This window comes from Pseudomonas sp. PK-RTE-24 (assembly GCF_054052265.1).
In genome coordinates, this window is the sequence record NZ_CM133224.1 from 2,428,433 (window position 1) to 2,486,103 (window position 57,671).

A 57,671-nucleotide genomic window follows, 5' to 3' on the forward strand; every position below is an offset into this window, starting at 1 on the left:
CTGAAGTCGGCGAAGTTGGCCGAGCCGTCGTTGATCGCAATCGCGCCGATGTGAATACCCAGCGGTTTGTCCTTTCCTGCCGGTTTGGCTGCGGTGCTTTTTGCTCCGCTGTCGGCCGGTTGCGGGATCAGCAGGTCGTCGACGTTGGTGGTGCGATCGTCGTTGATCATGAAGCGTACATAGGGCTGCAACAGGTTGACCTTGTCGATCGACAGGCTGTCGCCGTGCTGATAGTTGATGCCGTCGACCACTACTTGCTGCCATTTGAGAAAATCGCGGGTCTTGAGCGTATCGAGGGTGTGCAGTTGATCGATCTGCGCGCGGCCGGTGACGCTGAGGGCCAGTGGTTCGGTGCTTTTCAGGTTGACCTTGAGGTCACTGCCGAGCATGCCGCTGCGCAGTTCCAGGCGAATGAACGGGTTGATATAGGACTGCGCGACACGCAGGTCGACGTCCTGGGTTTTCACGTTGAGCTGCGCGTTGACCGGGGCCAGATTGACCGTGCCGTCGGCGCTGATCTTGCCTTGCTTGCCCAGGCCGCTGTCGAGCTTGAGCTTGAAAGGCGAGCCGTTGAGGCTGTCGAAATCCTGCAGATCGACGTTCAGCGGGGTGATGTCCAGCGCTACTGCCGGTTGCGCCGAGCGGTCGGCGAGATGGACCGTGTAGTTGCGCAGTTGCACATCCTTGACCAGCACCTGCCATGGCTTGCTCGGCGCGCTTGGCTCAGGTTTCGGCGAGTCGGCGGCGGCCGGTGTATCCGCCGGTTCGGCAGCGGCTTTGGCAGCCGGTTTCGACGGTTGGCTGGCGAACAGCTTCTGCCAATCCAACTGGCCGTCGGCTTCCAGCGCCGCCCAGGTTTCCAGTTTGTTGCTGCGGATCTTGCCGACCACCACTTGCTGCTTGGCCAGGTCCAGCGAGGTTTCGCTGACGTCGAGGCGTTCGAGCCTGGCCAGCGGACGTCCGTCCGGAGCCTTGATGGCGAACGGCGCAATGCTCACCGCGACGTTGTTCAGCAGCAGTTCGGTCTGTTTCGACAGGTTGAGTTTGTACTCGGTGCTGAGGCTGACCACGCCGTTTTCCAGCACTAGCGGCACGGCGTCGCGCACGTAGGGCCAGAAGGATTTCATCTGGCCATCGGTGACTTTCAGGGTGCCTTCGGAGGTGAACGGGATCAGGCTGAAATTGCCGGTCCAGTCGATCCTCCCGCCAGCGGGGCCGATGGCGACGAGGGTCATGTCGGCGCTGTCTTCGGGCAAAGTGCTGAGGTTTTTCAGCTCGAAACTGAGGTCGTCGTAAAGAAATTCGATCGGCTCGCTGGGCCGCATATCCTCGAAATGCACCACGCCGCCGGCCAGTTTGATGTTGTCGATACGCAGCGGGAATGGCTTGGCGTCGGGATCGGCGGGTGTCGGCTCGCTCGGCGGCACGTTGAACAGGCCCAGCAGGTTGAGCTTGCCGTCCTTGGCGAAGAGGATTTCGCTTTTGGGTTTGTCCAGTTCGATGTCGGACAGATGCAGCGCTTTGGTCCACAGGCTGTCGATTTGCAGGTTGGCATAGAGGCGATCGAAGCCGACCTGCTCCTTGCCCGGTTCGCCGATGATCAAACCCCACAGGGTGACCTCAAGGCTGAACGGGTTGAGTTCGATGCGCTGCAGATGCGCCGGCACCGTCGCGTAGTTCGCCAGTTGCTGGTTGGCCACGCGCAAGGCAATGCCCGGCAGGATCAGAAACCCCAGCAGGCTGTAGAGGGCCAGGGCTGTCAGCAGTGCGCCAATCGCGCGAATCAATCCTTTGGGCATGTGCGGCTTCATCTGTCTGAATCGGAGTGCCTTGGAGTATGGCACGCGATTCTGGTTCCGAAGTGCTTGATGTGGGACAGGATTGTTCAGAAATTTCTGTAGGAACAGATACCCATTGTAGGAGTGAGCCTGCTCGCGAATGCGGTGGTTCAGTGAAAAACAAGTCGACTGACACTGCGCTTTCGCGAGCAGGCTCGCTCCCACAGGGGAATGTAATCGCTCATGCTTGAGGGATTAGAGCTGCAAAATCAGTGTCTTCAACGGTGGCTGCTGGTCCCGCGAGGGGAAGTCCGCACCCGGGGTCATCACGCTCCATTCGCGCACCGGGCGGCCGGCCTTTTCGGCGCAGCGCAGCACTTGTTCGCGCCAGTCGTCCATGCTGACTTTCGCCAGGTTGTTGCAGCAGATCAGTACGCCATTGTCGGCGGTGGTCAGCAGCGCGGGTTTGAGCAGGCTCTGATAATCGCGCAGCAGATCGACGGTGCCGAACGCACTTTTGGCCCACGCCGGCGGGTCGAGCAGGACCAGATCGTATTGGCGCTGTTCGAGGCGCTGATAGCTCGGCAGCTTCTGCCCGCGCCGCTGGCTGATCGGCAGGCCGGCGAGCTGGCGGATCGCCGGAAAGTAATCGGACTGAATGAATTGCATCTCCGGCAGTTGCGGGTTGAGCAATCCATTCTCGCGACCGACCGCCAGATTGCCTTCGGCAAAGTCCAGGTTGCACACCTCGCGCGCACCGCCTGCCGCAGCACTGAGACCAACGCCACAGGTGTAAGCGAACAGGTTGAGCACGCTTTTGCCTTGCGCATGATCCTTGACCCAGCCACGGGTGTTGCGCAGGTCGAGGAACAGCAGCGGATCCTGCCCGGCATGACGCCCGCGCACGCGGTAGTTCAGGCCCCATTCATGCCCGACCATATCGGCCAGTGCAGCGTCATCGGCTTTATAGACACTGTCCTCGCGATCGATCCGCGAATTGCCCCGAGAGCGGTCGTTGTAGACCAGCAGGCTGTCGAAGCCCAGGGTCTGGTTGACCATGGCGTGCAGTTGCAGCAGGTCGTCACGTTCGAGCGTCTGGTGAAAACTCTGTACCAGCAGTTGCGGGCCGTAGCGGTCGATGGTCAGGCCGCCGGCGCCTTCCTGGCTGCCGTGGAACAGCCGATAGCAATCGGTGCCCTGGCTGTGCAGCGCAGCGAGCAGGTCCTGGCGTTGATCGAGGGCGGCGCGCAGCGCCTGATTCAAGGAAGACATGCGGGCGCCTTGCTGAAAAAACGCGAAGCTTAGCAGTCGGGGAGCTACAAGCGGCAAGTTTCTAGCTGCAAGCTAAAAGCGAAAAGCTGCGCGGACCGCTTTAGCTTGCAGCTTGTAGCTAGAAACTTGCAGCTCTCAAGTATTGAGCCGTTTATCAACGAGGTCCTGCACCACACTTGGATCAGCCAGAGTCGAAGTATCGCCCAGACTGTCGAGCTCATTGCAGGCAATCTTGCGCAAAATCCGCCGCATGATCTTGCCCGAACGGGTCTTGGGCAATGCCGGCGCCCACTGGATCAGGTCCGGTTTGGCGAAGCTGCCGATTTCCTTGCTGACATGCGCCAGCAGGTCTTTCTTCAGCTCTTCGTTGGCCTCGGTGCCGTTCATTGGCGTCACGAATGCGTAGATGCCCTGGCCTTTGACGTCGTGGGGATAACCGACCACGGCGGCTTCGGCGATGCTGTCGTGCAGCACCAGGGCGCTTTCCACTTCGGCGGTGCCGATGCGGTGGCCGGAAACGTTGATCACGTCGTCGATGCGTCCGGTGATCCAGTAATCGCCGTCCTCGTCGCGGCGGGCGCCGTCGCCAGTGAAGTAATAGCCGGGGTAGGGTTTGAAGTAGGTGTCGATCATCCGCTGCGGATCGCCGTAGACGCTGCGAATCTGCGCCGGCCAGCTCGACTTGATCGCCAGCACGCCGCTGCCGGCGCCTTTGATTTCCTTGCCGGCTTCGTCAAGCAATACCGGTTGCACGCCGAACATCGGTTGCGTCGCGCAGCCGGGTTTGATCCGTTGGGCGCTGACCAGCGGGCTGAGCATGATGCCGCCGGTTTCGGTCTGCCACCAGGTGTCGACGATCGGGCAGCGCTGTTCACCGACGGCATTGAAATACCATTCCCACGCTTCCGGGTTGATCGGCTCACCGACGCTGCCGAGCAATCTGAGGCTGGCGCGCGAAGTTTCCTTCAATGGTCCGGCGCCTTCGCGCATCAGCGCGCGCAGGGCGGTGGGTGCGGTGTAGAAAATGTTGACCTTGTGCTTGTCGATGACCTGCCAGAAGCGCGAACTGCTCGGGTAGCTCGGCACGCCTTCGAACATCAGTGTGGTCGCACCGTTGGCCAGCGGCCCGTAGACGATGTAACTGTGGCCGGTGACCCAGCCGACGTCGGCGGTGCACCAGAACACTTCGCCGTCGCGGTAATCCAGCACGTACTTGAAGGTCATCGCCGCTTGCAGCAGATAGCCGCCGGTAGTGTGCAGCACGCCTTTGGGTTTGCCGGTGCTGCCGGAGGTGTAGAGGATGAACAGCGGATCTTCGGCGTCCATCGGTTCCGGCGGGCAGTCATCGCTGACCTCGCGCACGGCCTGGTGATACCAAAGGTCACGGCCTTCGACCCAATCGACTTGGCCCTGAGTGCGCTCGACGACCACCACGGTGCTGACGTTCGGGCAGCTTTGCAGGGCTTTGTCGACGTTGTTTTTCAGTGGCACGAAGCGGCCGCCACGTACGCCCTCATCGGCGGTGATCACGGTACGGCAGTCGGCGTCGAGAATTCGATCACGCAGGGAATCCGGGGAAAATCCGCCGAACACCACCGAATGAATCGCGCCGATTCGCGCGCAGGCGAGCATGGCGTAGGCGGCTTCGGGGATCATCGGCATGTAGATGCACACCCGGTCGCCTTTCTTTACGCCACGGCTTTTCAGCACGTTGGCCAGACGGCAGACGTGGTGATGGAGTTTGTTGTAAGTGATCTGCGCCGACTCGGCTGGGTCGTCGCCTTCCCAGAGCAGGGCGGTCTGCTCGCCGCGTTGCTTGAGGTGACGGTCGATGCAGTTGTAGCTGACGTTGAGCTTGCCGCCGGCAAACCAGGCGGCTTCACCGGTTTTCAGGTCATAGCGCTGAACGGTCTGCCACGGCGTGCTCCAATCGAGGAAACGCGTGGCCTGCTCGGCCCAGAAGGCACTGGGGTGTTCAATCGATTCGCGGTACAGGCGCCGATACTCGTCCTGGCTCAACTGAGCGGCCTGGCGCACGGCATCGGCTTTGGGGAACGTGCTGATATCGAACATGACGGTTCCTTATTCTTGTGGTGCGACACGAATAAAGATGCGCCGAGCGCTGCACAGGTTCAAGTCATGTGCCAAAACAACTGTGGGAGCGAGCCTGCTCGCGAAGGCGGAATGTCAGTCAACGAAGGTGTTGAATGAAGAACCGCTTTCGCGAGAAGGCTCGCTCCCACAGGGGAACAGCGTTGTGCCCGAAGGCTTTTATCAGCCGCGATGACGCCCACGGAAGTAGTTGATCAGGCCTTGAGTCGAGGCATCGTCAGCCACGGTCTCGTCGCTGCCGACCAAGCGGTTGTAGACGCCTTTGCCCAATTCCTTGCCCAGTTCCACACCCCACTGGTCGAAGGCGTTGATGCCCCAGACCACGCTTTGCACGAACACTTTGTGCTCATACATCGCAACCAGGGCGCCGAGGCGACGCGGGCTGATGCGTTCGACTACCAAGGTGTTGCTCGGACGATTGCCCGGGATCACCTTGTGCGGCGCCAGTTTGCGCACGTCGTCTTCGCCCATGCCTTTGTCGCGCAGTTCGGCTTCGGCTTCCGGCAGGGTCTTGCCGAGCATCAGCGCCTGGCTCTGCGACAGGCAGTTGGCGTACAGCCATTGGTGATGATCGGAAACCGGGTTGAAGCTGACGATCGGCACGATGAAGTCGGCCGGGATCAGTTGGGTGCCCTGATGCAGCAGCTGGTGATAAGCGTGCTGACCATTGCAGCCGACGCCGCCCCAGATCACCGGGCCGGTATCGGTCGACACCGAGGTGCCGTCCTGACGCACGCTCTTGCCGTTGGACTCCATGTCCAGCTGTTGCAAGTGCTTGGTGATGTTGCGCAGGTAGTGGTCGTACGGCAGGATCGCGTGGCTTTGCGCACCCCAGAAGTTGCCGTACCAGACGCCGAGCAGGGCCAGCAGCACCGGCATGTTCTGTTCGAACGGCGCGGTCTGGAAATGCTGGTCCATGGTGTAGGCACCGGACAGCAGTTCCTTGAAGTTGGACATGCCGATGGCCAGCGCAATCGGCAAGCCGATCGCCGACCACAGCGAGTAACGCCCGCCGACCCAGTCCCACATCGGGAAGATGTTTTCTTCGCGGATACCGAAGGCCACCGCTGCGGCGTTATTGCTCGACACAGCGATGAAGTGACGATACAGCTCGGCTTCGGAACCGCCCTGCGCCAGGTACCAGGCGCGGGCGGCCTGTGCGTTTTTCAACGTTTCGAGGGTGTTGAACGACTTCGACGAAACGATGAACAGCGTGGTCTCGGCGCGCAGTTTTTGCGTCAGCTCATGGAACTCGCTGCCGTCGATGTTCGCCAGATAGTGGCAACGTACGCCTTTCTGCGCGTAGGACAGCAGTGCTTCGGACACCAGCTCAGGGCCGAGGAACGAGCCGCCGATGCCAATGTTGACCACATCGGTGATCGGCTTCTCGGTGTAACCGCGCCACAAGCCATCGTGAATTCGGCCAACCAGATCGGTGATCTGGTTCAGCACCTTGTGCACTTCCGGCATCACGTTGACGCCGTTGACCGACAGTTTGTCGCCGACCGGGCGGCGCAGGGCGGTGTGCAGTGCCGGGCGGCCTTCGGAGGCGTTGACGATTTCGCCGTCGAACAGCGCCTTGATCGCGCCCTTCAGATCGACTTCATTGGCCAGGCCCACGAGCAGGTTGCGGGTCTCGGCGTTGATCAAATTCTTCGAATAGTCGAGAAACAGACCGCAGCTACTGAGGGTGAACTGATTGAAACGCTGCGGATCGGCGTTGAAGGCTTCGCGCATGCTGAAATCCTGCATGGCTTGGCGGTGATCTTTCAACGCTTGCCAGGCGGGCAGAGCGGTAACGTCGTGAGGAGTGCGGTAGTACGCCATCGCTGCGGTTTTCCTTTTTACTTGAACGGCCTTTTGAACACGGTACAGATCAACCACGGGTTTTAGCGCATGGGATCAACTGCGTCGACACGAGATCTGGACACAGGGCGAATACAGTAAACCTCGCGCTGCGTTCTGTCTTGACTTTGTCTGACCAGATCCCTGTACTTTTTTAACATCCGCAGAGGAATCTGGCCGACAAACGGAGGTGCCCGGAAGACTTTCGCCCAACCGGCATGCACCTAAAACACATGTGGGAGCGAGCCTGCTCGCGAAGGCGGAGTGTCAGGCAATTTATAAGTCGCTGATACACCGCTTTCGCGAGCAGGCTCGCTCCCACAGGGAAATTCGTTGCTGCTTAAATCGGGCTATCGAGATTCAGGTGCAGGTTGTCGATCAACCGCGTGGTGCCGAGGAACGCCGCCGCCAGAATCACCAGATCGCGGTCTTCCGCCGTCGCCGGACGCAAGGTCAGGCCATGACGGATCTCCAGATAGTCCGGACGCAGCCCCGCCGCTTCCAGCACCTGCAACTGCGCAGCGATCAGCGCCGGGTAATCACGCTCACCTTGCTTGATCGCTTCCGCAATGCTGCTCAGCACGCGATACACCACCGGCGCCACGGCGCGCTGATCTTCATTGAGGAAGCCGTTGCGCGACGACAGCGCCAGACCGTCCGCTGCACGCACGGTTGGCTCGCCGATGATCTGGATCGGCATGTTCAGGTCATGCACCAGTGCGCGGATCACCGCCAGTTGCTGGTAATCCTTCTGGCCGAAGATCGCCAGGTCCGGTTGGACCATGTTGAACAGCTTGCTGACTACGGTCGCCACACCTTCGAAGTGCCCCGGACGGCTGGCACCACACAGGCCTTCGGACAATTGCGGCACGCTGACCCTGGTTTGGCCGGCCATGCCGTCCGGGTACATCTCTTCAACCGTCGGCGCGAACAACAGGTCGCAACCGGCTTCGAGGAGCTTTTCCTGATCGGCGGCGAGAGTGCGCGGGTATTTGTCGAGGTCTTCGCCGGCGCCGAACTGCAGCGGGTTGACGAAAATACTCGCGACGACGAAATCGACTCGCTGCGTAGCCTTGGTGATCAATGCGACGTGGCCGCTGTGCAGGTTGCCCATGGTCGGCACGAAGCCGATGCGCTTGCCTTCACTGCGCGCGCGAGCGACGGCGGCACGCAGTTCGCGTACGGTTTTGACGGTGTTCATGCAGAGAATCCGTGTTCGATGCCGGGAAACGTGGTGGCTTTGACTTCACTGACGTAAGCCTTCAGCGCGGCCTGGATGCTGTCCTGACCTTGCATGAAGTTCTTGACGAATTTGGGGACGCGGCCGGTGATCGACAGGCCGAGCATGTCGTGCAATACCAGTACCTGGCCGTCGGTGGCGTTGCCGGCACCGATACCGATCACCGGAATGCCCACGGCCTGGCTGATTTCTGCCGCCAGTTCGCTCGGCACGCACTCGAGCAACAGCATGGCCGCACCGGCCTGCTCCAGCGCGATCGCATCGGCACGCATCTGCCGCGCCTGGTTCTCATTGCGGCCCTGCACCTTATAGCCACCAAGGATGTTCACCGCTTGCGGGGTCAGGCCCATGTGCGCACACACCGGCACACCGCGCTCGGCGAGCAGGCGTATCGACTCCGCCAGCCATAGCTGACCTTCAACCTTGACCATGTGCGCGCCGGCCTGCATCAGCATGGCGCTGTTGTTCATGGTCTGTTCGAGGGTGGCGTTGGCCATGAACGGCAGGTCGGCGAGGATCAGGGCATCGCCATTGCCACGCTTGACGCTGGCGACGTGATAGGCCATTTCCGCCGTGGTCACTGGCAGGGTGCTGTCGTGCCCCTGCAGGACCATGCCCAGGGAGTCGCCGACCAGCAGCACTTCGACACCGGCCTCATTGCAGGCATGGGCGAAGGTCGCGTCATAGCAGGTCAGCATGGTGATTTTTTCACCTTTCTGCTTGAGGCTCTGGAGCGTGGTCAGGGTGATGGCTGGCATGTAAAAAATCCTCGTTCAGGCGCTCTGGAAACTGCTGCGAGTCACGCGCGTGATTCTTCATCTACTCAGGCGCACGGTCTTGTGTCGTGCTTTGAAAGGCCTGGATTGCGCCCGTTCATGCCGGGTTGGCGGCAGCGGGACGCCTATAGTCGTGATGAGCCAACAGGAAGTCAATTGCGTGTGTTACCGCCTTGTTACGCGGGCGGTGTTACCGGCGTTACTGATGCGATTCAGCGGCGCGGCGGGCCTGATTCGGGGGATTTTTGTCTGACAAAAACTGGAGATTGGCAGGTGACCTGTGGCGAGGGGATTTATCCCCGTTGGGTCGCGGAGCGGCCCCATTTTTGTATACGGCTTGGTCAGATTTGGGCCTGCTTCGCAGTCCAACGGGGATAAATCCCCTCGCCACATAACCACATTTCACAGAAGATTTTTGTCAGGGCTGGGAGATGCGTTCGAGGCCGACAAACGGGCAGGCGGCCAGGAGGTCTGTCAGCGTGCGGCCGTCGGCAAGACGCAGATCCTGCGGTGCCAGTTCAGCGAGGGGATAGAGAACGAACGCCCGCTCCTGAATCTGGTAATGCGGGACTTTCAGCCGTGGCTCGTCGATCAGGCGATCGCCGAACAGCAGAATATCCAGATCCAGCGTGCGTGGTCCCCAGCGTTCCAGACGTTCGCGGCCCTGAGCGTTTTCGATCGCCTGCAAGGCGTCGAGCAACTCGATCGGTGCGAGCGAGCTGTCGAGGGCGGCGACAGCGTTGGTGTAGCGCGGCTGGCCCGGCAACAGTGAATCGCTTTGATAAAAGGCTGAAACGCCGGCAAGACTCGTCTGCGGCAATTGCCCCAGCGCCGCGATGGCGCTGCGCAACTGGTCGGCCGGGTCAGCGAGGTTGCTGCCCAGACCAATGTAGATGCGTTCCATCGCTTACTCGCCCGTCGCGCTCGAAGCGCCGGCGCGCTTGCGCTTGGAACCGCCGCTGCGGCGACGTTTGCGTGGCGCGCCGCTGGCATCGTCACCCTTGCCGCTGAGGTCGCGGATCATGTCGCGACGCTCGCTGTCGTTGGCGTCCTGATAATCGGTCCACCATTCGCCGAGGCCATCGGTCTCCTCACCGGCGCTTTCACGCAGCAGGAGGAAATCGTAACCGGCGCGGAAACGCGGGTTGTCCAGCAACAGATCGGCGCGTTTGCCACTGCGCCGTGGCAGGCGTTCCTGCATGTCCCAGATTTCGCGGATCGGCATGGTGAAGCGCTTCGGAATCGCGATGCGCTGGCACTGTTCGGCGATCAGCTCGTGAGCGGCTTCCTGCATCGCCGGAATCGGCGGCATGCCACGTTCCTGCAGACGCAACACTCGCGCCGGCAGCGCAGGCCAGAGCAGGGCGGCAAAGAGGAACGCCGGGGTCACCGGTTTGTTCTGCTTGATGCGCAGGTCGGTGTTGGTCAGCGCTTCGCTGATCAGCGTGTGGGTGTATTCCGGGTTGTATTCCAGCGCCTCGGCACTGGCCGGGAACAGCGGGGCGAACAGTTGCAGATCAACCAACATTTCAAAGGTGATCGCGCCGTGCCCGGAGAGGAACAACTTGAGCACTTCTTCGAACAGCCGCGCCGAAGGAATCTCGCGCAGCATCGGCGCCAGCTCACGGATCGGCTGCACGGTGTGCTTCTCGATGCCGAAGTTGAGCTTGGCGGCGAAACGCACGGCCCGCAGCATGCGCACCGGGTCTTCCTGGTAACGCTGCTTCGGGTCGCCGATCAGACGGATCAGGTGATTGCGAATGTCGTGCACGCCATTGGCGTAATCGAGAATGCGCTCGCTGACCGGATCGTAATACAGAGCATTGATGGTGAAGTCGCGGCGTTGCGCGTCTTCTTCCAGGGTGCCGTAGACGTTGTCGCGCAGAATCCGCCCGCTCTCGTTGCGCGAAGACTGGTTGCTGTCTTCCTCGTCTTCGTTGATCGGGTGATTGGCGCGGAAGGTCGCGACTTCAATGATTTCGCGACCGAAATGGATGTGCACCAGTTTGAACCGGCGACCGATGATCCGCGCATTGCGGAATTCGGCACGGACCTGCTCGGGGGTGGCGCTGGTGGCGACGTCGAAATCCTTGGGCGTGATGCCCAACAGCATGTCACGCACGCAACCACCGACCAGATAAGCCTGGTAACCGGCACCTTGCAGGCGTTCGACGATATTCACCGCATAGCGGCTGAACTGCGTTTTCTGCAGCGAATGTTGGCCGCTGTTGAGCACTTCAGGGGTGCTGCGGATGTGTTGCGTACGACGCACGGGAGTTCGGAATGACTGGAACAGCTTCTTCAGCATGGGATGCACTGTTTGAAGGAATGTTCGGCCATACCAAAAGAATGACCGCATGATGGGCGCAGATTCTAGCATTTAGTCGGGGGATGGTGTAGGACGCAGCAGATATGAGCTGCAAGCCGCAAGCTGCAAGGGTCGAACGAGGGAAACAGGGGGATTTCAGCGGGGAGAGAAACTACAAGGGGAGCCGAAGCTCCCCAAGAAGTAGTTGCGTGCTCTTTTTATTATTGATTCGGGCTTCTTGTTTTTGTTGAGTGCCCTCGCCACGAAGCGTTTCCTTCGTGACCCTCCCAATCGGGAGCCAAGAGCAAACGGATTGCTTTGGTCGCTGAATTGCAGTGATCTGTCGATCCAACCAGTACAGGCTCTGTCTTAGGACAGTTTTTGTTGTTCTCGGCCTGGTCGTGGGGCAAGCCCCAAATACAACGCCTCTCCAAAAGAATCAGTTAGCTGCGCCTCTCGCCGTCTTGTTTTTATTGTGCGTGAGTCGATTCGTCTTATTTTTATTGTCTTGTGCATTGCTTGTTATTGTTCTTGTACCAAACATATAGCAGGGTGCGTGCCAACTTTTGCCAAGCCCAGTAAAACAAGGGGTTAGGTCGATATAACCGTTTTGCAGGGGCGAAAAAAAGCCGGGGTTTCGTTACCGATAACCCCGGCTTCTGTTACGTGAATCGACTGCGGTAACAGTTTTTTCACATTGTCATGCGTTACCCGCGCACGCGGTGGGTAACGCTCAGCTTTCGCTGGCGACCCCGGTCTTGCGCCGTGGAATGCCCAGACGCTGGCGGCGTTCCCACAGGCATTTGCGGCTGACGCCCAGTTTGCGTGCCAGTTCGGTCTCGGTCATGTGGTCCTGATGCTCGAGGACGAAGTGCTGGAAATAGTCTTCCAGCGACAGATCCTCGGTCGGCTCATGGCTGCTGTTGCTGGCGTTACCGCCGGTTTGCGGCGGCAGACCGATGAACTCGTCGTCTTCCAGATCGCTCAGCTCGATGTCGATGCCCAGCAGGTCGGCCGAAATCTCCGGGCTTTCGCTGAGAATCACCGCGCGCTCAACCGCGTTTTCCAGCTCACGCACGTTACCGGGCCACGAATAGTGCCGGATCGCCTGTTCAGCGTCGGCAGCGAATTTCAGGTCGGTGCGATTGATCCGCGCGCTCTGGCGAGCGAGGAAGGCATTGGCGATTTCGTTGACGTCGGCGCCACGCTCGCGCAGCGGCGGCAGCTTCAGGGCAATCACGTGCAGACGGTAATAAAGGTCTTCACGGAACTGGCCGATTTTCGCCAGGCTCTTCAGATCGCGGTGCGTTGCAGCGATCAGGCGCACATCGACTTTCTGCGACTGTACCGAACCTACGCGGCGGATCTCGCCCTCCTGCAGAACCCGCAGCAAGCGAGCCTGGGCTTCGAGGGGCAGTTCGCCGATCTCATCGAGAAACAGGGTGCCGCCGTCCGCCGCTTCGACCAGACCGGCGCGACCGGCGCTGGCCCCGGTGAACGCGCCTTTCTCGTGGCCGAACAGTTCGGACTCGATGAGGCTTTCCGGAATCGCCGCGCAGTTCACCGAAATCATCGGCGCCTTGGCGCGTTTCGACAGATTGTGCAGGGCGCGGGCCACCAGTTCTTTACCGGTGCCGGACTCACCCTGAATCAATACGTTGGAATCGGTTGGCGCGACTTTGCGGATCTTGCTGTACAGGTCCTGCATCGGCGGGCAGGAGCCGATGATGCCGATTTCGCCATTGCTGTTATCCACAGCGGCTTTGCCATTGCCGGCGGCAGGCTTGCTCGCCGTGGTTTCGCCGGCAGCTGGCGCCGACTGACGATCACGCAGGATCCGCGCAACCGCCTGGAGCATTTCATCGTGGTCGAACGGCTTGGCGATGTAATCGACCGCGCCCATTTTCATCGAGTCGACCGCCGAGCGCAGGCTGGCGTAACTGGTCATGATCAGCACCGGTGTGCCTTGCCCGAGCTTGATCAGCTCGGTGCCCGGAGCGCCCGGCAGGCGCAGGTCGCTGACGATCAGATCGAACGTAGGAATGGTGAAGCGTTCTTGTGCTTCCTGCACTGATCCGGCTTCGCTGACCTGGTACTGGTTGCGTTCCAGCAGGCGGCGCAAGGCGGAGCGGATAATGGTTTCGTCTTCGACGATCAAAATGTGCGGCATTGATTCGATACTCTCGACGGTCTCAGTTCACAGCGGACGTCGCTTCGACATGACGCGGTAAGGTCACCCGGATACGGGTGCCGCGTTGGCTTTGTACATCAGCCGGGCTGTCGATGGTGATTTGTCCATAATGCTCTTCAACGATGGAATAGACCAGTGCAAGGCCCAGACCGGTGCCTTCACCCGGATCCTTGGTGGTGAAGAAAGGTTCGAACAATCGGTCCATGATGCTCGACGGAATACCGCTGCCTTCGTCTTCGACGATCAGATCGACCGTGTGTTCGCCGGCTTCGCTCTTGACCCGTACCGCACTGTGCGGCGGCGAGGCGTCGCGGGCGTTGGAGAGCAGATTGATCAGCACCTGGGCGAGCCGTTGCGGGTCGCCTTCGACCCAATGATCGGGATCGCACAGGTTGTAGAACTGCACTTCGAAATTGCGCCGGTTCAGCGCCAGCAGGCCAATGGCGTCCTGCGCGACTTCGGCCAGACACACTGGTTCGTCGTTGTGCTGATGGCTGCCGGCATGGGCGAAGCTCATCAGCGACTGGACGATGCGCGAGACGCGTTTGGTCTGCTCGAGAATCTGCCCGCTGATTTCCGTCAGCTCGCCGTCATCTTCACGCTCTTCGCGCAGGTTCTGCGCCAGGCAGGCGATGCCGGTGATCGGATTACCGATTTCGTGGGCCACACCCGCTGCGAGTCGACCGATGCTGGCCAGCCGTTCGGAATGCACCAGTTTATCTTCGAGCATCTGCGTTTCGGTCAGATCCTCGACCAGTAACACCAGGCCACTGTTACCCGGGGCCAACGGCTCGTCGATTGCCGCTTTGTGCAGATTCAGCCAGCGGGTCTGACCATCGAGGGCCAGATGCTGTTTGTGCAAATGCTCGTCGGGCAGGTTGATGAAGCCTTGCAGCAATTCTTTCCACGGGTTGGCGATCGTGCTCAGGCGCGAACCGACCACTCGCTGTGCGGCGATGCCGGTCAGCTCTTCCATCGCCTTGTTCCACATCAGGATCTCCTGATCCTTGGCCAGCGAGCAGACGCCCATCGGCAGTTCCTGCAAGGTCTGGCGGTGGTAGCGGCGCAGGGCATCGAGCTCGGCGGCCAGGCCGGTGAGGCGCGAGTGGTAATCCTCGAGACGGCTTTCAATGAAGTGAATGTCTTCGGTGACGTAGTTTTCGCCGCCAGCCTTATAGGGCAGGAAGGTTTCCACCATATCCTGCGCAACGCTCGGGCCCATCAGGCCGGACAGGTTGGCCTCGATGCGGTCGCGCAACCGGCGCAAGGCATACGGCCGGCGTTCATCGAAGGGTAGATACAAGTCGCGCAGCGCTTGCTCGACTTCTTTCTGCGCAGCCTTGGCACCCAGCGGCTTGGCCAGCTGCGTGGCGAATTCCTGCGGCGAGGCGGCGTGCAGTTCGCGGCGTTGCGGGCGCCGCACGTTGTCCACTGCACAGGCTTCGGCGGCGCTGGCTTCTTCCGGGCTGGCGTTGGTGAACAGCGAGATCAAAGTGAACATCAGCACGTTGGCGGCCAGCGAGGCGATGGCCGCCATGTGCCAACTGGTGTCGTCGAGCACGTAGATCATGTTCAGCAGCGGGATATAGAAGCCCTGCAGATTGCCGACCAGCGGCAGCAGCATGGTCACCACCCAGACCGTGATCCCAGCCAGCAGACCGGCAATGAAGCCGCGGCGGTTGGCGGTGGGCCAGTACAACACCGACAACACCCCGGGCAGAAATTGCAGAGTCGCAACGAACGCGACGATGCCGAGGTTGGCCAGATCCTGTTCGACGCCGAGCATCAGGTAGAAGCCGAAGCCGGCCATGATGATCGCCACGATCAGCGCCCGGCGGGTCCATTTCAGCCAGCGGTAGATATTGCCTTCGGCCGGCGGTTGATAAAGCGGCAGCACCAGATGGTTCAGCGCCATGCCCGACAAGGCCAGGGTGGTGACGATGATCAGGCCACTGGCGGCGGACAGGCCACCGACGTAGGCGAGCAAGGCCAGCGGTTTGCTGTTGGCGGCAATGCCGATGCCGAGGGTGAAATATTCCGGGTCGGTGGTGGCGCCGAGTTTCAGGCCTGCCCAGAGAATCAGCGGTACGGCAAGACTCATCAACAGCAGAAACAACGGCAGGCCCCAACTGGCGCTGACCAGCGAGCGCGGGTTGAGGTTTTCCGTAAAGGTCATGTGATACATGTGCGGCATCACGATCGCCGAGGCGAAGAACACCAGCAGCAGCGTGCGCCACGGGCCTTCCTGCAACGGCGTGTGCAGGGCGGCGAGGGCCGTCTGGTTTTGCAGCAGCCACAGTTCGAGCTGTTGCGGGCCGTCGAATACGCCATACAGCGCATACAGGCCAACGCCGCCGAGGGCGATCAGTTTGATGATCGACTCAAAGGCAATCGCGAACACCAGCCCTTCATGTTTCTCGCGCGTGGCGATATGCCGGGAACCGAAGAAGATTGTGAACAGAATGATCAGCGCACAGAACGCCAGCGCCACGCGGCTCTGCACGCGTTCGCCGGTGAGGATGCCGATCGAGTCGGCCACTGCCTGAATCTGCAGGGCAAGCAATGGCAAGACGCCAATCAGCATGAAAATCGTGGTCAGCGCGCCGGCCCAGGTGCTGCGAAAGCGGAAGGCAAACAGATCGGCCAGCGACGACAGTTGATAGGTGCGGGTGATCTTCAGGATCGGATAAAGCAGCACCGGCGCCAGCAGGAATGCACCGGACACGCCGAGATAACTGGACAGAAAGCCGTAACCGTACTGATAGGCCAGGCCCACCGTGCCGTAGAACGCCCAGGCACTGGCGTAAACCCCCAGCGACAGGGTGTAGGTCAACGGGTGGCGAATGATCGCGCGCGGGATCATGCCCCGTTCGCTGACCCAGGCAACGCCGAACAGCGCCGCCAGGTACGCGGCGCTGATCAGGATCATCTGGGTCAGGCTAAAGCTCATCGGCATCTTTTTGGCTCTGCAGGATGAAGGTCACGACAATCAGGATCAGCCAGAGCAGATAAGGGCGATACCAGGCGCCCGTCGCGTCGATCCACCAATCCATGATGGCGGGGGAGAACAGGTAGATCCCGACGACCAAAAGCAGGACCAAGCGATAGATGTACATCCCGGCCTCTCTTTTTTATGCGCGTGCCCGAAAACGTGCGGCGATGGTAACGGATGGGCGCGCGACTGCAAGTGTCGTCATTGCAGTTGCGCTTCGGGCAGGGTCAGTGTGCGCGGGATCTTGGCAGCATCCCAATGTGCGCTGCCCCAGGCCAGCAGTTCGCGCGGCGAAGCGTGAGCCAGTTCGGTGCCGGGATGCTGCCCCACCGCGCGCAAGGCCCGCAGCAGCAACGGCGTGGCCTGATCGGCTTCAAGCGGCGGTGAACGATAGGACTTGCCGAGTTTGTTGCCGTCCGGCTGGGTGATCAGTGGCAGGTGCAGATAGCGCGGCTGTTTCAGGCCGAGCAGTTCTTGCAGGTACAGTTGGCGCGGCGTCGAATCGAGCAGGTCAGCGCCGCGCACGATGTCGGTAATGCCTTGCCAGGCGTCATCAAGCACCACCGCCAATTGATAAGCGTAGAGACCATCGCGCCGACGGATGACGAAGTCGCCGACGTCGCGGCCCAGGTGCTGACGGTATTCGCCCTGCACGCGATCGATGAAGTGGTATTCCAGCTCAGGCACGCGCAGGCGGATCGCGGCGTCGTGCTGATCATGGCCGGCATTGCGGCAAAACCCCGGATAAATCCCGTGATAGGGCTCCAGTTGTTTTCGCGAGCAGGTGCAGGCGTAGGCAAGGCCATGGTTGAACAGGCTGTCGAGCACTTCGGCGTAGGCAGCGTGCCGATCGCTCTGGCGGACCATTTCGCCGTCCCATTCGAAACCGTAGCTTTCCAGCGCCTTGAGAATCGCCGCTTGCGCACCGGGCTCTTCGCGCGGCGGATCGAGATCTTCCATGCGCACCAGCCAGCGCCCACCGACGGAGCGGGCGTCGAGGTAAGACGCCAACGCAGCGACCAGCGAACCGAAGTGCAGGTGGCCACTGGGGGTAGGGGCGAAGCGGCCGATGTAGGCGGGGGATTTGGCAGTCATGGAGGCGATAAAGGCTATTCAGAATTTGAGCAGGTTACCTCTGTGGGAGCGAGTCTGCTCGCGAAAGCTGTGTCAGTCATGAAAGAGTTATCTGAGAGGACGCTTTCGCGAGCAGGCTCGCTCCCACAGAGGCAGACGCAGGTTCCGCGGGCAAAACACAGAAACAAAAACGGAGCGTTCACACGCTCCGTTTTTCGTTCAGGCCGAGATTACTTGCCGACCTGCTTTTCCTTGATTTCCGCCAGGGTCTTGCAGTCGATGCACAGATCCGCGGTCGGACGGGCTTCGAGGCGCTTGACGCCAATCTCGATGCCGCAGGACTCGCACCAGCCGTACTCTTCGTCTTCGATCAACTGCAGGGTCTTGTCGATTTTTTTGATCAGCTTGCGCTCGCGGTCGCGGGCGCGCAGTTCGAGGGAGAACTCTTCTTCCTGGCTGGCACGGTCGGCCGGGTCAGGGAAGTTGGCCGCTTCGTCTTTCATGTGATCAACCGTACGGTCGACTTCCTGCATCAAGTCCAGTTTCCACTTGTTCAGGATCTTGGTGAAGTGCGCGCGCATCGGAGCGCCCATGTACTCTTCACCCGCCTTCTGAACGTAAGGTTCGAAGCCGCTGATCGACGTTTGCTGCTGTTGCTTTGCTTGGGTGGGCATGAAATGGACCGCCTCTACTCTTGTAATCCATTGCGCAGGATTGCTCCATCACCGACACCTGCCGGCCCTGCGGCTGCAAGCGGGCGAACTTACCAGATCAAATCAGCCTGCGCTACTCCCGGATGTCGAGCCCCCGGCGGGTGGCGCTTGCAGATGTCTGACAAGCCGTGTCTGTGGGAAGGGAGACCTGTTCAATCACTGATTTTAGTCAATCCTGGAGCGTACGTTCAGATCGTTACAGTCCAGCGTTCTTGAGGCTGTGACCTTCACGGGTTCTCGCTCGTTCCGGCAGACAGGTAGAATCGTCTCTTTTTTCCGTCGAAGGCATTCCAATGGCCCCCTACAGTGCGCGCAGTCGTGCGATCGAACCGTTCCATGTGATGGCGCTGCTGGCGCGGGCCAATGAATTGCAGGCCGAAGGCCACGACGTGATCCATCTGGAAATCGGCGAGCCGGACTTCACCACCGCCGAGCCGATCATTCGCGCCGGGCAAGCTGCGTTGACGGCGGGCAAGACCCGTTATACCGCCGCCCGTGGCATTCCCGAACTGCGCGAGGCGATCGCCGGTTTCTACCAATCGCGTTACGGCCTGAATATCGACCCACGGCGGATTCTGATCACGCCGGGCGGCTCCGGCGCGTTGTTGCTGGCCAGTGCCCTGTTGGTCGATCCGGGTAAACACTGGCTGCTCGCCGACCCCGGCTACCCGTGCAATCGGCATTTCTTGCGGCTGGTCGAAGGCGCGGCGCAACTGGTGCCGGTCGGGCCGGAGGTGCGTTATCAACTGACCCCGGATCTGGTGGCGCGGCATTGGGACCACGACAGTGTCGGCGCCCTCGTCGCTTCGCCGGCCAACCCGACCGGAACCCTGCTGACCCGCGATGAACTGGGCGGATTATCCACAGCTATCAAGGCCCGGCACGGGCACTTGGTGGTGGATGAGATCTACCACGGCCTGACCTACGGCACTGATGCTGCCAGTGTGCTGGAAGTCGATGACGGCGCTTTTGTCCTTAACAGTTTCTCCAAGTATTTCGGTATGACCGGTTGGCGCCTGGGCTGGCTGGTGGCGCCAGACGCGGCGGTCAGCGAATTGGAAAAGCTTGCGCAGAACCTCTACATCAGCGCGCCAAGCATGGCGCAATACGCTGCGCTGGCCTGTTTCGAGCCCGCCACCATTGCGATTCTCGAAGAGCGCCGCGCCGAGTTTGCGCGCCGTCGCGATTTTCTCCTGCCGGCGCTGCGTGAACTGGGTTTCAACATCGCGGTTGAGCCGGAAGGCGCGTTTTATCTGTACGCCGATATCAGCCGTTTCGGCGGTGATGCCTTCGCGTTCTGCCGGCATTTCCTCGAAACCGAGCACGTCGCCTTTACGCCGGGACTGGATTTCGGTCGTTATCAGGCCGGTCATCACGTGCGCTTCGCTTACACACAAAACCTCGCACGTTTGCAGGAAGCGGTGGAGCGCATCGCGCGCGGCTTGAAGAGCTGGCAAGGCTGATGCGCTTTTATCCTGCTCTGGAAGAAGCGCGGCTGATTCGACGTTACAAGCGTTTTCTCGCCGATATCGAGACCATTAGCGGCGAATTGCTGACCATTCACTGCCCGAACACCGGTTCGATGCTCAATTGCCAGGTCGAGGGCGGGCAGGTCTGGTTCAGCCGCTCCAACGACCCTAAACGCAAGTTGCCCGGCACTTGGGAGATTGGCGAAACACCGCAGGGCCGGCTGTTTTGTGTCAACACCGGGCGGGCGAATGGGCTGGTTGAAGAAGCCTTGCAGGCTGGCGTGATTACCGAGTTGAACGGCTATACCGCGTTGAAGCGTGAGGTTGCCTACGGACAGGAAAAAAGCCGCATCGACTTCCGCCTCGAATACCCCAGCGGACCGGCGTATGTCGAAGTCAAAAGCGTCACCCTCGGCTTCGACGGCACGGCGGTGGCGGCGTTTCCCGATGCGGTGACCCAGCGCGGCGCCAAACATCTGCGCGAGCTGGCGCATCTGGCGCGCGACGGCATTCGGGCGGTGCAGTTGTACTGCGTGAACCTCTCCGGCATCGATGCCGTGCGCCCGGCCGAGGAAATCGATTGGGCTTACGCCGAGGCGCTGCGTGAAGCGGTCGCGTGCGGTGTCGAGGTGTTGGCGTACGGCGTGCGCCTGGACCATGAAGAGATGGTCATCGACCGCCGACTCGATGTGCGGCTCAACGGTTAAACGTCGACCCACACGCCTCGTGTATCTTCCCGGCATTCAATTGCCGTGAGTGACTGCCCGGCGCAGGGGCCGGCGACGCATTCGCCGTTCTCGATCAGAAACAGTGCGCCATGGGTGGCGCACTGGATCAGACTGTTGCTGGGGTCGAGAAACTGGTCGGGCTGCCATTCCAGCCCGACGCCGCGATGCGGGCAGCGATTGAAGTAGACATAGACCTGCCCGCCACGACGCACGGCGAAAAGCTTTTTGCCTTCAATTTCGAAACCGCGACTGCCGGCTTCGGCCAGATCACTGCCGGCGCAGAGAAACTTCATGGCTATCCTCTAATGTCCGCTCGTGTCGGGATATGTCCGAGCTTGACGTTCAAATGCAAACAATTATCAAATGGCGACCTTCTCCCACAGGGAGTCTGGCCGTTGCCGAGGATACTTGGCTCGCTGCGCCGATGCCCGGGAAACCTTGTTCAAGGAAGCTGCGTATGCGCCTGAAAACCCGCGTTGCCGTACTGTGCGTCGGCCTTTTTCTCAGCCATCAGGCGAGCGCAGCGGATTTACCGCAACGCTGGGTCAGCGCCGGCGGTGCGCTGTCGGAATGGGTCAGCGCACTGGGCGGCGAATCGAAGCTGGTAGGGGTCGACACCACCAGTCAGCATCCCCAATCGTTGCAGACGCTGCCGAGCATTGGTTATCAGCGCAGCCTGTCGGCCGAAGGCATCTTGAGCCTGCGCCCGGACATTCTGATCGGTACCGAAGAAATGGGGCCGCCGCCGGTTCTGGCGCAAGTCAAAGCGGCCAAGGTCAAAGTCGAGTTGTTTTCAGCCCAGCCTGATCTGCCGACGCTGGAAAAGAATGTCACTCATCTGGGCCAGTTGCTCGGCGCACAAAGCCAGGCGGCGCAGCTACTGCAGAGTTATCAACAGCAACTCCAGGCGCAGACAGTGCGAGTTGCCCAAGTGCAAACCACACAGAAAGCCCCCGGTGTGTTGCTGTTGCTCGGGCACGCCGGCGGCAAGCCGTTGATCGCCGGCAAGGACACTGCCGCCGACTGGTTGCTGCAACAGGCTGGCGGGCACAACCTTGCGACGCATACCGGCTACAAACCGTTTTCTGTCGAATCCCTCGCCAGCCTCGATCCCGAAGTGCTGGTGTTCGCTGACCGAGCATTGACCGGCGAGGCGGCAAAAGCCGCGTTGTTCAAGGAAAACCCCATCCTCAATTCCAGCCGCGCGGCCAAGAGCGGGCGGGTGATGGAGCTGGACCCGACGCTGCTGGTGGGCGGTCTCGGGCCACGGTTGCCGGCTGCTTTGCAAACCCTGACGGACGGTTTCTACCCGGCCAAGGGCGGCCAATGACCACACAGGTCAAACCCCGTGGCTTGTTCATCGGCCTGACATTGCTGTGTTTGCTGGCGATCTGGCTGTCGCTGGCATTGGGGCCGGTGAGCCTGCCGTTGTTCGATACCCTGCGCGCGGCGCTGCGTCTGATCGGCGTGCCGCTGGCGCCGGAAGGTCTGGAGCAGGCCGAGCTGATTCTCGGCCAGATCCGCCTGCCGCGAACCTTGCTCGGCTTGGCGGTCGGTGGCGTGCTGGCGCTGTCCGGCGTGGCGATGCAGGGCCTGTTTCGTAATCCGCTGGCCGACCCGGGACTGGTGGGGGTGTCCAGTGGCGCGGCACTTGGCGCGGCGATTGCGATTGTCGGCGGTTCTTTATTCGGCGGCCTGCCGGAGTGGTTCGGGCCGTATCTGTTGTCGGTGTGTGCGTTTCTTGGTGGTCTTGGGGTGACGGCGCTGGTCTATCGGCTGGGCCGGCGCAACGGTCAGACCCACGTGGCGACCATGTTGCTGGCCGGTATCGCGCTGACGGCGCTGGCCAGTTCGGCGGTCGGTCTGTTCACTTATCTGGCCGATGACGCGACGCTGCGCACCCTGACCTTCTGGAATCTCGGCAGCCTCAACGGCGCCAGTTACGCGCGGCTGTGGCCCTTGCTGATCATCACCATCGGCGTGGCGCTGTGGCTGCCGCGTCGGGCCAAGGCATTGAATGCCTTGTTGCTCGGTGAATCCGAGGCCGGTCATCTGGGCATCGATGTCGAACGGCTCAAGCGCGAACTGGTGTTCTGCACCGCGCTGGGTGTCGGCGCGGCGGTGGCCGCTGCGGGCATGATCGGCTTTGTCGGGCTGGTGGTGCCGCATCTGGTGCGCCTGCTGGCCGGCCCCGATCACAAAGTTCTGTTGCCAGCCTCGGTGCTGGCGGGTGCAAGCCTGTTATTGCTCGCCGATCTGGTGGCGCGCCTGGCGCTGGCGCCGGCGGAGTTGCCGATCGGCATTGTCACCGCGTTTATCGGCGCGCCGTTCTTCCTTTATCTGCTGCTGCGAGGGCGTGCCTGATGTTGTCCGCGCACGATCTGCATGTCCGCCGTGGCCGCAAAGCTGTGCTCAGTGGGGTTACGCTCGGGCTCGAACCCGGCGAGGTGCTTGGCGTGCTGGGACCGAACGGCGCCGGGAAAAGCACGTTGCTTGGCGCCTTGTGCGGGGAGTTGCTCGCCAGTGACGGCAACGTTTCGCTCGATGGTCAGGCATTGAGCTATTGGAGCGGAACACAGCGGGCACAACGACTGGCGGTGTTGCCGCAGGTGTCGACGCTGGATTTTGCCTTCGCCGTCGAAGAGGTCGTCGGCATGGGCCGTTTGCCGTACCAGACCGGGCGCGTACGTGATGACGAAATCGTCGCGGCAGCGCTGGCCGCCGCCGATGCCGGGCACCTGAGTGGGCGCAGCTATCTGGCGTTGTCAGGTGGCGAGCGTCAGCGCGTGCATCTGGCGCGGGTGCTGGCGCAACTCTGGCCGGGTCAGGCCGGGCAAACCTTGTTGCTCGACGAACCGACATCGATGCTCGATCCGCTGCATCAGCACACCACCTTGCAGGCGGTGCGCGAGTTCGCCGATCGCGGCGCGGCGGTGCTGGTGATCCTGCATGATCTGAATCTTGCGGCGCGCTATTGTGATCGCGTGCTGTTGCTGGAGGAGGGGCGCCCGGTCGCGCTGGATACCCCGCAGCAGGTGCTGCGTCCGGAAACGCTCAAAGCGGTGTTCGGCCTGGAGGTTTTGGTGCAACCGCACCCGGAGCGTGGGCATCCGCTGATCATCGCCCGCTGATCAATCATCGAGGTGTCGCATGCGTGGATTGTGGTTGTTGGCACTGGTGTTGCTCGCGGGGTGTCAGCATGTGGTGGCTCCACCGGTGGGCGGCGATATCCGCGATCTGCGCAGCGGCGAGATGCTCACCGCGCAGCAACTGCTGGTGCGTCTCGCTGAACCTGAGCGTTTGATCATCGGTGAGCAGCACGACAATGCCGATCATCATGCTGCGCAATTATGGCTGTTGCAGTCGCTGGGCAAGCGCCGGGCGCAAGGCAGTCTGCTGCTGGAAATGCTCACGCCGGATCAACAAGCGAAAGTCGATGCGCTGCGCCAGTCGAATTCCGTTGCGGCTGATTTGCCTGCGGCATTGGCCTGGCAGGAGGGCTGGGACTGGAATCTTTACGGGCCGATCGTGCGCTTCGCTCTGACACAGCCATATCCGCTGCTGGCGGCCAATCTCGATGACAGCGAAATCCGTGCGTTTTACCGAAATCCACCTGCGCTGAACGGTCCTCGCAGTAATGCGTTGTCCGTGCAGAACACGTTGCTTGGACAAGTCAGTGAATCCCACTGCGGCCTGCTGCCCGAATCACAGATGCCGGCGATGTTGGCAATTCAGCAACAGCGTGATCGACGCATGGCCGAACGCATGCTGGCGGCGCCAATGCCTTCGATCCTGCTGGCCGGTGCCTGGCATGCGCGCAAGGATGTTGGCGTGCCGCTGCATCTGATGGATCTCGGCGCTGGCAAGCCACCGATCGTATTGATGCTGGCCGAGCAGGGCGCTGCGGTAACGGCGGCGATGGCCGATTACGTCTGGTACACGCCTGCCACGCCGAAGCCGGATTACTGCGAGCAGATGCGTCAGCAATTCGCCAAATGACTTTTCGGCAGGCAAAAAAAGACCCGGTAAAAACCGGGTCAAATAACCGTGATTAGCCTGATGAGGAGATAATCTGAGAGTCCGAACCAAGGGCTTTTCAGAATATCGACTGATCTCGCGACCAGTTGTGATAATCATAGCGATTCTCATTACCGCGTCAACCGCTGTTTTTGCAAATCTGTAATTTAGTTTTGCGAGTGGTGGTGAGGCCCTGTGAATAAAGGGCTATGCGCTAGGTGCGCTGCGTCGTCAACTGCGTGATCTGGCGATTCAACTGTCCGATGCGTCGAGCCATACCCTCAATCAGGCCATGGGCGATCTTCGGATTGCTGCGAGTCATGCTCAAAAATTGATCACCGGGAATCAACATCACCGTGCTCGGCTCGGACGTCACCACCGAAGCGTTGCGCGGCTCGCCGGTAAACAACGCCATGGCGCCGAAAATCTCGTCCTTCGGCACGTCACCGACCTTGTGCCCGTCAACAAATGCCTCGGCGTGCCCGTCGATGATCACGAAGACATGATCCGCTGCATCGCCCTGTTGGATCAGCACGGCGCCGGCCTCGACCCGTTTGAAGCCGTTGGTGCTGCGGAACTCCCGGGGTTTCAACTCGGCCACAGCGTGGGCGAGCAGCGCCATTTGCCCGAGCAGATAGCTCAGAAGCTGCTCGGCTCGATCAGGGTCGGCATACAAATGCTGCAAAACCTCTGCGCGACCATAGGGCAGCAGGCGCACAGTGCTGTCGCTGCATACGCGACAGTCGCTCCATTGCTCGCCACGTTGCAGGCCGAGCAGATCACCTTCCTGCCAGTAGAACAGCGCACGGCCCGCGATGCAGCCATGTACCACGCCCTCGCTCAGCAAAAACAGCTGATCGTCCGGCAACTGCGTATACAAATCATCCGTGGCCTCCAGTTCGACAACAGGCGCGCACGGCGACAAATCCTGCAGCCACTGCCCGGGAAGACTCTGCAAGCGATTGATCAATGCGTCGGCGTGGGCCGATTGTTCCCCCAGTAAATACATGGCGTCAGCGCCTGTTCAGTTTTTATGGCGCGCGGAAATGGCTTCGAGCTGCTTGTTCAAGGCGTCCTTGCGCTCGGCAGGGATGTCGTTCCAGTGCACGTCCATCAACGCCCCTTCGATCGCATACAACAACACCTTTGAAGCGCGAAAGCCTCGAGTACGCACGGCCCGGTAGGCATCCACTGCACCGAGGCGACGCAAGTCCGAGGCGCTGTGGATGCCCACGGCATGCAGCCATTGCGCCGATGTCTTGCCAAGATTTTTCAGGTGTTGCAGTTCATCATTCATCAAGCCTCCTTGCGACGGCCGAATGGTGCGTGGGCGAGCTTCTCAGCAGTGTAGCCATCAGTAGGAAAAGCGTGGTTGTTTGGTCGGATTCGACGTAAAAGCTTCTAAGAAAGGGGGGTAAAGGACCTGCGAACGCAGAGGGAAGGGAGGTAAACGATTATCAATGGGGGAGCGAGCCTGCTCGCGAAGAGGGCGTATCAGACACAATCAATATCGACTGACACTACGCCGTCGCGAGCAGGCTCGCTCCCATAGGGGCAAGGCGTGGTGTCAGGAAGATTTCCGGATATCAGCGAGTGCGATAGCGCAACCGTGTACCGAAATTCATTGACATCAGGATCTCGTCGGCACTCAGCTCCGGCGGAAAGTACGCACCGGAAATCTGTGCATGGGCCAGGCTGGCGCCTTCGAGCGAAGCCTTGCGGAAATCGATGCCACGCAAATCGGCGGAGCGGAAATACGCATCGCGGAAATCCACGTTATCGGCGTTCAGTTCACGCAGGTCGAGGCCACGAAAATCGCCGCCGACCATGTCGATCAGACCATCTTGTGGACGTTGTTTGTTGAAGCCTGCAACGTCATCTTTGTGCAGCAGGGCGTAAAGCGGAGTGTCGAGCAGTTTAGGCTGGCTCATGTCAGATCACCTGTTGGTTTTATGACGCCAGTATAGTGCCACTATTTGCCGGCCGTGAAGCGAGCGAGGGCTTCACGGCCGAAATAGTTTTTTACAGGCCCGGCAGGCGCTGACGGATCTGCGCGACCACAGTGTCCAGCGTGCCGGATTCATTGGTCTGCACGCGTTTGCTGCGCAGAATCTCCTCCGGGGTCAGCGCTTCGCGGTTGGCCTGCTGCGCTTCGATCACTGCCAGGGTGGCGTCGGACGGATCCTTCTGATCGGCCTGGCGCATCGCCAGCCAGCTCTCGATCACGGCTTGCGGGGCGTTGCAGTCGAGGATCAGGAACGGCGTGCCGGTGGCTTCGGCAATCTTCGCCGCGTTATCGCGCTGCTCACGCTTGAGGTAAGTCGCGTCGATCACCACCGGGAACCCGGCGTGCAAAATCACCTCGGCGATTTCATGCAGACGTGCGTAGGTCGCGGTGCTGGCGTCGGCACTGTAAATGCCGGCCTGCACATCGTTGGCGACGGTCTGCTCGCCAAACAGGCGCTTGCGTTCGACATCGGAACGCAGGCGAATCGCGCCCAGCGCTTCGACCAGGCGCATGGCCACATGGCTCTTGCCGACGGCGGAAACACCGTGGGTAATGGCCATGAAGCGCGAAGGAATGGTGCTGTAGCTTTCCGCCAGGTTGGCGTAGTTGCGGTACTGGCGCAGGGTGGTGGCGCGCTGCACCGCAGTCGCGTCCGCCGGCATGCTGAACAATGCCACCTTGGCCCGCACCAGCGCGCGGTAGGCTTTATAGAAGTTCAGCACTTCCAGGCCCTCATAGTCGCCGGTCAGTTCCAGATACTGGCTGATGAGGCGACGCGCCAACGATTTCAGGCCACGGTCTTCCAGGTCCATGGCGAGGAAGCCGGTGTCGGCCCAGACATCAGTGAAACGGAATGGCTCGTTGAACTCGATGCAGTCGAAGATCACCACATTGCCGTCGATGACCGTGGCGTTGCCCAGGTGAATGTCGCCGTGGCATTCACGGGTGAAACCTTGTGTCTTGCGCTGGGCGAACAGGGGCTTGAGGCGCTCGAAGCTGCTTTCGGCCCAGGCTTTCAATGCCTCAAGTTGCAGCAAATCGTTCTTGTCGCTGAGGAACGGCAGGATCTGCTCGAAATTTTGCGCGACCGGCGCCATCACGCTGTCCGGTGTACCGGCGTCGTGTTCGGCCGGGACTTTCGGGGCGTTGAGATGGAAATGGGCGATCTGCTCGGCCAACGCGTCGATGTGCTGAGTGGTCAGTTCGCCATTGGCTTGCAGGGTGCTGAGCAAGCCGCTCTGCGAGAACTGGCGCATTTTCAGCACGTATTCGATAGCCGGGCCGTCGCCGCCCAGTTGCGGTGCCTCGACGCTGCCGGTGACCGGCAACACGTCCAGATACAAATCATCGGTCAGACGCTGGTTCAGCCGCAGCTCTTCTGCGCAGAAATGCGCGCGCGCATCGAGGCTGGTGAAGTCGAGGAAGCCGAAATTCACCGGCTTCTTCACTTTATAGGCAAAGGGCCCGGTGAGAATCACCCACGAGATGTGGGTTTCGATGACCTGAAACCCTTCGACGGGATGCGGGTAGAGGGCCGGGTTTTGCAGGGCAGCGATCAGGGACTGGCTCACGGGCGATCCTTCAGAGGCGGGGGAATTCGAGGCGGCCATTATGGCTGCTTGCCCGCCTGACGCAAACCTCCGCGCGTGCCTGTTGAGGATCGATAAAGTGCGTATAATCCGCCGCCATGACTCGATCCCGATCCCCCCGTACCAAGAAAAAACCACCAGCCAAGGGCCTCAGCCCATGGTTGAGCTGGGCCATTAAACTCAGCCTGGTCGGCCTTGTAGTGCTGGCCGGCTTTGCCGTTTACCTGGATGCCGTGGTGCAGGAGAAGTTCTCCGGCAAGCGCTGGACCATCCCGGCCAAGGTGTACGCGCGCCCGCTCGAGCTGTTCGTCGGACAGAAGCTCAGCAAGGACGATTTCCTCACCGAACTCGATGCCCTCGGCTATCGCCGCGAAGCCGTGAGCAACGGCCCCGGCGCCGCAGCCGTCAGCGGCAATACGGTTGACCTGAACACCCGTGGCTTCCAGTTCTATGAAGGTCTGGAAAAGCCGCAGCCAGTGCGTGTGCGCTTCTCCGGCGACTACGTCGCCGAACTGTCCTCGACCAACGGTTCGAAACTGTCGGTGGTGCGCCTCGAGCCGCTGATGATCGGCGGCATTTACCCGAAAAATCTCGAAGACCGCATCCTGATCAAACTCGATCAGGTGCCGCCGTACTTGCTCGAAACCCTGATCGCCGTCGAAGATCGCGACTTCTACAGCCACTGGGGCGTGTCGCCGAAATCGATCGCCCGCGCCGTGTGGATCAACACCTCCGGCGGCAAGATGACCCAGGGCGGCAGTACGCTGACCCAGCAGTTGGTGAAGAACTTCTACCTGACCAGCGAACGCAGCCTGACCCGCAAGCTCACCGAAGCGATGATGGCGTTGCTGCTGGAACTGCATTACGACAAGAAGGAAATTCTTGAGGCCTACCTCAACGAAGTCTTCGTCGGTCAGGACGGCCAGCGTGCGGTGCACGGTTTTGGTCTGGCCAGTCAGTTCTTCTTCGGCCAGCCATTGTCCGAGCTGAAACTGCATCAGGTTGCGATGCTGGTCGGCATGGTCAAGGGACCGTCCTACTACAACCCGCGCCGCAACCCGGAACGCGCGCTGGAGCGGCGCAATCTGGTCCTCGACGTGCTGGCGCAGCAAGGCGTGGCAACCCCCGAACAGGTCGAAGCGGCGAAGAAAATGCCGCTCGGTGTAACGACTCGCGGCAAGCTCGCCGACAGCTCGTTCCCGGGCTTTATCGACCTGGTCAAACGCCAGTTGCGCGAAGACTACCGCGACGAAGACTTGACCGAAGAAGGCCTGCGCATCTTCACCAGTTTCGACCCGATTCTGCAGATGAAAGCCGAAGCCTCGGTCAACGACACATTCAAGCGTCTGGCCGGGCGCAAGGGCTCGGATGACGTCGAAGCGGCGATGGTCGTGACCAACCCGGAAACCGGTGAAGTCCAGGCGATGATCGGCAGCCGTCAGGCCAGTTACGCCGGTTTCAACCGCGCACTCGATGCGGTACGCCCGATCGGCTCGCTGATCAAACCGGCGGTGTATCTGACCGCGCTTGAGAAACCGAGCCAGTACACGCTGACCAGTTGGCTGTCGGACGATCCACTGTCGGTCAAGGGCGCCAACGGTCAGGTGTGGAAACCGCAGAACTACGATCGCCGCTCCCACGGTACGGTGTTCCTCTATCAGGGCCTGGCGCATTCCTACAACCTGTCGACCTCGCGCCTGGGCCTGGAAGTCGGCGTGCCGAACGTGCTCAAGACCGTAGGTCGTCTGGGAGTTACCCGTGAATTCCCGGCGTTCCCGTCGATGCTGCTCGGTGCTGGCGGTATGACGCCGATCGAAGTGGCGACCATGTACCAGACGCTGGCCAACGGTGGTTTCAATACGCCGATGCGCGGCATTCGCAGCGTGCTGACCGCCGAGGGCGAGCCGCTCAAGCGTTATCCGTTCCAGATCGAACAGCGCTTCGACCCTGCCTCGATTTACCTGATCCAGAACGCCATGCAGCGGGTGATGCGTGAAGGTACCGGCAGTTCGGTTTATAACGTGCTGCCCAAGACCCTGACACTGGCGGGCAAGACCGGTACCAGTAACGATTCGCGCGACAGCTGGTTTGCCGGTTTCAGTCAGGATCTGCTGGCAGTGGTCTGGCTGGGTCGCGACGACAACGGCAAGACGCCGTTCACCGGGGCCACCGGTGCGCTGCAGGTCTGGACCAGTTTCATGCGCAAGGCCGATCCGCTGCCGCTGGACATGCCGCAGCCGGACAACGTCGTGCAAGCGTGGGTCGATTCGCGCACCGGCCAGGGTTCCGATGCCAACTGCCCCGGCGCGGTACAGATGCCGTATATTCGCGGCAGCGAGCCGCCACCCGGCGCCGCGTGTGCAAGCGAAACACCTGCCTCGCCGGAATCGGTGATGGACTGGGTCAAGGGCTGGATGAATTAAGCAAAGAGGGTTTCAAGTGAACAAGTGGTTGATTCCAGCGGTGACCGCCGTGGCTTTGCTCAGCGGCTGCTCCACCGTACAGCGTGGTTCGATTCCGGTAGTGGATTCGGGTACGGCCGTGTCCAATAGCGAACGCATCGGCGCCAATGGCGGTTTCCGCCAGACCACGGTCAAGCGCCCGGCGCAGGGCCAGACTCAGGCGATTCCGCAAGGCGATACCGGCGTGGTGGTGATGGTGCCGGGCGGCGGTGCTGCGGTGTCAACACCGATCAGTTCTTCGCCGATCGTCCCGGGGCCTGCATCTGGCGGTATCACGTCGGGGCCTTACAACCCATCGGCGGTTGAGTCGGCACCGATCAACTCCGGCAGCTACAGCATGCCGTCGACGCCAAGTGGCATTCCTTCGGCCAGCAGCGGTGGCGGGCTGTCGGCGGATGAGCAACTGGACGGTCCGGTACTCGCCTTGCTGACCACCGCGCAACAGCAGCAGGCCGGCGGCGACCTCAACGGTGCCTCTTCCAGCCTGGAGCGGGCGCAACGTGTCGCCCCCCGGGAGCCACAAGTGCTTTACCGTCTGGCGCAGGTGCGCATGGCCCAGGGTGATGCGCCGCAAGCCGAGCAATTTGCCCGTCGCGCGTTGACCATGGCCAACGGTCGTCCGGATCTGCAAGCCAGCCTGTGGGAAATCATCGCTCAATCTCGTGAGAAACAAGGCGATTCCGCCGGCGCCGCACTGGCCCGTCAGAAGGCCAAGGTTTCCCTGTGATGGATGTGCGCTTCCCGAAAATCGCCGATCAGCTGTTGTTGATTGAACGCGAGCTGCGCACCCAGGGCTGGTGGGATGAGGTTCAGCCGTCGGTCGAAGCCCTGAGCAGTGTCGAGCCGTTCTCGGTCGACACGCTGGACTTCGAGCAATGGCTGCAATGGATCTTCCTGCCGCGCATGAAGATGATCCTCGAACAGGATCTGCCCTTGCCGAACGCCTCGGGCATTCAGGAAATGGCGGAAATGGTCTTCGCCCAGCGCAACCTTGGCGGCAAGGATCGGCAGTTGCAGGTGCTGCTCAAAGAGTTTGACCTGCTGATCACTGCCTCCCGCTGAGCGCGGTTGTAGGCGCTTTGTAGGAGCTGCCGAAGGCTGCGATCTTTTGATTTTAGACGAGCAGGATCAAAAGATCGCAGCCTCGTTGCACTCGTCAGCTCCTACAAGTTCCGACGTCGCGATTACGAGCAATTCTCGGCAATCTGCTTCTTCGCTTCGACGATGCGTTCCTGACGCTGTGTATCGTCGAGCCTGCGCAAATCCCCCTCGACCTCCTCACGCAAGCGCGGATTGTTCTGCAGTTGCGCCAGGTTCGTGCGTGCCTGTTCGCAAAAGGCCTTGAGCTGCGCCTGCTGCTCGGCGACCTGTTTCTTCACCTTGGCATCAATGGCTTTCTGATCGCCGAGTACGCCGCCGCCCGGCAGCGGCGCGGCTTTCGGCGCGGGTGAGGAGGGCGTTTGCAGGGTCGTCGCCGGTTGGCCCTGCGGCGGTTGTGCATCGAAATGTGTGACGCCTTGGGCATCGACCCATTTGTAGATTTGAGCGGCCGAGCACCATGGGCTGAGACCGATCAGCAAAGTGAGGAGGAGCGTTCGCATGCTGATTCCTTGGCAAAAATGCGCAATTGACGCTAACAGAGTAGCGCTTTTCAGGTTTTTTCTTGCGTTCTCATGTGCTTACCCACAATTAACCCCACAGACGACTTGACTTGCAGAGGGCGAAACAGAAGAATCCAAAGTCCGCTGTAGAGGGACTGCCAGAAGCAGACCCACTCGGTAGATCATGAGGCGCACATCCGCGCCGACCTGTTACACCCGCAACGCGTTACCTCGCGCTGGGTGGGAAAGGCCCGCAACACTTGGGACGATCCCAATACTTGCTCAGTCAGTGCTGACGTAGTCGGCGACCACCGTCGCTCATGCTCTGCCGAGAAGTAAACCTATTAAGACCCGCCCCTTTTTTGTGGACGGTATTCTGGCGTTTTAGAGGTGAACAACGTGGAGCTTTTATCTGGCGGTGAGATGCTCGTCCGCTTTTTGCGTGACGAAGGCGTCAAATATATCTACGGGTACCCGGGTGGTGCTCTCCTGCATGTTTACGATGCCCTGTTCAAAGAACCGGAAGTGACCCACATCCTGGTTCGTCACGAACAAGCGGCTACCCATATGGCTGACGGCTACGCCCGTGCCACCGGTAAAGCCGGCGTGGTATTGGTGACATCCGGTCCAGGCGCCACAAACGCCATCACCGGTATCGCCACCGCCTATATGGACTCGATTCCGATGGTGATCATTTCCGGTCAGGTGCCAAGCACCATGGTCGGCACCGACGCGTTCCAGGAAACCGACATGATCGGTATCTCCCGGCCGATCGTGAAGCACAGCTTCATGATCAAGCACGCATCGGAAATCCCGGAAGTCATGAAGAAGGCCTTCTACCTGGCGCAATCCGGTCGTCCTGGCCCGGTCGTGGTCGACATCCCGAAAGACATGACCAATCCGGCCGAGAAATTCGAATACGTTTTCCCGAAGAAAGCCAAGCTGCGTTCCTACAGCCCGGCCGTTCGCGGTCACTCCGGGCAGATCCGCAAGGCGGCAGAAATGTTGTTGGCGGCCAAGCGCCCGGTGCTGTACTCCGGCGGCGGCGTGATTCTCGGCAATGGCTCCGCGCAACTGACCGAGCTGGCGAAAATGCTCAACCTGCCGGTGACCAACACCTTGATGGGTCTGGGCGCTTTCCCTGGCACTGACCGTCAGTTCATCGGCATGCTCGGCATGCACGGCAGCTACACCGCGAACCTGGCGATGCACCATGCCGATGTGATCCTCGCCGTCGGCGCACGCTTCGACGATCGGGTGATCAACGGCCCGGCGAAATTCTGCCCGAACGCCAAGATCATCCACATCGACATCGACCCGGCGTCGATCTCCAAGACCATCAAGGCTGACGTGCCAATCGTGGGTCCGGTCGAGAGCGTCCTGACCGAAATGGTCGCGATCCTCAAGGAAATCGGCGAGACCCCGAACAAGGATTCCGTGGCCAGTTGGTGGAAGCAGGTCGATGAATGGCGTGGCGATCGCGGCCTGTTCCCTTATGAAAAGGGCGACGGCAGCAAGATCAAACCGCAGACCGTGATCGAAACCCTCTGCGAAGTGACCAAGGGCGACGCCTTTGTGACCTCCGACGTGGGTCAGCACCAGATGTTCGCTGCGCAGTACTACACGTTCAACAAGCCTAACCGCTGGATCAACTCCGGTGGTCTGGGCACGATGGGCTTCGGTCTGCCAGCAGCGATGGGCATCAAGCTGAGCTTTCCGGACGACGACGTTGCCTGCGTCACCGGCGAAGGCAGTATCCAGATGAACATCCAGGAGCTGTCGACCTGCCTGCAATACGGCTTGCCGGTAAAGATCGTCATCCTCAACAACGGTGTGCTGGGCATGGTTCGCCAGTGGCAGGACATGAGCTACGGCAGCCGTCACTCGCACTCCTACATGGAATCGCTGCCTGACTTCATCAAGCTGGCTGAAGCCTACGGCCATGTGGGCGTACGCATCACCGAATCGAAAGATTTGAAGTCGAAGATGGCCGAAGCGTTCGCCATGAAGGATCGCCTGGTGATCATCGATGTTGCGGTCGACACCAGCGAGCACGTCTACCCGATGCAGATCAAAGACGGCTCCATGCGCGATATGTGGCTGAGCAAGACGGAGCGTACTTAATCATGCGGCACATTATTTCCCTGCTTCTGGAAAACGAACCCGGCGCTCTGTCTCGTGTAGTCGGTCTGTTCTCGCAGCGCAACTACAACATCGAAAGCCTGACCGTGGCGCCGACCGAAGACCCGACCCTGTCGCGTCTGACGCTGACCACCGTGGGCCACGATGAAGTGATCGAGCAGATCACCAAAAACCTGAACAAGCTGATCGAAGTGGTCAAGCTGGTGGACCTGTCGGAAAGCGCTCACATCGAGCGTGAACTGATGCTGGTCAAGGTCAAGGCCACTGGCGCCCAGCGCGCCGAGATCAAACGCACCACCGATATCTACCGTGGACAGATCGTCGACGTCAGCGCCAGCGTGTATACCGTTCAATTGACCGGTACCAGCGACAAGCTCGACAGCTTCATTCAGTCCATCGGCACCGCATCGATTCTGGAAACCGTCCGTAGCGGCGTGACCGGCATTGCTCGCGGCGACAAAGTTCTCAGCATCTAAACCAAATTAGCGCATGGCCTGAACGGCCGGATATAAGGGGAAATTCATGAAAGTTTTCTACGATAAAGACTGCGACCTGTCGATCATCCAGGGCAAGAAAGTTGCCATCATCGGTTACGGCTCCCAGGGCCACGCTCAGGCGTGCAACCTGAAAGACTCCGGTGTCGACGTTACCGTCGGTCTGCGTAAAGGTTCGGCCACCGTTGCCAAAGCCGAAGCTCACGGCCTGAAAGTGACCGACGTGGCTTCCGCTGTTGCCGCTGCCGACCTGGTCATGATCCTGACCCCGGACGAGTTCCAGTCCTCGCTGTACAAGAACGAAATCGAGCCGAACATCAAGAAAGGCGCCACTCTGGCCTTCTCCCACGGCTTCGCGATTCACTACAACCAGGTTGTTCCGCGTGCCGACCTCGACGTGATCATGATCGCGCCGAAAGCCCCGGGCCACACCGTGCGTTCCGAGTTCGTCAAAGGCGGCGGTATCCCTGACCTGATCGCGATCTACCAGGACGCTTCGGGCAATGCCAAAAACGTAGCGCTGTCCTACGCCGCTGGCGTCGGTGGCGGTCGTACCGGCATCATCGAAACCACCTTCAAGGATGAGACCGAAACCGACCTGTTCGGCGAACAAGCCGTTCTGTGCGGTGGTACCGTTGAACTGGTAAAAGCCGGTTTCGAAACCCTGGTTGAAGCTGGCTACGCGCCGGAAATGGCCTACTTCGAGTGCCTGCACGAACTGAAGCTGATCGTTGACCTCATGTACGAAGGCGGTATCGCCAACATGAACTACTCGATCTCCAACAACGCCGAGTACGGCGAGTACGTGACTGGCCCGGAAGTGATCAACGCCGAATCCCGTCAGGCCATGCGCAACGCCCTGAAACGTATTCAGGACGGCGAATACGCCAAAATGTTCATCAGCGAAGGCGCAACCGGCTACCCTTCGATGACCGCCAAGCGTCGTAACAACGCCGCTCACGGTATCGAAATCATCGGCGAGCAACTGCGCTCCATGATGCCGTGGATCGGTGCCAACAAGATCGTCGACAAAGCCAAAAACTAAGTCGTCGTCCCTTGTACGAAAAACGCGGCCTAGGCCGCGTTTTTTCGTTTGGGCCGGTGCTTCTGGTATAAAGCTGCATCGTTTGTGGCCGAACTGTCGTCCTCAAGCCTCTGTCGAATTTTTTCCAAACCGTTGCAAGGTAATGTCCATGAGCGAACGTCCCGAAGAGCCGAACAAGGCTTCCGACGCCGAAAGCCTGCTGCCCATCGATGAACACATCGAAGAAGGGCACGACGCCGAAGGTCGTAAAGTCCGGCATCGTGGTATCTATCTGCTGCCGAACCTGTTCACCACCGCCAACCTGTTCGCAGGCTTCTATTCCATCATCAACTCGATGAGCGCGCAGGCCGCGTTGAGCGCCGGCGACTCGGTGAATGCGAGCAAGTATTTCGCCTTCGCTGCGATCGCGATTTTCGTGGCGATGGTGCTCGACGGTCTCGATGGTCGCGTAGCGCGCATGACCAATACGCAAAGTGCTTTCGGCGCCGAGTATGACTCGCTGTCGGACATGGTCGCCTTCGGTGTCGCGCCGGCATTGCTGGCCTTCGGCTGGGCGTTGGGCGATATGGGTAAGGTCGGCTGGATGGTCGCTTTCATTTATGTAGCGGGTGCGGCGTTGCGTCTGGCGCGGTTCAACACCCAGGTTGGCACGGCGGACAAACGTTACTTCATCGGTCTGGCCAGCCCGGCGGCGGCAGGCGTTGTGGCCGGCATTGTCTGGGCGTTCAGCGATTACGGCATTCAGGGTTCGAAGATGTCGTTCCTGGTGGCGTTGATGGTGGCGGCGGCCGGCATGCTGATGGTCAGCAACATCAAGTACAACAGCTTCAAGGAGCTGGATCTCAAAGGTCGCGTGCCGTTCGTGGCGATCCTGGCGGTGGTGCTGGTATTCGCTGTCGTGTTCAGTGATCCGCCGCGCATTCTGCTGCTGGTGTTCCTCGCCTATGCGGCGTCCGGTCCGGTACAGTATCTATTGCGTCTTCGTCGTCACAAAAACGCCGAGTGATGTAATTTCCCGCATACTCCGCAGTCTATGGGTGCACCTGTCCTCCAAAGCTGCGGAGTTGTCATGTTGATCAAGATCCCCAAAGCATCCGACTGCCATGAGTCGGATGTCACGCCTGAAGCCATTTATCTCTCCCGTCGCCAATTGCTCGGCGCCACTGCTGCCGGTATTGCCGTGAGCAGCCTGCCACGCTGGGCCAGTGCCGCTGATGCCCCTCGCTACTCTGATGTTGAATCCGGCAAGGCTCCGGCCTGGTTTGCCGAAAAGCTTCCTTCTACTCAATGGGGTGCGGTCAACGTCAAGGACGAGGCGATCACGCCTTATAAAGACGCCACGAACTACAACAACTTTTATGAATTCGGTACCGGCAAGGGCGATCCCGCGAGGAACGCTGGCGACCTGAAAACCGAACCCTGGAGCGTGGTGATTGACGGGGAGGTGGGTAAGCCGGGGCGTTATGCGCTGGAAGACTTCATGAAACCGTATCAACTGGAGGAACGTATTTATCGTCTGCGCTGCGTCGAGGCGTGGTCGATGGTCATTCCCTGGATCGGCTTTCCCATCTCGGCCTTGCTCAAGCAGGTCGAGCCGACTTCCAAGGCCAAGTACATCCGCTTTGAAACCCTGCAAGATCCCAAGAGCATGCCCGGCCAGCGCTCCGGTTTTGCCTTGATCGACTGGCCGTACGTCGAAGGCTTGCGTCTGGATGAGGCGATGAATCCTTTGGCGATTCTGGCGGTGGGCATGTATGGACGCGAACTGCCGAACCAGAACGGCGCGCCTTTGCGTCTGGTGGTGCCGTGGAAGTACGGCTTCAAAAGCGTGAAATCCATTGTGCGCATCAGTCTGGTCAGCGAGCAGCCGAAGACCACTTGGCAAAGCATTGCTGCCGATGAGTATGGCTTTTATGCGAACGTGAACCCTACGGTCGATCATCCGCGCTGGACCCAGGCGCGCGAGCGGCGCCTGCCGAACAGTCTGTTCAAACCGAATGTGCGCGATACCCAGATGTTCAACGGCTACTCGGATGAAGTCGCTTCTTTATATACAGGGCTCGATCTGCGGAAGAACTACTGATGCGTTATCCGTTCTGGCGAGTGGGCGTGTTCATTGCGGCAGCGATCTGGCCATTGCTGTGGTTCTATCAGGCGTTCGCCGATCTGCTCGGGCCTGATCCGGGCAAGGTGCTGGTTGATCGTCTCGGGCTTGGCACGCTGGTGTTGCTGTTGATTACGCTGAGCATGACGCCGTTGCAAAAGCTGAGCGGCTGGGCGGGGTGGATTGCAGTGCGCCGGCAGTTAGGGCTTTGGTGTTTTGCTTATGTGACGCTGCATCTGTTCAGCTATATGGCGTTTATCCTTGGGTTCGACTGGTCGCAGTTGGGTGTTGAGCTACGCAAGCGGCCTTACATTATTGTCGGTGCACTGGGCTTTCTCGGATTGCTGATACTGGCAGTGACGTCGAATCGTTATAGTCAGCGTCGTTTGGGTGCTCGCTGGAAGAAGCTGCATCGCTTGGTTTACGTGATACTTGGGCTGGGTTTGCTGCATATGCTCTGGATCGTGCGGGCTGATCTGGAGGAGTGGGCGATTTATGCCTTTATAGGTGGTGTGCTTTTGCTGCTTCGTCTACCGCCGGTGATGAGACGAATCCCGCGTTTACTGGGTAAAAAGCAGAATCTGCAAGAAAAGCGAAATTAACGGTTGACGGCAGATTCCAGAGGTCTATAATTCGCCCCACTTCCGGCGCAGTCGAAACGGAAAACTCCTTGAGATTCAAAGAGTTATGCGGTTTTCGACAGCGGCTTGCTTCAGATCATCGAGGCCTGGGAGGAGTTGAAAGAGCAGCGATGTGTAGCTCTTTTAACGGTTCGATCTTCTCGGTCGAAAGTGGAGAAAAAGAGGTGTTGACAGCAGCGATTAACGCTGTAGAATTCGCCTCCCGCTAACGAGAGATCGGAAGCGCAAGTGGTTGAAGTTGTTGAAGAATTCTTCGAAAACTTCTGAAAATAATCACTTGACAGCAAATGAGGCTGCTGTAGAATGCGCGCCTCGGTTGAGACGAAAGATCTTAACCAACCGCTCTTTAACAACTGAATCAAGCAATTCGTGTGGGTGCTTGTGCAGTCAGACTGATAGTCAACAAGATTATCAGCATCACAAGTTACTCCGCGAGAAATCAAAGATGTAACCAACGATTGCTGAGCCAAGTTTAGGGTTTCTTAAAAACCCAAAGATGTTTGAACTGAAGAGTTTGATCATGGCTCAGATTGAACGCTGGCGGCAGGCCTAACACATGCAAGTCGAGCGGATGAAAGGAGCTTGCTCCTGGATTCAGCGGCGGACGGGTGAGTAATGCCTAGGAATCTGCCTGATAGTGGGGGACAACGTTTCGAAAGGAACGCTAATACCGCATACGTCCTACGGGAGAAAGCAGGGGACCTTCGGGCCTTGCGCTATCAGATGAGCCTAGGTCGGATTAGCTAGTTGGTGAGGTAATGGCTCACCAAGGCGACGATCCGTAACTGGTCTGAGAGGATGATCAGTCACACTGGAACTGAGACACGGTCCAGACTCCTACGGGAGGCAGCAGTGGGGAATATTGGACAATGGGCGAAAGCCTGATCCAGCCATGCCGCGTGTGTGAAGAAGGTCTTCGGATTGTAAAGCACTTTAAGTTGGGAGGAAGGGTTGTAGATTAATACTCTGCAATTTTGACGTTACCGACAGAATAAGCACCGGCTAACTCTGTGCCAGCAGCCGCGGTAATACAGAGGGTGCAAGCGTTAATCGGAATTACTGGGCGTAAAGCGCGCGTAGGTGGTTTGTTAAGTTGGATGTGAAATCCCCGGGCTCAACCTGGGAACTGCATCCAAAACTGGCAAGCTAGAGTATGGTAGAGGGTGGTGGAATTTCCTGTGTAGCGGTGAAATGCGTAGATATAGGAAGGAACACCAGTGGCGAAGGCGACCACCTGGACTGATACTGACACTGAGGTGCGAAAGCGTGGGGAGCAAACAGGATTAGATACCCTGGTAGTCCACGCCGTAAACGATGTCAACTAGCCGTTGGGAGCCTTGAGCTCTTAGTGGCGCAGCTAACGCATTAAGTTGACCGCCTGGGGAGTACGGCCGCAAGGTTAAAACTCAAATGAATTGACGGGGGCCCGCACAAGCGGTGGAGCATGTGGTTTAATTCGAAGCAACGCGAAGAACCTTACCAGGCCTTGACATCCAATGAACTTTCCAGAGATGGATTGGTGCCTTCGGGAACATTGAGACAGGTGCTGCATGGCTGTCGTCAGCTCGTGTCGTGAGATGTTGGGTTAAGTCCCGTAACGAGCGCAACCCTTGTCCTTAGTTACCAGCACGTAATGGTGGGCACTCTAAGGAGACTGCCGGTGACAAACCGGAGGAAGGTGGGGATGACGTCAAGTCATCATGGCCCTTACGGCCTGGGCTACACACGTGCTACAATGGTCGGTACAAAGGGTTGCCAAGCCGCGAGGTGGAGCTAATCCCATAAAACCGATCGTAGTCCGGATCGCAGTCTGCAACTCGACTGCGTGAAGTCGGAATCGCTAGTAATCGCGAATCAGAATGTCGCGGTGAATACGTTCCCGGGCCTTGTACACACCGCCCGTCACACCATGGGAGTGGGTTGCACCAGAAGTAGCTAGTCTAACCTTCGGGGGGACGGTTACCACGGTGTGATTCATGACTGGGGTGAAGTCGTAACAAGGTAGCCGTAGGGGAACCTGCGGCTGGATCACCTCCTTAATCGACGACATCAGCTGCTGCATGAGCTCCCACACGAATTGCTTGATTCATTGAAGAAGACGATAGAAGCAGCTTTAAGCTCCAAGCTGATAGCTCTGAGCTAACAGTTACAAGCTCGAAATTGGGTCTGTAGCTCAGTTGGTTAGAGCGCACCCCTGATAAGGGTGAGGTCGGCAGTTCGAATCTGCCCAGACCCACCAATTTTGTTATGGGGCCATAGCTCAGCTGGGAGAGCGCCTGCCTTGCACGCAGGAGGTCAGCGGTTCGATCCCGCTTGGCTCCACCATAAACTGCTTCGAAGTTTGAGAGTTTAGAAATGAATATTCGAGCTGAATATTGATTTCTAGTCTTTTGATTAGATCGTTCTTTAAAAATTTGGGTATGTGATAGAAAGATAGACTGAACGTTACTTTCACTGGTAACGGATCAGGCTAAGGTAAAATTTGTGAGTTCTCTTAGTTGAGAAATTCGAATTTTCGGCGAATGTCGTCTTCACAGTATAACCAGATTGCTTGGGGTTATATGGTCAAGTGAAGAAGCGCATACGGTGGATGCCTTGGCAGTCAGAGGCGATGAAAGACGTGGTAGCCTGCGAAAAGCTTCGGGGAGTCGGCAAACAGACTTTGATCCGGAGATGTCTGAATGGGGGAACCCAGCCATCATAAGATGGTTATCTTGTACTGAATACATAGGTGCAAGAGGCGAACCAGGGGAACTGAAACATCTAAGTACCCTGAGGAAAAGAAATCAACCGAGATTCCCTTAGTAGTGGCGAGCGAACGGGGACTAGCCCTTAAGTGGCTTTGAGATTAGCGGAACGCTCTGGAAAGTGCGGCCATAGTGGGTGATAGCCCTGTACGCGAAAATCTCTTGGTCATGAAATCGAGTAGGACGGAGCACGAGAAACTTTGTCTGAATATGGGGGGACCATCCTCCAAGGCTAAATACTACTGACTGACCGATAGTGAACTAGTACCGTGAGGGAAAGGCGAAAAGAACCCCGGAGAGGGGAGTGAAATAGATCCTGAAACCGTATGCGTACAAGCAGTGGGAGCAGACTTTGTTCTGTGACTGCGTACCTTTTGTATAATGGGTCAGCGACTTATTTTCAGTGGCGAGCTTAACCGAATAGGGGAGGCGTAGCGAAAGCGAGTCTTAATAGGGCGTCTAGTCGCTGGGAATAGACCCGAAACCGGGCGATCTATCCATGGGCAGGTTGAAGGTTAGGTAACACTGACTGGAGGACCGAACCGACTACCGTTGAAAAGTTAGCGGATGACCTGTGGATCGGAGTGAAAGGCTAATCAAGCTCGGAGATAGCTGGTTCTCCTCGAAAGCTATTTAGGTAGCGCCTCATGTATCACTGTAGGGGGTAGAGCACTGTTTCGGCTAGGGGGTCATCCCGACTTACCAAACCGATGCAAACTCCGAATACCTACAAGTGCCGAGCATGGGAGACACACGGCGGGTGCTAACGTCCGTCGTGAAAAGGGAAACAACCCAGACCGTCAGCTAAGGTCCCAAAGTTATGGTTAAGTGGGAAACGATGTGGGAAGGCTTAGACAGCTAGGAGGTTGGCTTAGAAGCAGCCACCCTTTAAAGAAAGCGTAATAGCTCACTAGTCGAGTCGGCCTGCGCGGAAGATGTAACGGGGCTCAAACCATACACCGAAGCTACGGGTATCACCTTCGGGTGATGCGGTAGAGGAGCGTTCTGTAAGCCTGTGAAGGTGAGTTGAGAAGCTTGCTGGAGGTATCAGAAGTGCGAATGCTGACATGAGTAACGACAATGGGTGTGAAAAACACCCACGCCGAAAGACCAAGGTTTCCTGCGCAACGTTAATCGACGCAGGGTTAGTCGGTCCCTAAGGCGAGGCTGAAAAGCGTAGTCGATGGAAAACAGGTTAATATTCCTGTACTTCTGGTTATTGCGATGGAGGGACGGAGAAGGCTAGGCCAGCTTGGCGTTGGTTGTCCAAGTTTAAGGTGGTAGGCTGAGATCTTAGGTAAATCCGGGATCTTAAGGCCGAGAGCTGATGACGAGTTACCCTTTGGGTGACGAAGTGGTTGATGCCATGCTTCCAAGAAAAGCTTCTAAGCTTCAGATAACCAGGAACCGTACCCCAAACCGACACAGGTGGTTGGGTAGAGAATACCAAGGCGCTTGAGAGAACTCGGGTGAAGGAACTAGGCAAAATGGCACCGTAACTTCGGGAGAAGGTGCGCCGGTGAGGGTGAAGGACTTGCTCCGTAAGCTCATGCCGGTCGAAGATACCAGGCCGCTGCGACTGTTTATTAAAAACACAGCACTCTGCAAACACGAAAGTGGACGTATAGGGTGTGACGCCTGCCCGGTGCCGGAAGGTTAATTGATGGGGTTAGCTAACGCGAAGCTCTTGATCGAAGCCCCGGTAAACGGCGGCCGTAACTATAACGGTCCTAAGGTAGCGAAATTCCTTGTCGGGTAAGTTCCGACCTGCACGAATGGCGTAACGATGGCGGCGCTGTCTCCACCCGAGACTCAGTGAAATTGAAATCGCTGTGAAGATGCAGTGTATCCGCGGCTAGACGGAAAGACCCCGTGAACCTTTACTATAGCTTTGCACTGGACTTTGAATTTGCTTGTGTAGGATAGGTGGGAGGCTTTGAAGCGTGGACGCCAGTTCGCGTGGAGCCATCCTTGAAATACCACCCTGGCAACTTTGAGGTTCTAACTCAGGTCCGTTATCCGGATCGAGGACAGTGTATGGTGGGTAGTTTGACTGGGGCGGTCTCCTCCTAAAGAGTAACGGAGGAGTACGAAGGTGCGCTCAGACCGGTCGGAAATCGGTCGTAGAGTATAAAGGCAAAAGCGCGCTTGACTGCGAGACAGACACGTCGAGCAGGTACGAAAGTAGGTCTTAGTGATCCGGTGGTTCTGTATGGAAGGGCCATCGCTCAACGGATAAAAGGTACTCCGGGGATAACAGGCTGATACCGCCCAAGAGTTCATATCGACGGCGGTGTTTGGCACCTCGATGTCGGCTCATCACATCCTGGGGCTGAAGCCGGTCCCAAGGGTATGGCTGTTCGCCATTTAAAGTGGTACGCGAGCTGGGTTTAGAACGTCGTGAGACAGTTCGGTCCCTATCTGCCGTGGACGTTTGAGATTTGAGAGGGGCTGCTCCTAGTACGAGAGGACCGGAGTGGACGAACCTCTGGTGTTCCGGTTGTCACGCCAGTGGCATTGCCGGGTAGCTATGTTCGGGAAAGATAACCGCTGAAAGCATCTAAGCGGGAAACTTGCCTCAAGATGAGATCTCACTGGAACCTTGAGTTCCCTGAAGGGCCGTCGAAGACTACGACGTTGATAGGTTGGGTGTGTAAGCGCTGTGAGGCGTTGAGCTAACCAATACTAATTGCCCGTGAGGCTTGACCATATAACACCCAAGCAATTTGCTGACCTGAAAAGGCACCAGATTGCGGTGTGTGAAGACGAAACGAACCGAAAGTTCGAAATTCACAAACACCTAGCTGTCACATACCCAATTTGCTGAAGCGAGGCCATCTGGTCACGAGTCAGTACCCGAATTTCTTGACGACCATAGAGCGTTGGAACCACCTGATCCCATCCCGAACTCAGCAGTGAAACGATGCATCGCCGATGGTAGTGTGGGGTTTCCCCATGTGAGAGTAGGTCATCGTCAAGATTAAATTCCGAAACCCCAATTGCGAAAGCAGTTGGGGTTTTGTTTTGCCTGCGAGAAAGTTTCAGCGCTATGGCGAACAAAATTGCACAGTTATTTTCGAAGCAGAACACTAGAATAGCCCCATCTTTATCGGAGCCAGAGCCTGTATGTCAGAATCGGTTGACGCCCCCGGGCTGTCAGATTTACCGCTGGAAGACTTGATAGCCTGCCACGAGTGCGACCTGCTGATGCGCAAGCCGACACTTGCCCATGGTGAGAAAGCACTCTGCCCGCGTTGTGGTTATGAGTTGTACGCCCATCGCCATAACGTGGTGCAGCGCAGCCTCGCCCTGGTGATTGCCGCGTTATTACTTTACGTGCCGGCAAACTTTTTACCCATCATGCAACTCAATATCCTCGGGCAATCCTCGCAGGATACGGTCTGGAGTGGCGTAGTTGGCCTGTTCAGCACCGACATGCAAGGTGTGTCGATCGTCGTCTTCCTTTGCAGCATGGCCATACCGTTACTGAAGTTGTTGTGCCAGCTGTTTGTCCTACTGACGATCCGCTTCAATGTCAGCCGTAGTTATGGCTTGTTGCTCTATCGTATTTACCACCACCTCAGAGACTGGGGCATGCTCGAGGTCTACCTCATGGGCGTGCTTGTCGCGATCGTGAAGCTGGCGGATATGGCAGCAATTACCGTCGGCCTCGGGCTGGCATGTTTCATTGGCTTGTTATTGGTGCAAGTCTGGCTGGAGGTGGTGATGTCACCGCATCAGATCTGGCAGGCATTATCAGGAGAGGATGCCCATGCGGGCGATTGATGCGGGCATTCTGGTGTGCACCGAATGCCACGAGCTGAACAAGCAGGAAGCTGACGTCGACGAGCAGAGCTGTACCCGCTGCGGCGCGCAGGTTCACGCTCGCCGCCCCAACAGCTTGACCCGCACCTGGGCGCTGTTGATCACGGCAGCCATTATCTATGTTCCGGCGAATGTCTTGCCGATCATGACGGTCAGTTCTCTGGGCCAGGGTGAACCGAGCACTATCATGTCTGGGGTGATTGAACTGGTTCAGCACGGCATGATCCCGATCGCCACCGTGGTGTTCATCGCCAGCATTCTGGTGCCCACGTTCAAACTGGTCGGCATCGCATTGTTGCTGTTTTCCGTGCAGCGCCGGCAGCCATTGTCGGCCCGTCAGCGCATCTGGATGTATCGATTCATCGAGTTCATCGGCCGCTGGTCGATGCTCGATATTTTTGTGATCGCCATTCTCGTGGCGGTCGTCAACTTCGGCCGGATAGCCAGTGTCGAAGCCAATCTGGGCGCCGTCGCCTTCGCCTCTGTGGTGATTCTGACGATGCTCGCCGCAGTAACTTTCGATCCCCGACTGATTTGGGATAACACGGAGTCGGACGACGACCATGACTGATTTGCCTGTAGCGAAAACCCGACCGGCTTCGAACTGGTCGGCCATTTGGGTGCTGCCTCTGATCGCGCTGATCATCGGCGGCTGGCTCGGCTGGCGTGCTTATTCCGAGACCGGTATCGAAATTCAGGTGCGCTTCGAAAGCGGCGAAGGCATCCAGGCCAACAAGACTGAAGTGGTCTACAAAGGCATGCCGGTCGGCAAGGTCAAGACGCTCAAGCTCGACGATGAGGGCAACTCGAAAGGGGTGATCGCCACCATCGAGATGAACAAGGATGTTGAGCAGTACCTGAAGACCAGCACGCGGTTCTGGCTGGTCAAACCGAGCGTGACCCTGGCCGGTATCACCGGTCTGGAAACATTGGTCTCGGGTAACTATGTCGCCATCAGTCCCGGTGAAGGCGAGCCGGTGCGCAAGTTCAAGGCACTCGCCGAAGAACCGCCGCTGTCCGACGCCAAGCCCGGTCTGCACCTGACCATCAAGGCCGATCGCCTAGGCTCGTTGAATCGCGGCAGCCCGGTGTTCTACAAACAGATCAAGGTCGGTCAGGTCAAAAGCTACGTGCTGTCCGAGGATCAGAGCACCGTTGAACTTAAGGTGTTCATTGAGCCTACCTACGCCAAACTGGTGCGCAAACATACTCGTTTCTGGAACGCCAGCGGCATCAGCATCGACGCTAACCTGTCCGGCGTGAAAGTGCGCAGTGAATCCCTGGCCAGCATCGTCGCCGGTGGTATCGCGTTCGCGACGCCGGAGAATCGCAAGGACAGTCCGGCGACCGACCCGAGCCTGCCATTCCGTCTCTATGAAGACTTCGACGCTGCCGCTGCCGGCATTCGCGTGAAGGTCAAACTCAGCGATTTCGAGGGCCTGCAAGCCGGTCGCACGCCGGTGATGTACAAAGGCATTCAGGTCGGCAACCTGAAAGCGCTCAAAGTCGATCCGGACCTGAACAGTGCAACAGCCGAGCTGACCCTCGATCCGTTGGCCGAAGACTATCTGGTTGAGGGCACGCAGTTCTGGGTGGTCAAACCGTCGATATCCCTTGCCGGTATTACCGGCCTGGAAGCGCTGGTGAAAGGTAACTACATCGCCGTGCGTCCGGGCGACAAAGGCGCTGCGCCGAAACGCGAATTCGAGGCGCGACCGAAAGCACCACCGCTGGATCTGCGTTCGCCGGGCCTGCATCTGGTGTTGTTTACCGATTCGCTGGGTTCGATCGATGTCGGCAGTCCGATTCTGTACAAGCAGGTCAAGGTCGGTTCGGTGCAGAGCTACCAGTTCTCCCGAACCAAGAAGCAGCTGGTCATCGGCGTGCACATCGAGAAGGAATACGAAAACTTGGTCAACGCCTCGACGCGCTTCTGGAACGTCAGCGGCATTACCCTCACGGGTGGCTTGACCGGCGGCATTCAGGTCAAGAGTGAATCTTTGCAAACGCTGATGGCCGGCGGTATCGCGTTCGAAACGCCGCAAGCCAATGCGCCGTTGAAGAAACGTATCCCGCGCTTCCGTCTGTTCGCCGATCACGATGAGGCGAACAAGAAAGGTGCAGTCGTTACCATCAAAGTCGATCGCGCCGACGGTTTGAGCAGCGGTACGCCAGTGCGTTTCAAGGGGTTGGACGTAGGCAAGATTGAAAGCGTCGATCTGACCGATGACATGCAGTCGGTGATCCTCACCGCCCGCATCACCGAAGTGCCGGAGAAGATTGCGCGAGTCGGCAGTCAATTCTGGGTGGTCAAGCCGGAACTGGGTTTGATCAAGACGCAGAATCTGGAAACGCTGGTCACTGGCAAATACATCGAAGTCCAGCCGGCGGCGAAGAATCTCGGCCCGCAGAAGAACTTCGTTGCCTTGGCCGAAGCGCCGGAAGTCACCAGGCAGGAAGCGGGTCTGAGTCTGGTGTTGAGCGCCGCACGTCGCGGTTCCTTGAAGCCCGGCGTTCCAGTGACTTACCGTGAGATCACCGTCGGAAAGGTGACCGGTTATGAATTGGGCCAGACAGCTGACCGTGTGTTGGTGCACATCCTGATCGAGCCGAAGTACGCGCCACTGGTGCGTAGTGGCAGCCGCTTCTGGAACACCAGCGGCGTGGGCTTCGATTATGGGTTGTTCAAGGGCGTGACGGTGCGCACCGAGTCGCTGGAGACACTGATTCAGGGCGGGATTGCCTTCGCCACCCCGGATGGCGAGCGCATGGGCAATCCGGCGCGAGCCGAGCAGACGTTCCCGTTGTTCGACAAGTTCGAGGATGAATGGCTGACCTGGGCGCCGAAGATTCAGCTGGGTAAGTAGTGGCGCCTATTGAATAGCCTTCGCGAGCAGGCTCGCTCCCACAGGGGAACGCATTCCAATTGTGGGAGCGAGCCTGCTCGCGAAGGGGCCAGCCACATCAACACAAAATCCAGACCATAAAAAAGGGCCGCGATCTCATCAGATCGCGGCCCTTTTTTTGCTTCAGCTACCGCCGATCAAACCGCATCCAGCTCCGGCTCATCCGCCTGCACATTCAGCGTGGCCTTGACCACATCATGGCGGCGGATGTACTTCCAGTCCGCTTCATCGATGTAGATCCCGGCCGGGCCGCTGCCGCCTTCCAGGTCGATCGCGACACTGGCGCAGACCTGCGGCTTCACGCTCGCCAGAATCGGCACGAAGCCCAGTTGCAGACTGGTTTCAAGCAGCGCCGCCTGGTTCTTCTCGTCGATATCCGCCGCCTCGTCGAGGTAGTACGGTAGACGCACGCGACCGGCCAGATCGCGATCCATCAAATGCAGCAACAAGTACATGTTGGTCAGCGCCTTGATGGTCATGGTCGTACCGTTGGAGGCCGCGCCGTCGATGTCGGTGTGGATCACCGGTTGGCCGTTGACCTTGGTGATCTCGAAAGCCAGTTCGAACAAATCCTTGAGGCCGAGCTGGTTGTGGTTCGCTGCCACCAGCCGCGCCAGATATTCCTTGGCCTCTTCGTTCTTGTTGTCCTGCTCGGCGCTCTGGCTGAGGTCAAACACCGACAGGGTTTCGCCTTCCTCATACTGCCCGGCGCTGTGGATGATCTGGTCGATGTGCTTGAGCGCTTCCTTGTTTGGTGCGAGGACGATGCGGAAGCTCTGCAGGTTGGAAACCTGCCGCTTGTTGATCTCGCGGTTGAACAGCGCCAGTTGATGCTCGAGGCTGTCGTAATCGCTGCGGATGTTGCGCAGAGTGCGGGCGATGTCGGTGACCGCCGCGCGCCGCGCCTTGCCGAGGGTCAGGGCTTCATCGGTGCGGTGCGCGTAAGCGTTGATCAGCAACGACAGACGCCGCTCCATATCATCTTCGCTGTCGAACTTGGCCACACCTTTCAGACGCACCTGCGCGTACAGCGCTTCGATCTGGCCATCGGCACGCAGGAGGCCCTGCCAGCTGTCCTGATAATCGTTGAGCAGCGGCAGCAGGTTGTCCATCGAATCATCGACCGGATCCATGAACGGCGTGCCGAACGGCAGATCCGCCGGCAGCAACTGACGACGACGCAGCGCATCGTCGAGCGTGCGTTGCTTGGCTTCCATGTCGGCGATCTGACGGCCGACCAGTTGCAGCTTGGCCGACAGTTGCTGGACGCGCTCGGTGAACGCATCGCTGGAGCGCTTGAGTTCGTCCTGCGCGGCTTCCATCTGCGCCAGTTGCTCAAGCTTGTCGCTTTCTTCGGCGCTCAGGGTCTGGGTGCGACGGAAATCTTCCAGCGCCTTCTGTGCGTCCAGCACCTGCTGGTACAGCGCTTCGGTCTGGGTCTTGCTCGCGGCGCGGTCGGCGGCCACGGCCTGCTGGGTTTTCAGTTGCTTGAGCTCTTTTTCCAGACGCTCTTTCTGATCGCGCAACGCGGCGCGGTCAGCCAGCGCCTGCAAGGCGGGCGGCTCAATGTGCGAGATGTCGATCGACAGGCCCGGCACTTCGAAGCGCTCGCCCTTGAAGCCATCAAGAATCAGCTCCACGGATTTGACCCACTCACCGTTCTCGTCGAGGGTGATGCCATGTTCGCCCAGCGGCAGGCTGAACAGCGCGCTATTGAACAGACGCATCAGACGCTCGACGTCCTGTTGCGAGAACTCTTCGCGCAGGCGGGCGTAGCTGTTGTTATCAGCGTGATCGAGTTGTTGCTTCACCGACTTCAGGCGTTTTTCCAGATCGCGCAGACGCTCTTCCAGATCTTCGGCGCTGAACTGACGCGACTGCGCCAAGGCACCGGCCAGTTCGTCGTGTGCATCCTTGGCGGCGAGCAATTGTTGCTCTAGCACTTTGACGTCATCGACCAGGGCAAAGCGGTTCTTCAGCACCGACAACTCGCCGAGCCAGCGCTGGATGCCGGAAATTTCCCGCTCCAGACGCATCAGTTCCTGAGTACCACCGCGTTGATCGTTCTGCAGATCGTCCTGCTCGCGACGATAGTGCTCGGCCTGGATGGTCAGCTCTTCCTTGCGCGCCGTGGCGTAGTCCGACCAGGTGCCGAGCAAGGAATCGAGCAGCGGCGACAGGCGATGCAGTTTGCCGCGCAGCACATCGCGCTGTTTCACGCCGTTGGCCAGCGCTTCAACCAACGGGCCGGCAGCGACCAGCGAGTTGTAGTCCTGCTCCATGCGCCGCACATCGCGGAAGGCTTCTTCGCAGGCAGCAATGTAGTCGACGCTGCCGGAACGCAAGCTGTGTTCGAAAGCATCGAGGAACAGTTGCTTGAGCTTGGCCGCGGTGATTTCGCGCATGTGCAGCAGGTTGATGAACAGCGCGCGGAAGGTCTTCAGGCTCTGCTCGCTGGTGGAGCGCAGCGGGATCAGCGTCAGGTCGAGCGGGATCGACGTATGGCCGCCAACCAGCAAGCGGCGCAGTTCATCCGGCTTGAGTTCGTAGGCTTTCAGGCCTTCTTTTTCCAGATTGCTGAACAGTTCTTTCTGGCGCAGGCAGGTGTCGTTTTTCTGGTAATGCGCCAGATCGAGCTTGCCGGCGTAAGCGAAGAACTGGTGACCGAAACCGCCGCCCGGGCCGCGACCGACCACGCCGATCACGTGGGGGCCGTGGGGCAGGTTGACTTCGACGAGGATGTAACTGGTGTCGGAGGCGAAGTAGAAGCGCCGCGATTGTTCGAGGCTGTACTTGCCGAAACTCATGTCCGACATGCGTGCCAGAATCGGGAACTGCAAAGCGTTGATCGACGCCGACTTGCCGAGGTTGTTCGCGCCGTAAACCGACAGCGGTTCTTCCAGCGGAAACAGACCGAGGCTGTAACCGGCGGTGTTCAAAAGGGCAAAGCGGCGGATGCCGTAGCGTTCCTGGCTCATGCATCGGACTCCTGTTCTTCGGCAATGGCGCGGGCCAGTGCGTCTTCTTCGCTTTCTTCTTCAAATTCGGAAAGATCGAGCGGATCGTCGGTTTCGAGGAATTTCGCTTCGGCTTCTTCGTCGATCAGCACCGGTGCCGGCAGCGGCAGAACGCTGTGCACGCTGGCTGCAAGGTCGCGGTCCTGTTGTACCGACAGGCACACGTCGAGGAAACGGTGCATCGGCGGCAGGAAGCGGTAGACGCCGTTTTCTTCGCCGGCAAAACCGAGCTGGGTCATGCGGCGCATGATCTTTTCTTCGAGTTCTTCAACAGTCTGCACTTCGGCCTGGATGAACAGGTCGCGGTACTTGTCCAGCAGCAACGGCAACTCTTCGCGGCCGAGGCTGCCGCCGTCGAGCACGGCAATCGGGTCGCGGCCCTGATCGGCCAGGTGCTCAACGAGGATGAAGGTGAACAGCGCCAGACGCTGGGCGGTCTTGTTCACCGCTGCGGCGGCCATGTCCGGCACGAAATAGTAGAAACCACGGGTGTCGCAGACCAGTTCAAAGCCCAGCGCCTTGAACAGCGTGCGGTACTGGTCCTGGAAATTCGACAGTTGTGCGTACAGCTCAGGATCACGGCGGCTGACGTGGTAACCCTTGAACAACTCGCGGAAGATCGGCGCCAGTTGCGACAGTTCGGAAAGATCAAGATGCATTTGGGATGCTCGCAGAATCCTCGGCGGCGGTATCGCTGGCCGAGAGCAGGGCGAAGGAGCGCAGGCTGACCTGGTGCTCGTGAGTATGGTATTCGCGGCGTTCCAGACGCTCGCGCTTGAAGCGTTTTTCCCGCGACAGGCGCGAGAACCAGTAAAGCAATTCGTCGGTGGCGCCGTCCGGTTCCTGCTCCAGCAGCCAGGTCATCAGGTCCGGCATCGGCAGGGACTCTTCGCAACGATCGACCATCTCGCGCACGGTGCGCGGTGCACGTGGGGCGTCGCCAGCCTTCTGGGTTTTGTGCGCCTTGGGGAAGCGCGCCGGCTTCGGCTCGAAACGCGCCAGCGCGTAGACGTAGGCTTCGACCTGACTGGCGCTGCCCAGGAAGGTGCTTTGCGGGCGGGTGAACAGTGGCATCGCCGCTTGCGGCACGGCGTCGATGCCTTTACGCCGGATCGCCGCCAGCGCCAGTGCGGCGCCACGGGTCACGGCGTTATGCCGACGCGCTTCTTCACGCAATGGCAGCAGCAGTTCGCGGGCATGGCGCAGGGTCAGTTGCGCGCTGGTCTGCATTTCGAGGATGCGCGCGTGGGTGCGCAGGAGCATGTCGTCATCGACCAGATGGCCGAGGCGCTGCTGTTCGCTGAGCATCTTCAGCAGCACGGTTTCGACCTTGCGCACGCCTTGTTCGAAGGCGCCATCGGCGTTGACCAGATCGATCATCGGCTCGACGTATTCGTCCCACGTCGCCAGGACTTCGGCGTAACGCTGACGCAGCGGAATCTGCCGGTCGCTGGTCTTCGCGCGCTCGGCCACGGCCACCAGCGCCTGTTCGTCGTTGTCGAGTTTCTTCAGTACGTCGCGCACGCGCATGTCGAGCAAGCGCAGCTGGCGCGCCAGATCGTTGCCGTCACGAACGTCGAAAGCGTCCTGGATATAACCGGCCAGACGCTCAAGGTGACGCAAATAGGCTTCGATTTCCAGGCACAGACCGAGGCGGTGTTCGCGGCGCAGGTAGGCGAGGAAGTCGTGGATCTGCGCGTTGAGCTCGAAACGGTTCGGGCTTTTCGCCACCGGAACCAGAATATCGAGGCGAATCCACACGTCGAGCAGGCTGGTGATGTCCTGCGGCGTGCTATCGAGTTGTTGGGCGGCCAGTTGCGTGCGCAGTTCGTTGAGGCTCAGGGTGCCTTGGTCGAAGTGCTCGCACAGTGGCTCCAGAAGTGCCCAGTGTTCAGCGAGGGCGCGCAAGACGCGCTTGGGTTCGATCATCGGAATGGCCGGCTGGTTGGCGATTAAAAGCGGCGATTGTACTGCATCACAGGCGCGGCGATTCACTCTCGGGACGGGCTGTCGCATTCTTTGCCCAAAGCGCAGCGGCGCGGTGCAGCGCAGGCTGTCAATCAACAGCAAGCGATCTTGCGCGAAGGGCGGTAGAATCAGCGCACTTTCCGTTATCCACAAGTGGCCGACCTTTGCTTATCGAGTCCCGCCGCCGCGCCTATTTGAACGCCATGCAGGTGGTCAACTGGCTGCCGCGTACCGAACTGCCTTTCGCCGCACCGTCGCGGCCCGAGCTGCTGGAGATGCCCGAGCCCGAGCTCGAGGTACCGGTTGCTCCGGCGCCTCAGGCCGAAGCACCGGCGCAGCCTGCCGCGCGTCAGGCCGAGCGACCGAAAATCGAGGTGCCGCGTCCGTCGCTGGCCAGTACCCGCAACGGCGCCAAACCGGTGGAAGAGATCGACGAGACGCCGGTGGTGGTCAAGCCTGCGCCAGTGCCGCCGCCGCGTTTTGCCCTGCAACTGCTGCGCGCCGGGCGTTGCTTGCTGCTGGTCGAGTTACCCACAGGCGAAGCGTTTCAAAGTCGCGATCCGGCCTACCTGCTGCTCAAGGATATGCTGCGCGCCGCCGGTTTGCCGGATGCGCCGCAAATCGTCGGTGAACCTGTGCGCTGGCCGTGGCTCAATCGCGGCACGCTGGATCAAGGCCCGGAAGCGGCGCGCGACTTCGTGCAGGGTTTCCTCTCGGTGCAGATGGAAGCGGCGCCCTGCGCCTGTCTGTGGCTGATCGGCCTGCCGGCGCTGAAGTTTGCCGGGGAAGCGGACGCCGAAGCGTTCAATAGTGAATTGCAGATCGAAGGTCTGGGCCTGGCCTGGGCGATTCCCGGTCTGGAACTGTTAATGGAAGAGCCACAGCGCAAGGCCGCTGTGTGGCAAGCCATGCGTCGGCTGATGGCGCGCTGGAAACAATCCGATGAGTGAGGCTGTAACCTTTCGCCCGATGACCGAGGCGGATCTGGACGCTGTGTTGAAGATCGAATACGCCGCGTACAGCCATCCGTGGACCCGGGGGATTTTTCTCGATGGCCTGGGCAAATACCAGATCTGGCTGATGTTCGAAGGCCAGCAACAGGTTGGCCATGGCGTGGTGCAGATCATTCTTGATGAGGCGCACCTGCTCAATATCACGGTCAAACCGGAAAATCAGGGGCGCGGGTTGGGCCTGACGTTGCTTGAGCATTTGATGTCGCGGGCGTATGCGGCTGAAGCGCGGGAGTGCTTTCTCGAAGTGCGCGACAGCAATACTGCTGCTTTCAAGTTGTATGAGCGGTATGGCTTCAACGAGATCGGCCGGCGTCGCGATTATTACCCGGCGGTGGGTGGGCGTGAGGATGCGGTGGTGATGGCCTGTACCTTGGTGGATTAGGCCTGTAGGAGCTGCCGAAGGCTGCGATCTTTTGATCCTGTTTTTGTAAGATCCAAAGCAAAATCAAAAGATCGCAGCCCTCGGCAGCTCCTACAGGGGGCGAATTTCAAGTCAGCGGGTCAGCGCTTGCCATCCAGCGGATCCAGATTCGCCAGTTCCGCTTCATCCAGCCCGTCACCGCCGCCGATGTCGGTTTCACTGACCTCGCTCAAATCCCAATCCGCCGGATTGCCCTCGCCGAGTTCATCGGCATCGCGCGCGCCGTCCTCGCGAATCAACGTTTCCGGGCTCAGGTCGTCGTCGGTCGGCTGATGATCATCCACCGAAGCCCCGGTCATACCCGCCTCACGCACTCGCTCAGCCGGCATCAATTGTTCGCGTTCACGCTCGGGCAGCTCATCGCCGATCTTCGCGCTGGGCTCTTCGTCGTCGAAATCCAGCTCGTGCACCGAGCCCATGCGGTCTTCGTTATCGTCGATGGGTTCCGGTTGCACCGCATCATAAGGGCGTCGTGAATCAGTCATGGCAATTCCTCATACTGTGGGCCTTACTGAGTGGACTCACCAGGCGCGCGAGAATTCCAACGAAAACACTTGCGCTGGCGGCGTGACTTCGACGGGTGGTCGTCTATCAAACCTGCGCATCTTTCTTGAGGCCTTATCCATGCACGATCTACAAGACCTGATTGATAACAACGAGCGTTGGGCTGACGCGATCACCAAGGAAGACCCGGACTTCTTCGCCAAACTGGCGCGCCAGCAGACCCCGGAATATCTATGGATCGGCTGCTCCGACGCGCGCGTACCGGCCAACGAAATCGTCGGGATGTTGCCGGGCGATCTGTTCGTACACCGCAACGTCGCCAACGTCGTGCTGCACACCGACCTCAACTGCCTCTCGGTGATCCAGTACGCGGTGGATGTGCTCAAGGTCAAACACATCCTCGTCACCGGCCACTACGGCTGCGGCGGCGTGCGCGCGTCGATGCAGGATCGCCAGTTCGGCCTGATCGACGGCTGGCTGCGCTCGATCCGCGACCTGTACTACGAGAAACGCGAAGAACTGGCCAAGCTGGCGACCGAAGAAGAGCAGGTCGATCGCATGTGCGAACTCAACGTGATCCAGCAAGTGGCCAACGTCGCGCATACCAGCATCATCCAGAACGCTTGGCATCGCGGACAGCCGCTGTCGATCCACGGCTGCATCTACGGGATCAAGGACGGCCGCTGGAAAAGTCTCAATACCACCATAAGCGGTTTCGAACAGTTGCCGCCGCAATACCGCTTACGTCCGGTCGGCGCCCCGTAACCGCGGCGTTCAGTTACGGCCTGGATGCCGCCAGCGCTGTAAAAAGCGCTGGCCTTCAGGCGTGGGTGGTTCGTCGTAACCGGTGATCCACCCACGGCAGCGCGACGAGCCGCAATCGCAGGCGAACTGGCGTAGCAGTTTGTCTTCGGTCGATGCGTAATCGATGCTCAGATGTTCGCCGCTGTGGATATCTTTCAAGGCCCACAGCCACAATTCGCTCATGTCGAGAAATACATTCGGGTCGCAGGCGTGTTCCAGCACCCCGCAAAAGCGCGGATCGTAAACGTGTATGCCGGTTTGCAGCTGACGGGTCTGTCGACAGCGATAGGGCAGCAATTGCCCGGAAACCCGGCACATTCGGCTGATACGCAGAAATTCGCGACGCGCGACCACCGCCGTGGCCATGCCACGTTCGTCGTGGATAATCTGAAAGTCCTGGCAGGATGGGAAGCCCAGCCGTACCGGAAGTCCGGCGAACGGATAGATGCCTTCTGTGTCGCGCGGCAGGTGCCGGCCCATGGCTTGATTGTTCATAACGATCCTTGTTGGTGAGTATTGCCTCCGGGTTGTCCCCACGCCCGTCAGGCGAAGCATGATTGGATCCAAGCGTCGCGCAATTGAAGGTACCGGTCTACTGTCAAACCTGACAGGCGCGATCACCGTTGGCCCGCGTCAGCATTGGCTGACACGGGGGACTCCAGCAGCGATTACAGAGTTGGTGCGGGCACAGCGGCCGCAGGCAGTGGCGCTTTCAGCTGTCGCAGTTGTGTCTTGACCGATGGCGTGGCGCACTTGGCAACCGCTTGTTCAGCGCTGAGGTTGCGGATCGAGGTATAGAACAACTCGCAGGTTTTGACCTTTTGCGTCACCTGCCATGTTTGTGTGCAACTGTTCAGCGTGGCCTGTGCATCGCTGCCCGGTTTGCTGCCCATCCCGGCCTGCCAGCAAGCCGCGCTCAAATCCTGGCCCATGACTTTCAGGCCCGCCGCGTCAGCCTTGGCCTGGGCATCGTCGCCGGTATAGCTCTTCGGATCGGCGGCGTACCAGATATAGCTCGGATGATTCGAGCCGAGCACCGGCACATTCACCCCTTCGCTTGGACTGACGCTTGCCAGACCCAATACGCCCACCGTCGGCCCATACTGTTCCTTGATCCAATTGCGCACCGGCGCCCCGAACGCAACCATCGGCAGCGTCGTGCCGCTGGCGGTCTGGCTGAACTGCTTGACCAGCGTGGTCTGGTAATCCTTGAAGTAGTCGTAGACGTCCTCCAGATCCCCGCCGGCATTGGACGGCGCGGCGATCGGCGCGATGTCGATGATGGTCTGATAAGCAGGCGTCTGCCCGGCAGGGATGCCGTTATCGGTCAGCAACGTCGCCCAGCGATCGGTGGTGTTCGAGCGCAGATAGTCCTGCGCCTGGGTCAGCGAGTAGTCAGGCGGGAAGTGCAGCAACTCGACGCTCTTGCGATTTTCCAGGGCCATGCCCAGCGGCAGGAACAGATACCAGCTGTAGGCCCACTTGCCATCGGCATTGAGCTTGCTGGCGCCGGCATAAGCCAGGTCGCCGGCGTCGAGCAACGCCGACAGCGGCTTGTCATAGCCGTCCGGCACTCCGGTGATCTCGGCGTAAAGCTGATCGTTGTCGGTTTTCACCAGCACCTTGGCATCGGCGTAACCGTCGCGCTGGACGCTCTGGCTCAGGTAGTGAGCAACGGTCTGCTCCAGCGTCCAGTTGCGAAAGCAGATCACGCTGCAATTGTTGGGGTAGGCGAAGAGGCGGGTGACGCGCTCGGTGCTGCCCAGTTTTACGTCGACATCGGCGTGGACGGCGGCGCTTAGCGTCAGTGCAACGAGGGTAAGTCCTGCGAGTTTGAACATGCTCAGATCCTTTTCAGCGTGGGT

At 59.4% G+C, this 57,671-nt stretch carries 46 protein-coding genes, 2 tRNA genes and 3 rRNA genes (1 of these 51 cut by a window edge); 26 read left to right on the forward strand and 25 right to left on the reverse strand.

The window, feature by feature from the left end:
• The 13 genes from ACV8MC_RS10905 to dksA all read right to left on the reverse strand — a co-directional run.
• Window positions 1-1,811 carry the 5' portion of a DUF748 domain-containing protein gene (locus tag ACV8MC_RS10905; protein WP_457265261.1) on the reverse strand. It extends 1,141 nt beyond the left edge of the window, so the window shows 1,811 of its 2,952 coding nt (coding positions 1-1,811); the start codon lies at window positions 1,809-1,811; the stop codon falls past the left edge of the window.
• A gap of 222 nt (window positions 1,812-2,033) precedes the next feature.
• Window positions 2,034-3,050, reverse strand: a complete 1,017-nt coding sequence (locus ACV8MC_RS10910; protein ID WP_457265263.1) for a class I SAM-dependent rRNA methyltransferase — start codon at window positions 3,048-3,050, stop codon at window positions 2,034-2,036.
• A gap of 135 nt (window positions 3,051-3,185) precedes the next feature.
• A complete protein-coding gene (acs, locus tag ACV8MC_RS10915; protein WP_041477824.1) occupies window positions 3,186-5,123 on the reverse strand; it encodes an acetate--CoA ligase in 1,938 nt (645 codons plus the stop codon).
• Window positions 5,124-5,324: 201 nt separating this feature from the next.
• Window positions 5,325-6,989: a glucose-6-phosphate isomerase gene (gene pgi / locus ACV8MC_RS10920; RefSeq protein ID WP_016773160.1), complete on the reverse strand. Its 1,665-nt coding sequence runs from the start codon at window positions 6,987-6,989 to the stop codon at window positions 5,325-5,327.
• Window positions 6,990-7,347: 358 nt separating this feature from the next.
• The gene (gene panC / locus ACV8MC_RS10925; protein WP_024014335.1) at window positions 7,348-8,208 is read right to left on the reverse strand and encodes a pantoate--beta-alanine ligase; all 861 of its coding nucleotides are present in this window, start codon (window positions 8,206-8,208) and stop codon (window positions 7,348-7,350) included.
• Window positions 8,205-9,005: a 3-methyl-2-oxobutanoate hydroxymethyltransferase gene (gene panB, locus ACV8MC_RS10930; protein ID WP_041477826.1), complete on the reverse strand. Its 801-nt coding sequence runs from the start codon at window positions 9,003-9,005 to the stop codon at window positions 8,205-8,207. Before panB ends, panC begins: the two co-directional genes overlap by 4 nt.
• 436 nt (window positions 9,006-9,441) lie before the next feature.
• A complete protein-coding gene (gene folK, locus ACV8MC_RS10935; RefSeq protein ID WP_310220213.1) occupies window positions 9,442-9,927 on the reverse strand; it encodes a 2-amino-4-hydroxy-6-hydroxymethyldihydropteridine diphosphokinase in 486 nt (161 codons plus the stop codon).
• 3 nt (window positions 9,928-9,930) lie between these two features.
• The gene (locus ACV8MC_RS10940) at window positions 9,931-11,331 is read right to left on the reverse strand and encodes a polynucleotide adenylyltransferase PcnB (protein ID WP_056790418.1); all 1,401 of its coding nucleotides are present in this window, start codon (window positions 11,329-11,331) and stop codon (window positions 9,931-9,933) included.
• Between the two features lie 733 nt (window positions 11,332-12,064).
• On the reverse strand, window positions 12,065-13,501 hold the full coding sequence (locus tag ACV8MC_RS10945; protein ID WP_041477828.1) for a sigma-54-dependent transcriptional regulator: 1,437 nt from the start codon (window positions 13,499-13,501) through the stop codon (window positions 12,065-12,067).
• Between the two features lie 22 nt (window positions 13,502-13,523).
• On the reverse strand, window positions 13,524-16,478 hold the full coding sequence (locus tag ACV8MC_RS10950) for a sensor histidine kinase (protein WP_024014332.1): 2,955 nt from the start codon (window positions 16,476-16,478) through the stop codon (window positions 13,524-13,526).
• The gene (locus tag ACV8MC_RS10955; protein ID WP_003176118.1) at window positions 16,462-16,638 is read right to left on the reverse strand and encodes a hypothetical protein; all 177 of its coding nucleotides are present in this window, start codon (window positions 16,636-16,638) and stop codon (window positions 16,462-16,464) included. Before ACV8MC_RS10955 ends, ACV8MC_RS10950 begins: the two co-directional genes overlap by 17 nt.
• Before the next feature lie 77 nt (window positions 16,639-16,715).
• Window positions 16,716-17,609 (reverse strand): tRNA glutamyl-Q(34) synthetase GluQRS, encoded by an 894-nt coding sequence (gluQRS, locus tag ACV8MC_RS10960; RefSeq protein ID WP_457265267.1) that lies wholly within the window; start codon window positions 17,607-17,609, stop codon window positions 16,716-16,718.
• A gap of 209 nt (window positions 17,610-17,818) precedes the next feature.
• Window positions 17,819-18,262: an RNA polymerase-binding protein DksA gene (gene dksA / locus ACV8MC_RS10965; protein ID WP_041477831.1), complete on the reverse strand. Its 444-nt coding sequence runs from the start codon at window positions 18,260-18,262 to the stop codon at window positions 17,819-17,821.
• Between the two features lie 332 nt (window positions 18,263-18,594).
• On the opposite strand from dksA, the gene ACV8MC_RS10970 reads away from it, so the two are divergent.
• The gene (locus ACV8MC_RS10970) at window positions 18,595-19,764 is read left to right on the forward strand and encodes a pyridoxal phosphate-dependent aminotransferase (protein ID WP_056790414.1); all 1,170 of its coding nucleotides are present in this window, start codon (window positions 18,595-18,597) and stop codon (window positions 19,762-19,764) included.
• Window positions 19,764-20,477: a DNA/RNA nuclease SfsA gene (sfsA, locus tag ACV8MC_RS10975; RefSeq protein ID WP_095181822.1), complete on the forward strand. Its 714-nt coding sequence runs from the start codon at window positions 19,764-19,766 to the stop codon at window positions 20,475-20,477. Before ACV8MC_RS10970 ends, sfsA begins: the two co-directional genes overlap by 1 nt.
• On the opposite strand, the gene ACV8MC_RS10980 is transcribed toward sfsA, so the two are convergent.
• Window positions 20,474-20,791 (reverse strand): Rieske (2Fe-2S) protein, encoded by a 318-nt coding sequence (locus ACV8MC_RS10980; protein WP_056790410.1) that lies wholly within the window; start codon window positions 20,789-20,791, stop codon window positions 20,474-20,476. The two genes, sfsA and ACV8MC_RS10980, sit on opposite strands and share 4 nt — an antisense overlap.
• Before the next feature lie 164 nt (window positions 20,792-20,955).
• Here ACV8MC_RS10980 and ACV8MC_RS10985 point away from each other — a divergent pair, with 164 nt between their 5' ends.
• From ACV8MC_RS10985 to ACV8MC_RS11000, 4 genes are read left to right on the forward strand one after another with little or no spacing between them, the layout of a single operon-like run.
• Window positions 20,956-21,828, forward strand: coding sequence for a heme/hemin ABC transporter substrate-binding protein (locus ACV8MC_RS10985; RefSeq protein WP_095181821.1), 873 nt, complete (start codon window positions 20,956-20,958; stop codon window positions 21,826-21,828).
• Between the two features lie 50 nt (window positions 21,829-21,878).
• Window positions 21,879-22,862, forward strand: a complete 984-nt coding sequence (locus tag ACV8MC_RS10990; RefSeq protein ID WP_406229215.1) for a FecCD family ABC transporter permease — start codon at window positions 21,879-21,881, stop codon at window positions 22,860-22,862.
• On the forward strand, window positions 22,862-23,629 hold the full coding sequence (locus ACV8MC_RS10995) for a heme ABC transporter ATP-binding protein (protein ID WP_457265270.1): 768 nt from the start codon (window positions 22,862-22,864) through the stop codon (window positions 23,627-23,629). Before ACV8MC_RS10990 ends, ACV8MC_RS10995 begins: the two co-directional genes overlap by 1 nt.
• Before the next feature lie 19 nt (window positions 23,630-23,648).
• Window positions 23,649-24,497: a ChaN family lipoprotein gene (locus tag ACV8MC_RS11000; RefSeq protein WP_457265272.1), complete on the forward strand. Its 849-nt coding sequence runs from the start codon at window positions 23,649-23,651 to the stop codon at window positions 24,495-24,497.
• A gap of 232 nt (window positions 24,498-24,729) precedes the next feature.
• Here the strand turns inward: ACV8MC_RS11000 and ACV8MC_RS11005 are convergent, their stop codons facing one another.
• From ACV8MC_RS11005 to ACV8MC_RS11020, 4 genes are all read right to left on the reverse strand, one after another.
• On the reverse strand, window positions 24,730-25,524 hold the full coding sequence (locus tag ACV8MC_RS11005) for a Crp/Fnr family transcriptional regulator (protein WP_150742228.1): 795 nt from the start codon (window positions 25,522-25,524) through the stop codon (window positions 24,730-24,732).
• A 15-nt stretch (window positions 25,525-25,539) separates the two neighbouring features.
• A complete protein-coding gene (locus ACV8MC_RS11010) occupies window positions 25,540-25,812 on the reverse strand; it encodes a TfoX/Sxy family protein (protein ID WP_016773175.1) in 273 nt (90 codons plus the stop codon).
• Window positions 25,813-26,101: 289 nt separating this feature from the next.
• Window positions 26,102-26,446: a pentapeptide repeat-containing protein gene (locus tag ACV8MC_RS11015; protein ID WP_150742227.1), complete on the reverse strand. Its 345-nt coding sequence runs from the start codon at window positions 26,444-26,446 to the stop codon at window positions 26,102-26,104.
• A gap of 91 nt (window positions 26,447-26,537) precedes the next feature.
• On the reverse strand, window positions 26,538-28,094 hold the full coding sequence (locus tag ACV8MC_RS11020; protein ID WP_258707205.1) for a bifunctional aminoglycoside phosphotransferase/ATP-binding protein: 1,557 nt from the start codon (window positions 28,092-28,094) through the stop codon (window positions 26,538-26,540).
• A gap of 116 nt (window positions 28,095-28,210) precedes the next feature.
• Here ACV8MC_RS11020 and mrcB point away from each other — a divergent pair, with 116 nt between their 5' ends.
• The 3 genes from mrcB to ACV8MC_RS11035 are packed head-to-tail and all read left to right on the forward strand — an operon-like array spanning window position 28,211 to window position 31,636.
• Window positions 28,211-30,535, forward strand: coding sequence for a penicillin-binding protein 1B (gene mrcB / locus ACV8MC_RS11025; protein ID WP_095181816.1), 2,325 nt, complete (start codon window positions 28,211-28,213; stop codon window positions 30,533-30,535).
• A 16-nt stretch (window positions 30,536-30,551) separates the two neighbouring features.
• Window positions 30,552-31,301 carry a tetratricopeptide repeat protein gene (locus ACV8MC_RS11030; protein WP_041477844.1) on the forward strand — a complete coding sequence of 250 codons (750 nt, stop codon included), beginning with the start codon at window positions 30,552-30,554 and terminating at the stop codon, window positions 31,299-31,301.
• Window positions 31,301-31,636, forward strand: a complete 336-nt coding sequence (locus ACV8MC_RS11035; RefSeq protein ID WP_041477845.1) for a YqcC family protein — start codon at window positions 31,301-31,303, stop codon at window positions 31,634-31,636. The genes ACV8MC_RS11030 and ACV8MC_RS11035 overlap by 1 nt, the downstream gene beginning before the upstream one ends.
• 122 nt (window positions 31,637-31,758) lie before the next feature.
• Here the strand turns inward: ACV8MC_RS11035 and ACV8MC_RS11040 are convergent, their stop codons facing one another.
• Window positions 31,759-32,175 carry a DUF4124 domain-containing protein gene (locus ACV8MC_RS11040; protein WP_056790380.1) on the reverse strand — a complete coding sequence of 139 codons (417 nt, stop codon included), beginning with the start codon at window positions 32,173-32,175 and terminating at the stop codon, window positions 31,759-31,761.
• A 399-nt stretch (window positions 32,176-32,574) separates the two neighbouring features.
• Here ACV8MC_RS11040 and ACV8MC_RS11045 point away from each other — a divergent pair, with 399 nt between their 5' ends.
• The 14 genes from ACV8MC_RS11045 to ACV8MC_RS11110 all read left to right on the forward strand — a co-directional run bounded on the left by ACV8MC_RS11045 (window position 32,575) and on the right by ACV8MC_RS11110 (window position 48,040).
• Entirely contained in the window at window positions 32,575-34,299 is a 1,725-nt protein-coding gene (locus tag ACV8MC_RS11045) for an acetolactate synthase 3 large subunit (protein WP_252876901.1), read from the forward strand.
• Window positions 34,300-34,301: 2 nt separating this feature from the next.
• On the forward strand, window positions 34,302-34,793 hold the full coding sequence (ilvN, locus tag ACV8MC_RS11050) for an acetolactate synthase small subunit (protein WP_003176102.1): 492 nt from the start codon (window positions 34,302-34,304) through the stop codon (window positions 34,791-34,793).
• Window positions 34,794-34,839: 46 nt separating this feature from the next.
• Complete coding sequence (gene ilvC / locus ACV8MC_RS11055; protein ID WP_003228216.1) at window positions 34,840-35,856, forward strand: ketol-acid reductoisomerase; 1,017 nt, start codon at window positions 34,840-34,842, stop codon at window positions 35,854-35,856.
• A gap of 148 nt (window positions 35,857-36,004) precedes the next feature.
• Complete coding sequence (gene pssA / locus ACV8MC_RS11060; protein WP_016773182.1) at window positions 36,005-36,862, forward strand: CDP-diacylglycerol--serine O-phosphatidyltransferase; 858 nt, start codon at window positions 36,005-36,007, stop codon at window positions 36,860-36,862.
• A 63-nt stretch (window positions 36,863-36,925) separates the two neighbouring features.
• Entirely contained in the window at window positions 36,926-37,939 is a 1,014-nt protein-coding gene (gene msrP, locus ACV8MC_RS11065) for a protein-methionine-sulfoxide reductase catalytic subunit MsrP (RefSeq protein ID WP_024014317.1), read from the forward strand.
• Window positions 37,939-38,562 carry a protein-methionine-sulfoxide reductase heme-binding subunit MsrQ gene (gene msrQ / locus ACV8MC_RS11070; protein WP_252878896.1) on the forward strand — a complete coding sequence of 208 codons (624 nt, stop codon included), beginning with the start codon at window positions 37,939-37,941 and terminating at the stop codon, window positions 38,560-38,562. Before msrP ends, msrQ begins: the two co-directional genes overlap by 1 nt.
• A 541-nt stretch (window positions 38,563-39,103) precedes the next feature.
• Window positions 39,104-40,640, forward strand: a 16S ribosomal RNA gene (locus ACV8MC_RS11075).
• Window positions 40,641-40,763: 123 nt separating this feature from the next.
• Window positions 40,764-40,840, forward strand: a tRNA-Ile gene (locus ACV8MC_RS11080).
• 10 nt (window positions 40,841-40,850) lie between these two features.
• A tRNA-Ala gene (locus ACV8MC_RS11085) sits at window positions 40,851-40,926 on the forward strand.
• Window positions 40,927-41,164: 238 nt separating this feature from the next.
• A 23S ribosomal RNA gene (locus tag ACV8MC_RS11090) occupies window positions 41,165-44,058 on the forward strand.
• Between the two features lie 154 nt (window positions 44,059-44,212).
• Window positions 44,213-44,328 (forward strand): 5S ribosomal RNA (gene rrf, locus ACV8MC_RS11095).
• The 16S, 23S and 5S rRNA genes sit together here with 2 tRNA genes alongside, the layout of an rRNA operon.
• Before the next feature lie 146 nt (window positions 44,329-44,474).
• On the forward strand, window positions 44,475-45,134 hold the full coding sequence (locus ACV8MC_RS11100; RefSeq protein WP_150741809.1) for a paraquat-inducible protein A: 660 nt from the start codon (window positions 44,475-44,477) through the stop codon (window positions 45,132-45,134).
• The gene (locus tag ACV8MC_RS11105; protein ID WP_056790346.1) at window positions 45,121-45,744 is read left to right on the forward strand and encodes a paraquat-inducible protein A; all 624 of its coding nucleotides are present in this window, start codon (window positions 45,121-45,123) and stop codon (window positions 45,742-45,744) included. Before ACV8MC_RS11100 ends, ACV8MC_RS11105 begins: the two co-directional genes overlap by 14 nt.
• A complete protein-coding gene (locus ACV8MC_RS11110; RefSeq protein WP_041480022.1) occupies window positions 45,737-48,040 on the forward strand; it encodes a PqiB family protein in 2,304 nt (767 codons plus the stop codon). Before ACV8MC_RS11105 ends, ACV8MC_RS11110 begins: the two co-directional genes overlap by 8 nt.
• Window positions 48,041-48,216: 176 nt before the next feature.
• On the opposite strand, the gene mksF is transcribed toward ACV8MC_RS11110, so the two are convergent.
• The 3 genes from mksF to mksB are packed head-to-tail and all read right to left on the reverse strand — an operon-like array spanning window position 48,217 to window position 53,025.
• Complete coding sequence (gene mksF / locus ACV8MC_RS11115) at window positions 48,217-51,057, reverse strand: Mks condensin complex protein MksF (RefSeq protein WP_041480021.1); 2,841 nt, start codon at window positions 51,055-51,057, stop codon at window positions 48,217-48,219.
• Window positions 51,054-51,755 (reverse strand): Mks condensin complex protein MksE, encoded by a 702-nt coding sequence (gene mksE / locus ACV8MC_RS11120; protein ID WP_457265278.1) that lies wholly within the window; start codon window positions 51,753-51,755, stop codon window positions 51,054-51,056. The genes mksF and mksE overlap by 4 nt, the downstream gene beginning before the upstream one ends.
• Window positions 51,745-53,025: an Mks condensin complex protein MksB gene (gene mksB, locus ACV8MC_RS11125; RefSeq protein ID WP_160768349.1), complete on the reverse strand. Its 1,281-nt coding sequence runs from the start codon at window positions 53,023-53,025 to the stop codon at window positions 51,745-51,747. The genes mksE and mksB overlap by 11 nt, the downstream gene beginning before the upstream one ends.
• Before the next feature lie 242 nt (window positions 53,026-53,267).
• On the opposite strand from mksB, the gene ACV8MC_RS11130 reads away from it, so the two are divergent.
• Both ACV8MC_RS11130 and rimI read left to right on the forward strand, forming a co-directional pair.
• On the forward strand, window positions 53,268-54,014 hold the full coding sequence (locus ACV8MC_RS11130) for a hypothetical protein (RefSeq protein WP_056790344.1): 747 nt from the start codon (window positions 53,268-53,270) through the stop codon (window positions 54,012-54,014).
• Window positions 54,007-54,459, forward strand: coding sequence for a ribosomal protein S18-alanine N-acetyltransferase (rimI, locus tag ACV8MC_RS11135; protein WP_039761243.1), 453 nt, complete (start codon window positions 54,007-54,009; stop codon window positions 54,457-54,459). Before ACV8MC_RS11130 ends, rimI begins: the two co-directional genes overlap by 8 nt.
• Window positions 54,460-54,578: 119 nt before the next feature.
• Here the strand turns inward: rimI and ACV8MC_RS11140 are convergent, their stop codons facing one another.
• On the reverse strand, window positions 54,579-54,983 hold the full coding sequence (locus ACV8MC_RS11140; protein ID WP_457265281.1) for a serine kinase/phosphatase: 405 nt from the start codon (window positions 54,981-54,983) through the stop codon (window positions 54,579-54,581).
• Between the two features lie 139 nt (window positions 54,984-55,122).
• Between ACV8MC_RS11140 and can the strand changes: the two genes are divergently transcribed.
• Window positions 55,123-55,767 carry a carbonate dehydratase gene (gene can, locus ACV8MC_RS11145; RefSeq protein WP_039761245.1) on the forward strand — a complete coding sequence of 215 codons (645 nt, stop codon included), beginning with the start codon at window positions 55,123-55,125 and terminating at the stop codon, window positions 55,765-55,767.
• Window positions 55,768-55,776: 9 nt separating this feature from the next.
• On the opposite strand, the gene ACV8MC_RS11150 is transcribed toward can, so the two are convergent.
• Together ACV8MC_RS11150 and ACV8MC_RS11155 are read right to left on the reverse strand one after the other, a co-directional pair.
• Window positions 55,777-56,301, reverse strand: coding sequence for an SET domain-containing protein (locus ACV8MC_RS11150; protein ID WP_110646141.1), 525 nt, complete (start codon window positions 56,299-56,301; stop codon window positions 55,777-55,779).
• A gap of 173 nt (window positions 56,302-56,474) precedes the next feature.
• On the reverse strand, window positions 56,475-57,647 hold the full coding sequence (locus ACV8MC_RS11155) for a hypothetical protein (protein ID WP_457265283.1): 1,173 nt from the start codon (window positions 57,645-57,647) through the stop codon (window positions 56,475-56,477).
• Window positions 57,648-57,671 lie beyond the last annotated feature (24 nt).

Coding starts and splice junctions, on each gene's coding strand:
- ACV8MC_RS10910 (WP_457265263.1), bottom strand. CDS start 3,050: ATGTCTTCCTTGAATCAGGCGCTGCGCGCCGCCCTCGATCAACGCCAG.
- acs (WP_041477824.1), bottom strand. CDS start 5,123: ATGTTCGATATCAGCACGTTCCCCAAAGCCGATGCCGTGCGCCAGGCC.
- pgi (WP_016773160.1), bottom strand. CDS start 6,989: ATGGCGTACTACCGCACTCCTCACGACGTTACCGCTCTGCCCGCCTGG.
- panC (WP_024014335.1), bottom strand. CDS start 8,208: ATGAACACCGTCAAAACCGTACGCGAACTGCGTGCCGCCGTCGCTCGC.
- panB (WP_041477826.1), bottom strand. CDS start 9,005: ATGCCAGCCATCACCCTGACCACGCTCCAGAGCCTCAAGCAGAAAGGT.
- folK (WP_310220213.1), bottom strand. CDS start 9,927: ATGGAACGCATCTACATTGGTCTGGGCAGCAACCTCGCTGACCCGGCC.
- ACV8MC_RS10940 (WP_056790418.1), bottom strand. CDS start 11,331: ATGCTGAAGAAGCTGTTCCAGTCATTCCGAACTCCCGTGCGTCGTACG.
- ACV8MC_RS10945 (WP_041477828.1), bottom strand. CDS start 13,501: ATGCCGCACATTTTGATCGTCGAAGACGAAACCATTATCCGCTCCGCC.
- ACV8MC_RS10950 (WP_024014332.1), bottom strand. CDS start 16,478: ATGCCGATGAGCTTTAGCCTGACCCAGATGATCCTGATCAGCGCCGCG.
- ACV8MC_RS10955 (WP_003176118.1), bottom strand. CDS start 16,638: ATGTACATCTATCGCTTGGTCCTGCTTTTGGTCGTCGGGATCTACCTG.
- gluQRS (WP_457265267.1), bottom strand. CDS start 17,609: ATGACTGCCAAATCCCCCGCCTACATCGGCCGCTTCGCCCCTACCCCC.
- dksA (WP_041477831.1), bottom strand. CDS start 18,262: ATGCCCACCCAAGCAAAGCAACAGCAGCAAACGTCGATCAGCGGCTTC.
- ACV8MC_RS10970 (WP_056790414.1), top strand. CDS start 18,595: ATGGCCCCCTACAGTGCGCGCAGTCGTGCGATCGAACCGTTCCATGTG.
- sfsA (WP_095181822.1), top strand. CDS start 19,764: ATGCGCTTTTATCCTGCTCTGGAAGAAGCGCGGCTGATTCGACGTTAC.
- ACV8MC_RS10980 (WP_056790410.1), bottom strand. CDS start 20,791: ATGAAGTTTCTCTGCGCCGGCAGTGATCTGGCCGAAGCCGGCAGTCGC.
- ACV8MC_RS10985 (WP_095181821.1), top strand. CDS start 20,956: ATGCGCCTGAAAACCCGCGTTGCCGTACTGTGCGTCGGCCTTTTTCTC.
- ACV8MC_RS10995 (WP_457265270.1), top strand. CDS start 22,862: ATGTTGTCCGCGCACGATCTGCATGTCCGCCGTGGCCGCAAAGCTGTG.
- ACV8MC_RS11000 (WP_457265272.1), top strand. CDS start 23,649: ATGCGTGGATTGTGGTTGTTGGCACTGGTGTTGCTCGCGGGGTGTCAG.
- ACV8MC_RS11005 (WP_150742228.1), bottom strand. CDS start 25,524: ATGTATTTACTGGGGGAACAATCGGCCCACGCCGACGCATTGATCAAT.
- ACV8MC_RS11010 (WP_016773175.1), bottom strand. CDS start 25,812: ATGAATGATGAACTGCAACACCTGAAAAATCTTGGCAAGACATCGGCG.
- ACV8MC_RS11015 (WP_150742227.1), bottom strand. CDS start 26,446: ATGAGCCAGCCTAAACTGCTCGACACTCCGCTTTACGCCCTGCTGCAC.
- mrcB (WP_095181816.1), top strand. CDS start 28,211: ATGACTCGATCCCGATCCCCCCGTACCAAGAAAAAACCACCAGCCAAG.
- ACV8MC_RS11035 (WP_041477845.1), top strand. CDS start 31,301: ATGGATGTGCGCTTCCCGAAAATCGCCGATCAGCTGTTGTTGATTGAA.
- ACV8MC_RS11040 (WP_056790380.1), bottom strand. CDS start 32,175: ATGCGAACGCTCCTCCTCACTTTGCTGATCGGTCTCAGCCCATGGTGC.
- ilvN (WP_003176102.1), top strand. CDS start 34,302: ATGCGGCACATTATTTCCCTGCTTCTGGAAAACGAACCCGGCGCTCTG.
- ilvC (WP_003228216.1), top strand. CDS start 34,840: ATGAAAGTTTTCTACGATAAAGACTGCGACCTGTCGATCATCCAGGGC.
- pssA (WP_016773182.1), top strand. CDS start 36,005: ATGAGCGAACGTCCCGAAGAGCCGAACAAGGCTTCCGACGCCGAAAGC.
- msrP (WP_024014317.1), top strand. CDS start 36,926: ATGTTGATCAAGATCCCCAAAGCATCCGACTGCCATGAGTCGGATGTC.
- msrQ (WP_252878896.1), top strand. CDS start 37,939: ATGCGTTATCCGTTCTGGCGAGTGGGCGTGTTCATTGCGGCAGCGATC.
- ACV8MC_RS11100 (WP_150741809.1), top strand. CDS start 44,475: ATGTCAGAATCGGTTGACGCCCCCGGGCTGTCAGATTTACCGCTGGAA.
- ACV8MC_RS11105 (WP_056790346.1), top strand. CDS start 45,121: ATGCGGGCGATTGATGCGGGCATTCTGGTGTGCACCGAATGCCACGAG.
- ACV8MC_RS11110 (WP_041480022.1), top strand. CDS start 45,737: ATGACTGATTTGCCTGTAGCGAAAACCCGACCGGCTTCGAACTGGTCG.
- mksF (WP_041480021.1), bottom strand. CDS start 51,057: ATGAGCCAGGAACGCTACGGCATCCGCCGCTTTGCCCTTTTGAACACC.
- mksE (WP_457265278.1), bottom strand. CDS start 51,755: ATGCATCTTGATCTTTCCGAACTGTCGCAACTGGCGCCGATCTTCCGC.
- mksB (WP_160768349.1), bottom strand. CDS start 53,025: ATGATCGAACCCAAGCGCGTCTTGCGCGCCCTCGCTGAACACTGGGCA.
- ACV8MC_RS11130 (WP_056790344.1), top strand. CDS start 53,268: ATGCAGGTGGTCAACTGGCTGCCGCGTACCGAACTGCCTTTCGCCGCA.
- rimI (WP_039761243.1), top strand. CDS start 54,007: ATGAGTGAGGCTGTAACCTTTCGCCCGATGACCGAGGCGGATCTGGAC.
- ACV8MC_RS11140 (WP_457265281.1), bottom strand. CDS start 54,983: ATGACTGATTCACGACGCCCTTATGATGCGGTGCAACCGGAACCCATC.
- can (WP_039761245.1), top strand. CDS start 55,123: ATGCACGATCTACAAGACCTGATTGATAACAACGAGCGTTGGGCTGAC.
- ACV8MC_RS11150 (WP_110646141.1), bottom strand. CDS start 56,301: ATGAACAATCAAGCCATGGGCCGGCACCTGCCGCGCGACACAGAAGGC.
- ACV8MC_RS11155 (WP_457265283.1), bottom strand. CDS start 57,647: ATGTTCAAACTCGCAGGACTTACCCTCGTTGCACTGACGCTAAGCGCC.